This window comes from Anabaena azotica SJ-1 (assembly GCF_047275885.1).
In the GTDB taxonomy this organism is placed as follows: domain Bacteria; phylum Cyanobacteriota; class Cyanobacteriia; order Cyanobacteriales; family Nostocaceae; genus Trichormus_B; species Trichormus_B azotica_A.
The window spans coordinates 4612031-4669701 of sequence record NZ_CP178454.1 but is presented as its reverse complement, the minus strand read 5'-3'; the positions used below and the strand labels follow the sequence as shown (position 1 = coordinate 4669701).

General features: G+C 39.4%; 35 protein-coding genes and 3 pseudogenes (1 of these 38 cut by a window edge). 19 read left to right on the top strand and 19 right to left on the bottom strand.

Annotation, left to right across the window (positions count from 1 at the left end; translation table 11 throughout):
• Together ACLLO5_RS20225 and ACLLO5_RS20220 are read right to left on the bottom strand one after the other, a co-directional pair.
• Positions 1-497 carry the 5' end (the start) of a glycosyltransferase family 4 protein gene (locus tag ACLLO5_RS20225; RefSeq protein WP_413172283.1) on the bottom strand. It extends 502 nt beyond the left edge of the window, so the window shows 497 of its 999 coding nt (coding positions 1-497); its start codon is at positions 495-497; its stop codon lies off the left edge, out of view.
• Positions 494-1555: a polysaccharide pyruvyl transferase family protein gene (locus tag ACLLO5_RS20220; RefSeq protein WP_413172282.1), complete on the bottom strand. Its 1062-nt coding sequence runs from the start codon at positions 1553-1555 to the stop codon at positions 494-496. Before ACLLO5_RS20220 ends, ACLLO5_RS20225 begins: the two co-directional genes overlap by 4 nt.
• A gap of 822 nt (positions 1556-2377) precedes the next feature.
• Between ACLLO5_RS20220 and ACLLO5_RS20215 the strand changes: the two genes are divergently transcribed.
• The 6 genes from ACLLO5_RS20215 (at position 2378) to ACLLO5_RS20190 (ending at position 11455) form a co-directional block, all read left to right on the top strand.
• Positions 2378-3406 carry a polysaccharide biosynthesis/export family protein gene (locus ACLLO5_RS20215; RefSeq protein ID WP_413172281.1) on the top strand — a complete coding sequence of 343 codons (1029 nt, stop codon included), beginning with the start codon at positions 2378-2380 and terminating at the stop codon, positions 3404-3406.
• Positions 3403-4800: a GumC family protein gene (locus tag ACLLO5_RS20210; protein WP_413172280.1), complete on the top strand. Its 1398-nt coding sequence runs from the start codon at positions 3403-3405 to the stop codon at positions 4798-4800. Before ACLLO5_RS20215 ends, ACLLO5_RS20210 begins: the two co-directional genes overlap by 4 nt.
• A gap of 20 nt (positions 4801-4820) precedes the next feature.
• A complete protein-coding gene (locus ACLLO5_RS20205; RefSeq protein ID WP_413172279.1) occupies positions 4821-6146 on the top strand; it encodes an O-antigen ligase domain-containing protein in 1326 nt (441 codons plus the stop codon).
• A 73-nt stretch (positions 6147-6219) separates the two neighbouring features.
• Positions 6220-6789, top strand: coding sequence for a heme NO-binding domain-containing protein (locus ACLLO5_RS20200; RefSeq protein ID WP_413172278.1), 570 nt, complete (start codon positions 6220-6222; stop codon positions 6787-6789).
• Positions 6779-10213 carry a response regulator gene (locus tag ACLLO5_RS20195; RefSeq protein ID WP_413172277.1) on the top strand — a complete coding sequence of 1145 codons (3435 nt, stop codon included), beginning with the start codon at positions 6779-6781 and terminating at the stop codon, positions 10211-10213. The genes ACLLO5_RS20200 and ACLLO5_RS20195 overlap by 11 nt, the downstream gene beginning before the upstream one ends.
• A 27-nt stretch (positions 10214-10240) precedes the next feature.
• The gene (locus ACLLO5_RS20190; RefSeq protein ID WP_413172276.1) at positions 10241-11455 is read left to right on the top strand and encodes a SpoIIE family protein phosphatase; all 1215 of its coding nucleotides are present in this window, start codon (positions 10241-10243) and stop codon (positions 11453-11455) included.
• Here ACLLO5_RS20190 and ACLLO5_RS20185 read toward each other — a convergent pair.
• Positions 11452-11661: pseudogene (locus ACLLO5_RS20185) on the bottom strand (hypothetical protein); the annotation flags it as partial. The gene ACLLO5_RS20190 and the pseudogene ACLLO5_RS20185 overlap by 4 nt on opposite strands.
• Positions 11662-11748: 87 nt before the next feature.
• Between ACLLO5_RS20185 and ACLLO5_RS20180 the strand changes: the two are divergent.
• Positions 11749-15537 carry a PAS domain-containing protein gene (locus tag ACLLO5_RS20180; RefSeq protein ID WP_413172275.1) on the top strand — a complete coding sequence of 1263 codons (3789 nt, stop codon included), beginning with the start codon at positions 11749-11751 and terminating at the stop codon, positions 15535-15537.
• 19 nt (positions 15538-15556) lie between these two features.
• On the opposite strand, the gene ACLLO5_RS20175 is transcribed toward ACLLO5_RS20180, so the two are convergent.
• The 3 genes from ACLLO5_RS20175 to ACLLO5_RS20165 all read right to left on the bottom strand — a co-directional run bounded on the left by ACLLO5_RS20175 (position 15557) and on the right by ACLLO5_RS20165 (position 24018).
• On the bottom strand, positions 15557-19783 hold the full coding sequence (locus ACLLO5_RS20175; RefSeq protein WP_413172274.1) for a chemotaxis protein CheB: 4227 nt from the start codon (positions 19781-19783) through the stop codon (positions 15557-15559).
• Between the two features lie 327 nt (positions 19784-20110).
• Complete coding sequence (locus ACLLO5_RS20170; protein WP_413172273.1) at positions 20111-22228, bottom strand: protein kinase domain-containing protein; 2118 nt, start codon at positions 22226-22228, stop codon at positions 20111-20113.
• A 65-nt stretch (positions 22229-22293) separates the two neighbouring features.
• Complete coding sequence (locus tag ACLLO5_RS20165; protein ID WP_413172272.1) at positions 22294-24018, bottom strand: protein kinase domain-containing protein; 1725 nt, start codon at positions 24016-24018, stop codon at positions 22294-22296.
• Between the two features lie 382 nt (positions 24019-24400).
• Here ACLLO5_RS20165 and ACLLO5_RS20160 point away from each other — a divergent pair, with 382 nt between their 5' ends.
• Positions 24401-25903: a phenylacetate--CoA ligase family protein gene (locus ACLLO5_RS20160; RefSeq protein WP_413172271.1), complete on the top strand. Its 1503-nt coding sequence runs from the start codon at positions 24401-24403 to the stop codon at positions 25901-25903.
• Positions 25904-25962: 59 nt separating this feature from the next.
• Here the strand turns inward: ACLLO5_RS20160 and ACLLO5_RS20155 are convergent, their stop codons facing one another.
• Positions 25963-26175, bottom strand: a complete 213-nt coding sequence (locus ACLLO5_RS20155) for a hypothetical protein (RefSeq protein WP_413172270.1) — start codon at positions 26173-26175, stop codon at positions 25963-25965.
• 644 nt (positions 26176-26819) lie between these two features.
• On the opposite strand from ACLLO5_RS20155, the gene ACLLO5_RS20150 reads away from it, so the two are divergent.
• Positions 26820-28991, top strand: coding sequence for an alkaline phosphatase PhoX (locus ACLLO5_RS20150; protein ID WP_413172269.1), 2172 nt, complete (start codon positions 26820-26822; stop codon positions 28989-28991).
• Positions 28992-29717: 726 nt separating this feature from the next.
• Positions 29718-33677 (top strand): annotated as a pseudogene (locus tag ACLLO5_RS20145) (glycerophosphodiester phosphodiesterase family protein); the annotation flags it as partial.
• Positions 33678-33749: 72 nt separating this feature from the next.
• Here the strand turns inward: ACLLO5_RS20145 and ACLLO5_RS20140 are convergent.
• Entirely contained in the window at positions 33750-34037 is a 288-nt protein-coding gene (locus tag ACLLO5_RS20140) for a hypothetical protein (RefSeq protein ID WP_413172268.1), read from the bottom strand.
• A 238-nt stretch (positions 34038-34275) separates the two neighbouring features.
• Between ACLLO5_RS20140 and ACLLO5_RS20135 the strand changes: the two genes are divergently transcribed.
• Positions 34276-34464, top strand: coding sequence for a hypothetical protein (locus tag ACLLO5_RS20135; protein ID WP_413172267.1), 189 nt, complete (start codon positions 34276-34278; stop codon positions 34462-34464).
• A gap of 234 nt (positions 34465-34698) precedes the next feature.
• On the top strand, positions 34699-35064 hold the full coding sequence (locus ACLLO5_RS20130; RefSeq protein ID WP_413172266.1) for a VOC family protein: 366 nt from the start codon (positions 34699-34701) through the stop codon (positions 35062-35064).
• A gap of 232 nt (positions 35065-35296) precedes the next feature.
• Here the strand turns inward: ACLLO5_RS20130 and ACLLO5_RS20125 are convergent, their stop codons facing one another.
• From ACLLO5_RS20125 to ACLLO5_RS20105, 5 genes are all read right to left on the bottom strand, one after another.
• A complete protein-coding gene (locus ACLLO5_RS20125) occupies positions 35297-35827 on the bottom strand; it encodes a hypothetical protein (protein ID WP_413172265.1) in 531 nt (176 codons plus the stop codon).
• A 307-nt stretch (positions 35828-36134) separates the two neighbouring features.
• Positions 36135-36473, bottom strand: a complete 339-nt coding sequence (locus ACLLO5_RS20120) for a hypothetical protein (RefSeq protein WP_413172264.1) — start codon at positions 36471-36473, stop codon at positions 36135-36137.
• A gap of 102 nt (positions 36474-36575) precedes the next feature.
• Complete coding sequence (locus tag ACLLO5_RS20115; RefSeq protein WP_413172263.1) at positions 36576-37319, bottom strand: DUF3598 family protein; 744 nt, start codon at positions 37317-37319, stop codon at positions 36576-36578.
• Between the two features lie 4 nt (positions 37320-37323).
• Positions 37324-38112: a DUF3598 family protein gene (locus ACLLO5_RS20110; protein ID WP_413172262.1), complete on the bottom strand. Its 789-nt coding sequence runs from the start codon at positions 38110-38112 to the stop codon at positions 37324-37326.
• Between the two features lie 36 nt (positions 38113-38148).
• Positions 38149-38514, bottom strand: a complete 366-nt coding sequence (locus ACLLO5_RS20105; RefSeq protein WP_413172261.1) for a Lin0512 family protein — start codon at positions 38512-38514, stop codon at positions 38149-38151.
• An 81-nt stretch (positions 38515-38595) separates the two neighbouring features.
• On the opposite strand from ACLLO5_RS20105, the gene ACLLO5_RS20100 reads away from it, so the two are divergent.
• Entirely contained in the window at positions 38596-39588 is a 993-nt protein-coding gene (locus tag ACLLO5_RS20100; protein WP_413176144.1) for a S66 peptidase family protein, read from the top strand.
• 128 nt (positions 39589-39716) lie between these two features.
• On the opposite strand, the gene ACLLO5_RS20095 is transcribed toward ACLLO5_RS20100, so the two are convergent.
• Positions 39717-40433 carry a response regulator gene (locus tag ACLLO5_RS20095; protein ID WP_413172260.1) on the bottom strand — a complete coding sequence of 239 codons (717 nt, stop codon included), beginning with the start codon at positions 40431-40433 and terminating at the stop codon, positions 39717-39719.
• Positions 40434-40501: 68 nt separating this feature from the next.
• Positions 40502-43045 carry a CBS domain-containing protein gene (locus ACLLO5_RS20090; protein WP_413172259.1) on the bottom strand — a complete coding sequence of 848 codons (2544 nt, stop codon included), beginning with the start codon at positions 43043-43045 and terminating at the stop codon, positions 40502-40504.
• A gap of 616 nt (positions 43046-43661) precedes the next feature.
• On the opposite strand from ACLLO5_RS20090, the gene ACLLO5_RS20085 reads away from it, so the two are divergent.
• The 4 genes and pseudogenes from ACLLO5_RS20085 to ACLLO5_RS20070 all read left to right on the top strand — a co-directional run bounded on the left by ACLLO5_RS20085 (position 43662) and on the right by ACLLO5_RS20070 (position 48782).
• Entirely contained in the window at positions 43662-45971 is a 2310-nt protein-coding gene (locus ACLLO5_RS20085; RefSeq protein ID WP_413172258.1) for an ATP-binding protein, read from the top strand.
• 23 nt (positions 45972-45994) lie between these two features.
• Positions 45995-47221, top strand: a complete 1227-nt coding sequence (locus ACLLO5_RS20080; RefSeq protein ID WP_413172257.1) for an ATP-binding protein — start codon at positions 45995-45997, stop codon at positions 47219-47221.
• 343 nt (positions 47222-47564) lie between these two features.
• Positions 47565-47942 (top strand): annotated as a pseudogene (locus ACLLO5_RS20075) (response regulator); the annotation flags it as partial.
• Between the two features lie 147 nt (positions 47943-48089).
• Positions 48090-48782, top strand: coding sequence for a sensor histidine kinase (locus ACLLO5_RS20070; RefSeq protein ID WP_413176143.1), 693 nt, complete (start codon positions 48090-48092; stop codon positions 48780-48782).
• An 86-nt stretch (positions 48783-48868) separates the two neighbouring features.
• On the opposite strand, the gene ACLLO5_RS20065 is transcribed toward ACLLO5_RS20070, so the two are convergent.
• Both ACLLO5_RS20065 and ACLLO5_RS20060 read right to left on the bottom strand, forming a co-directional pair.
• Positions 48869-49957 (bottom strand): response regulator, encoded by a 1089-nt coding sequence (locus ACLLO5_RS20065; RefSeq protein WP_413172256.1) that lies wholly within the window; start codon positions 49955-49957, stop codon positions 48869-48871.
• Positions 49958-50001: 44 nt separating this feature from the next.
• Complete coding sequence (locus tag ACLLO5_RS20060; protein ID WP_413172255.1) at positions 50002-51723, bottom strand: EAL domain-containing protein; 1722 nt, start codon at positions 51721-51723, stop codon at positions 50002-50004.
• A gap of 454 nt (positions 51724-52177) precedes the next feature.
• On the opposite strand from ACLLO5_RS20060, the gene lysS reads away from it, so the two are divergent.
• Complete coding sequence (lysS, locus tag ACLLO5_RS20055; RefSeq protein WP_413172254.1) at positions 52178-53761, top strand: lysine--tRNA ligase; 1584 nt, start codon at positions 52178-52180, stop codon at positions 53759-53761.
• Between the two features lie 84 nt (positions 53762-53845).
• Here the strand turns inward: lysS and ACLLO5_RS20050 are convergent, their stop codons facing one another.
• Positions 53846-54295, bottom strand: coding sequence for a DUF29 domain-containing protein (locus ACLLO5_RS20050; RefSeq protein ID WP_413172253.1), 450 nt, complete (start codon positions 54293-54295; stop codon positions 53846-53848).
• Positions 54296-54831: 536 nt separating this feature from the next.
• On the opposite strand from ACLLO5_RS20050, the gene ACLLO5_RS20045 reads away from it, so the two are divergent.
• Positions 54832-55638, top strand: a complete 807-nt coding sequence (locus tag ACLLO5_RS20045) for a D-alanyl-D-alanine carboxypeptidase family protein (RefSeq protein WP_413176142.1) — start codon at positions 54832-54834, stop codon at positions 55636-55638.
• Positions 55639-55797: 159 nt separating this feature from the next.
• On the opposite strand, the gene mrdA is transcribed toward ACLLO5_RS20045, so the two are convergent.
• The gene (mrdA, locus tag ACLLO5_RS20040; RefSeq protein WP_413172252.1) at positions 55798-57615 is read right to left on the bottom strand and encodes a penicillin-binding protein 2; all 1818 of its coding nucleotides are present in this window, start codon (positions 57613-57615) and stop codon (positions 55798-55800) included.
• Positions 57616-57671: the final 56 nt, after the last annotated feature.

The window sequence follows — 57671 nt, the reverse complement described above, 5'->3', positions numbered from 1 at the left end:
ACAAATGGTTGATTTGGTAATCTCGGTTTGGGGGGAACATTGAAAAATGGATAAATTAGCCGGGAGAAGGGAATCAGGTTAATTTTGTCAGCAGGTGCTAGTTGGTTTTTGAGTATCCAATTTTTTTGCCCTTGGGAAACAGTCACTAAGCGATCGCACATCCCATAAGCCAGCTTTAACATTCCATGAAACCGATTGACTGAGGGAACATTAAAGGTTTCAAAACCTGCTGAATAATGATGTTCGTTAATTATTAACTTGGCTGAACGCCGTATTTTCCATAGCGGCAATAACCCCCGCCAGGAAGAAGCCGCATGAACTACAATCACTTCAGGGTGATGTTTGGAGATAACAGTGGATGCGGTTGATAAAGGCGCGGTAATAAACTCAAATTTTTCGGACAGGTAGGACTTTTCTAAACTGTTTAAAGTAGCTTTAATTCCTCCAGTCCAGCCCATGCCCTGACCGCCTACAAAATGGCAAATTTTTGGTTTCATGAGGGTAATACTCGGTTATAGCAATTTTGAAAATCCTGTTTGACCTGTTGACGAATTGCTTGATGGTCAAAGCTAGTAGCAGCAGTAGCAGCGATCGCATCCCAATGTATATCTGGGTTAAATTTTTCTAAGCTGCAACCAGGAATGTGTAACCGTTTGGTTAAATCCCTACCTTTATTCGAGTAGTACAAGTTAAAAGGAACTCGACCACTAGCCAAGGCTAAAACTGATGTATGATATCTGACCGCCACAATCAGACGACAAATAGCTAATGCACCCATGACCAATTCCCATTTGGCCAAATCACTATTCACCGCAAAGGGATTGAATATTTGAATTTGTGGTACTTGTTTTTTAATTTCTTCTGCCATTGCTAAGTCATTATCAGCACCGTAAGCTTGGGACTGAATTAGTAATACAGGTTGATATCCCTGTTGGCAGCATTTCCGACTTAAAGCCACAAATTGTTGTTGAAATTGCTGATTGTCATGGCGATACATGGAATCAAATGTCCGCAGAGAAATCAAAGCGGCTGAATCCGGCTGAATTGCCAATGAGTGTAAAATCTGTTTGGCTTTTTCTTTGGCTTGTTCACTGACCAATAAGGCAAAAGCCGCATCAAAAGATAAAATTGCGGGAATTCCAGCTTTAGTTAAACGTTGATGGCTTTCGACATCTCGCACGCAAACAGCAGCCAACCGACGCAAGCATAAGGTCAAAGCTTGAAAACTCAAACCATGACAGGAACGCGGAATTGATTGACCAAACACAAAAGTATGCTTGGGCGATCGCCTTAATTGCCGCAAATTGCTAATGAAAGATTTGGTAATTAGTCCTTCACGGGCATTATTAAAAATATCCCCACCGACACTAATATAGGCATCACAATGCCTAACCTTCGGCACAATGTGCAGACCGGGAATGTACTCCGGTTTTGAATCTTGGAATTGAGCCACAACTTCAGCCTCAGATGCTAGAGCAGTTAAGGCGCTATAAATGGCTGCATCACCAATATTTAGAGTTGAATAAGTGTTTACCAGACCAACAGTGAGTCCCATAATGGTGATTCTCAAAATTAATTGACTGGTAGATGCCCGATAACAATACTTTGGGTTAAGCCACAACGCTACCCAACAAAAGCTTTGATTATTGGAGTTTCCTTAGAAAAAAGGGAATAGGGAATAGGGAGGATGGGGAAGATGGGGAAGATGGGGGAGATGGGGGAGATGGGAGAAATAGGGGGCAGAGGGAAAATTTCTTCTTATTCTTCTTATTCTTCTTATTTTCCTGAACTCCTGACTCCTGACTCCTGACTCCTGACTCCTGACTCCTGACTCCTGCCTCCTGACTCCTGCCTCCTGCCTTCTGCCTCCTGCCTCCTGACTCCTGACTCCTGACTCCTGCTTGCTGTCAACGGCTTTCCCCCCGAAAAGCCACTGGGTTGCTGTGATTGCTGATTGCTTTTTGATTAGTAGATGTTTAGCACTTCCTGAGATTTAGCAAACAGCGTTACTGAGAAGAGATGCATTCTTTTAACAAACCTGTATTATTTTTATATACTTAATTTAGCTCAACTGTCAAATAAAAATTTGTATAATTTTGATAATTGATTTCTCGGTAATTCAATAATTTCATTTCACTAATTACCCTGATTTATATCAGTAATTGGAATCGGAAATTACGTAATTTCGCTCCTTGCCGTTGGCTGAATAGGCAGTTAAATTGGGAAAAAGGGGTTTTTGGTATCTACAATGATACAGTAAAATAAATATTTAGTTATTAGGGCATTCAAACTAGATTTTCTAGTTGTAAATACTATTAAATTTAGTCTTTAATTCTCATTAATTTCCGTAGTAGATACTTAAGTATTTTCTCTGATCATGCTTAAACGTTTAATTTTTAATACCATACTTGCAACCTTAACTTTGTCAACACCTAGTTTGGCATTGCCCCTATCTCCAGGCGATCGCGTCAAAGTAACTATTCCTGAAGGAGAAGAGTTTAGTGGAATTTTTGAAGTCAACTTAGAAGGCAATTTAGAGATTCCCTATCTCAACCCGTTACCTGTTGTCGGTTTAGAACCAGAACAAGTGGAGGAAAACCTGAACACAGCTTTGATTGATGGGGCTTTTTTCCAACCCTCTTTTCTCCGGGTGAGTTTGAGAGTGGTGCAATGGGCTCCAGTGGAGGTATTTGTGAGTGGGGCAACATTTTTGCCAGGAAGGGTATTTATCAATGAACCCTCTCCAGCCGAGAAAACACAACCTCCTGTACCAGTAGCGGGACAATATCCCCCCAACCGTTATATGGGAGCAGCTATCCGTGATGCAGGTGGAGTTAAACCGAATGCTGATATCAAAAACATTCAACTAATCCGCAACGGAGAAACCCGCATAGTGGACTTTTCGGGGGTGTTTACCGGTGAACCCTTTGTAGATGTGCCATTGATTGCAGGCGATCGCATCATTGTTCCCGATTCAGGAAAAATGCACAACGAACTCGTGCGTAGTTCCCAAATTACTCCTAGTGGGGTGAAAGTATTTCTGTCTAATCTCACCGTCCCAGCTACAGGTAATGCTGTTTCCGGGATTGGTCGTGATGCCACATCATTTCCTTATGGTTCTCGCTTTTCCCATGCAGTCACAGCAGCCAACTGTGTGGGAGGAACAAGAGGCACCAACGCCGAACGCAAAGCCATCCTGGTAACTACTGAGCAGTTGACTGGAAAAACTACGTATTTACAGCGTCATGTTAACGATTTACTGACAAATTCCACCAACGATGCCAACAACCCGTTTTTACAAGCTAATGATATTGTCGCCTGCTATGACTCCAGAGTTGTTCAAGTTCGGGATGTGATCCAAACCATCTTATCCCCTATTCCCATTTTGCGAGATTTGTTCAGATGATACAGCGGCTATTCATTTTCAACATGGCACCTCTGGGGAGTTTGCTTAAAGGTCGTTGGCTGCGCTATCTGATCCTCAGTGCATTAGGTAACACTTTGATTTGGGGGTCATCGCTCCAATATTTAAAAGTTACCAAACCTACCTACACCAGCGAGTGGGCTTTAATCCTTAGTAGTGGTAGTTTAGGCGTTAGTGTCAACCTACCAGGAATTGGTCAAGCATCTTCCTCCAGCGGTTCAGCTTTAGGCAGTTCCACTTATGATCCTAGAGAAAATTTAGAATATATTTTTACTAGCGAACCAGTTTTAAAAGATGCCGCAGCGATCGCTAAAATACCACCAGACAAATTTAACAAGCCGCGAATCAAACTGTTAAATAACACAACCATTATGCAGTTTGAAATCACTGGCAAAAGCCCCCAGGAAGCACAGCATAAATCCTTGGCGCTCTATCAAGCCATAGTCCGCAAAGTTAATGTCTTAAGAGCTACGGAAATTAGCCAGCGAGGAAAACCTTCCCAGGAAATACTGCTTTCTGCTCAACATAAATTAGAACAAGCGCAAAAACGGCTCTCGGATTATAAAATGCGTTCCGGTTTAAACTTCCCAGATCAAGTAGGTAATTTATCCACCAACATTGAGCAATTACGAAGACTGCGTGCAGAAACAAAAGCCCAAGAGCAGCTAAATAACAAACGAATACAGCAATTGTCCCAGGATTTAGGACTTTCCCCTGCCGAAGCAGCAACAGCTTTTCTCCTCCATGTAGACCAAATTTTTCAACAAAACCTCAAGGACTTCAGTGAAGCCACAACTTCCTTGGAAGTGTTAATGACCAAATTTGGTGTTAACCATCCCCAAGTAGTTAAAGAAAACAAACGCCAAGAAGCCTCTTGGAATGCCTTATTAGAGCGTAGTCAATACCTATCAGGAAAGCCTATGACTGCCACCACACTCAATCGTTTAGCCTTAGCTGTGAGCGGATCAGGGAGGGATACATTATTCCAGAGTCTGGTGTCTTCCCAATCAGATTACCAGGGACTCAAAGCCCAAGTCAAAGCCTTGGATGTAGCGATCGCTCAACTAGAAAAGCGTCTAGATAACCTCTCGCAAAAGCAATCTATCTTAGAAAACTTAAAGCGAGATCAACAAATCGCGGAAGCGACCTTTGCATCTACCCTCACCAAACTAGATTTAGGACAAGGAGACGTATTTTCTACCTATCCTTTGATTCAGATGGCAATGGAGCCTAGTTTGCCAAAAGAAGCCACCACCCCCAAAAAGAACTTTATCTTCGCTGGAGCAGCGGCTGGTTCAATATTTTCCACCCTTGGTCTGTCTTTACTGTGGATTCGTAAACCTTGGATCAAGAAATTATCCAAATTCATCTCTTGATCCCCACTATTGCCAACACTATGAAAACTAAGACCACAAAAGATCCCACAAAAAATGCCAATGAAGATGATATCCAGCCAGAGAATTTACCAGAAAAAGTGGTCTGGTGGGCGATCGCTAACACTTATGCCATCTGGGTTGTTGGGGGACTATACGTTGTCGGCGCTCTCCTGGGTTGGATACTACTACTGTTTTTACTCATCAAAATCCTCGCGCAAACTGAAGACACCCCAGACGAAGAAAAAATCACCATCTCCTTATCTTTGTGGGTTTGGATTATCGGAATGCTGATGATGGAAGTGGCATTAATAGCCGGACATCTCGACTACAATCTGGAGACAGGTCTAATCATCAAATCCTCCATTGGTTGGGCAAAAGGTTGGGCTGCATTAGCCCTTTATCCATTAGCAGGGTGCTTAAAAATCCGTCCCCAGATAATATATCGAGCCGTGTGTCTTGTAGGTTTTCACACCCTATTAATTATCCCTTTTTTACTGTTAGCACCCTCTCTGCATCTACCCCAAGTCCTTTACGTCTCACCACTCAAAGCCGTAGGGGGACCAGGTAATGAATTTTTTGATGTGCCTCTCTATGAAATTGATGGTAGCACGGGTGATTTACGCTGGCGGTTATTTACTCCTTGGGGTCCAGCATTAGGTTTTGTGGGCAATGTTAATTTTATGCTGGCCTTGCAAGAAAAAAATAAAAAATGGCGCAGGTTAGGACTAGCAGGATCAGTGATCATGTGTTTTGTGTGTAAATCCCGTATGGCTCAGGTTTGCATTGTTCTTATCCCCTTATTCACAAAAGTATTATCTGGTTTAGCTCGGCCAAAAATGCTCATAGGTCTAGGATTTTTTAGTTTCCTGAGTGGCATTTTTTCCCCATCAATCATCCTTGCTTTTAATAATTTTTGGGAAGGGTTCAAAGCAGCACGAGCCGGATCTACACGAGTACGTATGGCTTTGAAAGACATTGCTATCTATCGCTGGAAAACTGAAGCTCCCATTTGGGGACATGGTGTAGTCGAAGAAGGACCCCACATTGTTGAACATATGCCCATTGGTTCACACCATAGCTGGGCAGGTTTATTGTTTGTCAAGGGCATTGTTGGCTTTATGGCGCTAGCCATTCCCTTAGCTTTCAGTTTTTTTGATTTGTTAATTAAGTCAACGGACAGTAGACGACCTACGGCCAAAGTAGGCTTGAGTGTCGTGATGATTCTTTTTCTCTATACCTTTGGTGAGAATTTAGAAATATTGGTGTATCTATATTGGCCTGGATTATTAGCAATGGGTATTGGTTGTCAAGAAAAACCAAAAGATCCAGGGGGTGTAAGGGTGTAAAGAATATAAGGAAGGGTTTCCCCAATCACCAATCACCAATTACCAATCCCCTACTTTTATAGGATTTAAATCTATGTATGGTCTAGTTAACAAAGCAATTCAAGACATGATTTGCAAATACCACGGTGAAGATACCTGGGAAACTATCAAGGAAAAGGCTGAACTTGAAGATATAGACTTTTTTATTGGCATGGATGCTTATTCTGACGATATTACCTATCGTTTGGTCGCAGCAGCTTGTGAGGTATTGGGTATGGAGGCAGACGAAATACTCAAAGCCTTTGGAGAATACTGGGTGACTTACACAGCAGAAGAAGGCTATGGGGAGCTTTTAGATAGTGCTGGCAACTCTTTAGGAAAGTTTATGGAGAATCTCGATAATCTCCATGCACGAGTGGGTTTGAGTTTTTCTGAACTCCGTCCTCCATCTTTTGATTGCGAACACACCACCGAAAACTCTATGGAACTGCATTATCAATCCACTCGTCAGGGTTTAGCCCCAATGGTGATTGGTTTACTTCACGGATTGGGAAAACGTTTTCACACCAAGGTGGATATTACCCAAACCAGTTTTCGTGAACAGGGTGCAGATCACGATATTTTTTCTATTGAATATGAAGATTCTCAAGATCATGACCAATAAACAGGCTATTGAGTCAGAACAATTTAGTCTTAACCATGACCAATTTGCAGCTTTGTTTCCCTTCCATTTGGTCATAGATCGAGACATGAAGATTCTCCAGGCTGGGGGAGTGCTTCAGCGTATTCTTGAACCTGTTGTAATTGTTGATAGTTATCTAGAAGAACATTTCTGTATTACTCGCCCGAATTGTCCAGTTAGCTTTGCCGCCATTAGCCAACAAGTGCGATCGCCAAAGGCGGGGGTTTCCCCATCGCTCTTTCTGTTGCAATCCCATCACAAGGAAATGCAGCTAAAGGGACAGATGGTATATCTAGAAGCATCCGATCATCTGCTGTTTCTTGGTTCTCCCTGGATTACTGATATTGGCGATTTGAAAAAACTTGACCTGAAGCTTGATGATTTTCCTCTCTATGATTCTGTTGCCGATTATTTGTTTCTTTTACAGGCTAAGAACTCAGCCTTAGCTGATACAAAAAAACTCACTGCCAAACTTACATCACAGCGGGCTGAATTACGGGCAAAAGAATCAATATTGAGAACGGTGATTCAAAGTTTACAAGGTGGTGTGCTATTAGAAGACGAGAATCGAAAGATTATTTTAGCAAACCAGAAATTTTGTCAGCAGTTTAACATGACTGTTGATCCACAAGCATTAACAGGCATGGATTGTCAGCAAGCATTACAGACAACTAAACAACTGTTTGTTGACCCAGAAAAATTTATTGGCCGTGTAGATGAGATTATTGATCAAAATCAAATAGCTCTCAATGAAGAATACCATCTGCAAGATGGACGCATCTTTGAACAAGATTACATCCCCATTTTGGCTAACCAAAAATTGTATGGTCATCTGTGGAAATACAGCGATGTTACCCAACGCAAACAAGCTGAAAATGCTCTGAGGTTAAGTGAAGAACGGTTAAAACTGGCTCTCAATGCTGTAGATGAAGGACTCTGGGACTGGAATCTGGTGACTGGAGAAGTTTATCGCAGTCCCCGTTGGTTTACCATGCTTGGTTATGCTCCAGAAGAGTTAAACAATGATATCAAGCTGAAAATTCAGTTGATTCATCCAGAGGATCTGCCCCTCATGCAGCAGCGACTGATCGCACATCTCAAGGGGAAAACACCTTTTTATGAAGCAGAAGTACGGTTTCTGACCAAATCTGGAGAATGGAAGTGGATTCTGGATCGGGGTAAGCTAGTCGGCCGTGATTCCCAGGGTAGAGCAATGAGAATGGTGGGAACTCATATAGATATTACTGAACGCAAACTCTCCCAAGCTGCACTACAGCAGCAAAATGAAGAACTAAACCTAGCCAAGCAAGCTGCTGAAACGGCCAATATGGCTAAAAGCAATTTCCTAGCTACCATGAGCCATGAAATTCGCACTCCCATGAATGCCATCATTGGTATGAGTGGAATGTTATTAGATACTGCTTTGAATGCTGACCAACTTGACTGTGTAGAAACCATTCGTAATAGTGGCAATACATTGCTGACGATTATTAATGATATTCTTGATTTTTCTAAGATTGAGTCTGGCAATTTAGAGCTAGAAGCAGAGCTTTTTGATTTGCGTCTTTGTGTGGAAGAATCCCTGGAGTTATTGGCTCCCCAAGCTGCTTCTAAGGGGATTGAATTGATGTACCAACTGGAACCAGATACACCGACGGTTGTGACTGGTGATATTACCCGTTTGCGCCAAATTCTCTGGAATTTAATCAGCAATGCAGTCAAGTTTACAAATATTGGCGAAGTTGCGGTGACAATCACTGGTCGGCTGCTGGTTTCAACTTCTGCAAACTACGAGTTGCAGTTTGCAATTAGGGATACAGGTATAGGAATTCCGCGCGATCGCTTACATCGACTATTTAAACCCTTCAGTCAGGTTGATGTCTCTATGACTCGACGTTATGGTGGTACAGGTTTAGGATTAGCCATCAGCAAACGTCTGTGTGAGATTATGGGGGGAAGAATGTGGGTAGAAAGTAAAGTTAATCAAGGTTCTACTTTCTATTTCACTGTGATTTTGCCGGTTCCTACTTCTGTTATTAGTGCTTCCTTTGCCAATAATTCCTTTTTAGATAGCACAGCCGCATGGGTGCAAGGAAACGAGAGAGACGAAATTGCATCGGGAATCTTCAACTCGGATAGGAGTAATAGTCCTCTTGGTGTTGACCCGGAACTGGTCGGTAAGCGTTTACTTTTAGCAGTCGGAAACGCCAATTTAAGAAAATGCTTAACTATGCAACTTCAGAGTTTGGGTTTGGATGTCCAAGCTGTGGAATCTAATTCTACTATCCTGGAATATCTGTGGGATCAACAACCCTTTGCTCTAGCTATCTTGGATATTGATAGTCCAGATTTGAATGCTTTCAACCTAACAACTAAAATTCGTGATATCCCCAAACAACGGGATTTACCTTTGGTGATGTTGAGTTCTAAGGGTAAACAAACTTTGCAAGTGAAACAGGTAGCGGCTGAGTTTTCTGCCTTTTTACATAAACCGGTGCGTCAATATCAGTTACATAATACGCTGTTACAAATTGTTCGCACTGGGCGGTTGAGTGATGTTACTTCCCAATCTATTATTCCTTCTTACTCTCGTTTACCTAAACCAAATCTTCCTGTTGTTGATACTAAGTTAGCCGAAAGTTTACCTCTAAAGATTTTGCTGGTTGAGGATATCTTGGTTAATCAAAAAATCGCCCTCCAGATGCTGTATCGGTTAGGTTATCGCGCAGATGTGGCTAATAATGGTCGTGAAGCTTTAGAAGCTTTACAACGGCAGCTTTATGATGTGGTGTTTATGGATATCCAAATGCCAGAAATGGATGGGTGGGAAACAACTCTTCGCATTCGTGGAGATTTATCTTCTGTTGCTCAACCTTGGATCATCGCTATGACTGCCCATGCTCGTCTAGAGGCTCGCCAAGAGTGTTTGAATATTGGTATGGATAGTTATATTAGTAAGCCGATTAGTGTGGAAGCTTTAGAAGCTGTTTTAAAACAGTATGGTTCTCAGCGGGATGAAAATTTACGGCTGGTTACTGATACTGTATTGGTTGCTTCTCCTCAATCATCAGTTATTGATCACAGTGTGATTGAAGAACTACGTGCTATGGCTGGTAGTAATGGCGATCGCTTGATTGCAGAATTAATCCAAGTTTACCTGGAAGATACTCCAGCTAGAATCCAAGACATTAAAGATGCTGTTGCTACCAAGAATTGGAACAAATTCAAGAAATCGGCTCATGCTTTGCGATCGCCAAGTGTTAGTATAGGTGCAGTCAACTTGGGTCAAATTTGTGAGACATTAGAATATACTACACAAGATAAATCTTTACAAGAAATATCTGATTTAGTTAATCAGTTAGAGAGCGAATATAAAAATGTCATCATGGCTTTAAAAAGTTTTTAGATCATATCTGGTTGAACATCATTGCTAATGAACAATCAATCACCAACTATGCGGCAAATATCAGATTCTCAAATTAAAATTTTAGTGATTGATGATGATCGAATTATTCAAATAGTTCTTAAACAAGCACTGGAAGGACAGGGGTATGAAGTCATCCTTGCTTCCAATGGTCAACAAGGCATAGAACAAGCTTATAAGCACCATCCCGCTATGATTATTTGTGATTGGCAAATGGATGAAATGGATGGTTTAGAAGTATGTCGTAATATTAAATCCGAATTATCTTTATCAACAACATTTTTTATTCTCCTAACAAGTCGTACAACCGTTGAAGACAAAGTTGAAGGTTTAGATAATGGTGCAGATGATTTTTTAAGTAAACCGATTGAAATCAGTGAATTAAAAGCACGAGTTAGAGCCGGACTGAGGTTATATCAAAGTAATCAAGAGCTTCAAAGATTAGCTGAAGATCTACAAATTCAAAAACAGCTTTTAGAAACAGAATTACATGAAGCTGCTGATTATGTGACATCTATTTTACCTGCACCCATGTCAGGATTAGTCACCATCAATTATAGATTTTTGCCTTCTAATCAATTAGGTGGCGATTGCTTTGATTACTACTGGTTAGATGAAAAGAACTTAGTTATTTATCTGTTGGATGTTTCTGGACATGGATTAGCTGCTGCACTTCCTTCCATTTCCGTACATAATTTGTTGCGATCGCAAACTTTACTGTCAGCTAATTTTTATCAACCATCTGAAGTTCTCAATGCCTTGAATGAAGTTTTTCAAATGGAAAAGCATAACGCTCGATACTTTACCATTTGGTATGGAGTCTTGAACATTGAGTCTCATCAATTAACCTATTCTACTGCTGGACATCCACCAGCTTTATTACTTTCTCAATCAACCGATTCTAGTATAAATATCAAACAGTTAATTACTCCCAGTATGCCCATCGGAGCATTTGCAGAAGGAGAATATCAAAATGCCGTCTGTGAAATTCAACCAGCTAGTAAAATCTATGTTTTTAGCGATGGAGTTTATGAAGTTGAACAGCGTGATGGTAATCTGTGGAATTTGAAGAATTTTATCAATTTATTGACTAAATGCAATCAACAAGCTCTAGATTTAGACCATATTTTAGAAGCTATTAAAACTGCTACAGGTAGTAAAACATTTACAGATGACTGCTCTTTATTAGAAATAGGGTTTGCTGATAGTAACCCGACTGCTTAACGGACAGAAACCACAGCACAACTTAATGAGGGTGGTACTTGATGAAGAGATTGATCTGCTACCAACTCAATTTTGCCTTGGGTGTTACGATGCCAAGATGTGGCTTGAACAAGAACCTTTGGAGATGGGGGGATTTGTGTTGTAACGGTGCTATATTTGCGGTATGCAGAGATGTCACGAGTATCAGACCAAGTGCGATCGCTCTTCCCTGTAACTAGCAACTTGGGTTACTACATCAGCCGTCTTTTTATACTCTTTTTTTGCCTAAATCCCGTTATTTTATTTTATGATTTATGAGCCATCCTCTCTCCCTCACCGTCCTGCTAATTGATGATTGCCCCGAAGACAGGTACTTATATCGTCGCTTTTTGCAACAAGATAGCCTGTATACCTATCGGATTGTGGAGTGTGTAACAGCAACCAAGGCATTGAAATGGTGTCAGCAGGAGATACCAGATATCATTTTGCTGGATTATAAGTTGCCAGATGAAGATGGGCTAGAGGTGCTGGAGAAATTGAGGCAATACTTTACCAACAGTCAAACTTCAGCGATACTGCTGACAGGACACGGAAACGAAATGATTGCTGTCCGTGCGATGAAAAGTGGTTGTCAGGATTATCTCGTCAAAGACCAACTTACCTCTAATATTCTCCACCGAGCAATTCATCAAGCAGTTGAACGTATAAACCTGACCAGACAGCTACAACAAAGCCAAGAAAAACAACAAATAATTACGGCAGCAGCTTTACGAATTCGTCAATCTCTTAAATTAGAAGAAGTTTTACAGACAACAACAATAGAAGTGCGCCAGTTTCTCAAGGCAGACAGAGTATTGGTGTATCAATTTAATCCAGATATGAGTGGTACTATTGTTACGGAGTCAGTGCTGCCAAATTGGAGAGCATCTTTGGGAACACAGATTCAGGACACTTGTTTCCAAGAAGGTGCAGGTCAAGACTATCATCAGGGAAAGAAACGGGCAATTGATGATATTTATCAAGCGGATTTAACAGACTGCCATTTGCAGCTACTAGAACAATTTCAAGTCAAAGCCAACTTGGTAGTGCCGATTATTGTCACAGGGCAATTATGGGGATTATTAATTGCTCATCAATGTTCTGCACCACGTCACTGGGAAGCACAGGAACTGGAATTATTAGATCAACTTGCCGTGCAAATTGCGATCGCCATTCAACAAGCAAGTGCATATCAACAGGTACAGGCAGAATTAGCAGAACGCCAACGGATACAAAAGACTCTCCAAGAGAACGAAGAAAATTTTCACCAACTAGCAACAGCGGTGGAGGAAGTGTTTCTGATTCAAAATGCTGACTTTAGTAAAACAATTTATCTTAGTCCCGGATATGAACGCATCTGGCAGCGTCCTTGTGCAGAAGTGTACAAAAACCCGATGGTGTGGCTGGAATCTGTTTATCCAGAAGACATAAGTCGGTTACAAACAGAAATGCAGCAAGTGATATCTGGTCAAAAATGCCAAGCTGAGTACCGCATTTTTAGACCCAGTGGAGAATTACGCTGGATTCTCGTCCAGGCATTTCCAGTTTTTGATGATTCTGGCAAAGTTTATCGTACTATTGCCTCAGCCAAAGATATTACTGAACGCAAACAAGTAGCAATAGCATTACAAGCACTGAATCAGGAATTAGAAACTAGAGTAGAACAGCGTACAGCAGCTTTACAGGCAAGTGAAGAGCGTTGGCAACTAATATTGCGTGGTACTAATGATGGAATTTGGGATTGGGATACTAGAACCAATCAAGTTTTCTTCTCCACTCGTTGGAAACAAATGCGGGGCTTGAGCGACGATGAAATTAGCTACAACTTAGAAGAATGGTCAAGTCGCATCCATCCCGACGATTATGAACCGGTGATGCAAGCAGTAGCTGACCATTTTGCCCAAAAGACACCTTTTTTCCAAGAAGAATACCGAGTCAACCACAAAGATGGCTCCTATCTATGGATATTAGACCGAGGTCAAGCTTTATGGGACGACGCAGGTAATGTCATTCGCATGAGTGGTTCGGAAACTGATATTACTGAAAGCAAACAAAAGAAGGAACAGTTACGGAATCTTTCTGACAGACTGACATTGGCACTCCAAGCTGGAGAACTTGGCACTTGGGACTGGGATATGGTTCAGGAGGCAGAATGGGATGATCGAATGTATGAACTGTATGGTCTGCAACGCTCTGAGATTGAAGCCACTTATGAGAATTGGCGGAATGTAGTTCATCCTGACGATCTTCCTGAAGTTGAAGCTGCCCTTCAAGCCGCTATCAGAGGTGAAAAAGAATATAACAGAGAATTTCGGGCTGTCCATCCAGATGGCAGCATTCACTTTATTAGAGCCGCTGCCGTAGTTCAACGCAATGACCAGGGCGAACCAATACGCATGGTAGGTATTAACTATGATATTACAGAACGCAAAACAATAGAATTAGCCCTGCGAGAGAGCGAACGCCGTTATGCAGCTTTAACACAAGCGGCTCCTGTTGGTATTTTCCGGTTTGATACTATTGGTAATTGTCTCTATGTCAATGAATCCTGGAGTCAGATGACAGGTAGACCGACACAAGCAGCTTTGGGTCAGGGATGGATAGAAACTTTGCACCCAGAAGACCGCGATCGCTTGTTGCAAAAATGGTTTCAATGGTCTCAAACTGCCCAGCCTGGAGAACTCTTTTCTAACGAAGGTAGACATCTGCTGCCAGATGGTAGCATTACTTGGTTCTACAGCTGTGTTATAGCAGAAGCAAATGCCAATGGTAGGATTATCGGCTACGTTGGCACATTAACAGATATCACCGAACGGAAACAAGTAGAAACAAAAGTTTGGGAAACCAATGAGGAACTCAACAAAGTCAATGCGGAACTAGCACACGCTACTCATCTCAAAGATGAATTTCTGGCGAATATGAGCCACGAATTACGAACACCTCTGAATGCGATTTTGGGAATGTCGGAAGCCTTACAGGATGGTTTGTTTGGTGTGATCAATGAACGACAACTAAAGGCTATCTCTACCATCGAGCGTAGCGGTAGACATTTGTTAGAACTAATCAACGATATTCTCGATTTATCAAAAATTGAATCTGGCAAACTAGAACTAGACCTGAGTGATGTTTCAGTTCACAGCCTCTGTGATTCTAGTTTTGTCTTTGTCCGACAGATGGCATTGAAAAAAAATATTGCCCTTAAATCCCATATTGCCAACAACCTTGTTAGCCTTCAGGTAGATGAACGCCGGATGCGACAAGTTCTAATCAACCTGCTAAATAACGCCGTCAAATTTACAAAAGAAAACGGTTCTGTATCCCTAACAGTCCGCTTGGAAGAACCAGGGGAAGTAGAATCTACAGCTACGGTCAGTTCTGCTTTGTCTTCTCCTTTCCTTTGTTTCTCTGTTACAGATACAGGTATCGGTATTAACCAAGACGATATTAGTAAGTTGTTTCAAGCTTTTATCCAAGTTAATAGTAGCCTTAGCCGCGAATATGAAGGTACTGGTTTAGGACTAGCATTGGTGAAGCAAATTGTGGAACTACATGAGGGAACGGTTTCAGTTAGCAGTGAAGTGGGAAAAGGCAGTTGTTTTACTGTTCGTATTCCTTACCGTAGCAGCAATGAAAATTTAACAACAAAGGTAAATATTCCCTCACCTACTGAAATTGAATTATCACCACCATCTTTAAAATCTCCTGTGATTTTGATAGTGGAAGATAATCAGGTAAATATTGATACAATATTTGACTATTTGGAAAGTCGTGGATATCGTCTGATGACAGCCAACAATGGTCAGCAAGCACTGGATATTGCTGCAAATCAACGCCCAGACTTAATTTTGATGGATATTCAAATGCCCCAAATGGATGGGCTTGAGGCAATTCAACGCATCCGCAGGGATTTACAACTGGTTGATGTGCCAATTATTGCTCTAACCGCCCTCGCTATGCCAGGGGATAGAGAAAGTTGTTTAGCAGCAGGAGCAAATGAATATTTATCTAAACCTGTCAGACTTAAACAACTTGCAATCACAATTCAGCAACTTTTATCAAAGTAATACCCCCTCATCCCCCTCATCAAATCCGACCAGCCAATGCTGCAACCACTGAAACTAAGCGATTGGGTTCGATAGGTTTAGCAACATGGGTTTGGAATCCTGCGGACAAAGCCTCTGTTTGGTCTGTATCTCTTGCATAAGCCGTCAGGGCAGCAGCAGGAATCAGCCCTCCTTCCTCGGCACTGAGCGATCGCACCTGACGAATTAGCGCATAACCATCTTCTTCTGGTAGCCCAATATCAGATATAAGTACATCATACCCATGAGGATTAGCCTTGAGTATTGATAAAGCTTCTTGTACTGATCCTGCCGCTGTTACTTGTATTCCATAATCTTCCAACACAATTTGAAATAATTGACGAATATCTGGTTCATCATCGACGATCAACACTCGCACACCAGCTAATGATGGGAAGGAGTCAGGGGGATTAGCAGCAGGAGAAGCAGGAGAAATAACAGGGTTTTGAGGATTGGCGATCATCGCACTCGTTTCTAAAGTCGTTTCTAGATGAGTTTGCAGAGGCAGTCTAACCGTAAAAGTAGCACCTTGACCCTCACCTGGACTTGTCGCTTCCACTGTACCACCGTGGAGTTCTACCAAATGTCGAACTATCGAAAGTCCCAATCCTAATCCAGTATTTGACCTGGTTCGACTACCATCAGCCTGACGGAAGCGTTCAAAAATATAGGGAAGAAAGTCTGCACTGATGCCTACCCCTGTGTCCCTAACTTGAATTTCAGCTTGAAAATCACTGTAATTTAAGGTGATATTAATTCTTCCACCCAAAGGAGTAAATTTGATGGAGTTGGAAAGTAAATTCCAGATCACCTGCTGTAAACGAATTGCATCTCCGACTATGGTTCTGGGAGCAGAATCTAAAGTAGATTGAATTTGAATGTTTTTAGCATCTGCGGCCAATTGCACCACATCTATTGCCGCTTCAATTATAGGAACAAGCTTCACAGTTTGTGCTTCCAGACGCATCTGCCCGACGCTAATACGGGAGATATCCAATAGATCTCCAATTAGCTGATGTTGTGCCTTAGCACTGCGTTCAATGGCTTCCAATGCCTGATTAGTCTTGGCTTCATCCAGCTGCTGTTTTCGTAGCAATTGCGTCCACCCTAGTAGAGAATTAAGGGGATTACGCAATTCATGAGAGAGAACAGATAAAAACTCATCTTTGGCACAGTTAGCTCTTTCAGCCGCAGTCCGGGCTAATTGTTCTTGAACTAGGAGTTGACTCCGTTCTGTTTCTAATTGCTTGCGTTGGGTGATATCCTCAATTACCAGGATAATCAGTGGTGTATCACCTATTTGCGTAATTTGTCGGCCATTGAGGCGGATAATTTTGTGACCGACTTGCTCAAAGTCATGCTCAATTTCTACATCTAGAAACTGGCCTTGTTGGGGGAGAATATCTTCTAAGAGCGATCGCAACTGGGGAATATTCCATTCTCCATTACCAATTTCATAAATGAGGCGATTTTCTGTTTTTTCTGGTTCCACCTGGAATACTTCATAGAAAAACTGATTAGCACTCAGCACTTTTAAATCCACATCCATCACCACCAAAGATTCCCGCACTGTAGACACAATTGCTTCTGCGTAATCACGGAATGATTTAAGGATATTTGCATTACGTTTGATATCATCAATATCAACCAAAATTACCACAGCACCCTCAATTTTGTTGTCCATAGTCCGATAAGGTCTGATGCGTAGATCATACCAATGGCTATCAAAATCTTGCACTTCTTGATTTTTTAAATTTAGGGTGCTAATTACCTCTAAAATGTGTACTTCTAAATCGGGGATTTTTAATTTATGTCTAATATCACTCAATGGTCGTCCCGTATCCGTAGGAATTAAATTAAATATTATCTCTGTGGCTGGATTAAAGCGACGAATTTTTAAATCATTTCCTAACATCAGGATAGGAATATTAATACTACTAAAGAGATTTTGTAAATCGTTGCTGACCTGAGTTGCTTCAATATTTCGCCGTTGCAGTTCGTCGTTAATAGTATTTAGTTCTTCATTGGTAGCTTGAATTTCTTCCTTGGCTGTTTCCAACTCCTCATTGGTACTTTGCAACTCCTCATTACTAGAGAGGATTTCTTCATTAGCTGCTTTTAAGTCTTGATTGCTAGCTTGCTGTTCCTCAATAATTGATTGCAGATAATCTTTAGTAGATGTTAGTTCTTGTTGGAGAACGGAAATTTCCTGCTCGTAACTGTTTTTTTGTCCCTGCTCAGATTTAATCTTGCTAGTTGCTGCCGATACTAAGCTAGTTGGGAGGGGTATGTCCTCAAATAAAACTAAAAAGAATTTTTCTCTTGTACCAGGAGTTTGAAAAGGAATCACATAAATGTTTACCAACCTAACTTGGTTTTCTTCTTTAATTTGTATCCCTTCTTTTTTGACTGCCGCTTCTTGCTTTTTAGCTTGATAAATTGAGCTACGTAAATCTAGCCGCAATTCGTCTTTTACCATTTTGAGAACATTAAAACTGGGTCTACCTGGTGCAGGTTGTAAATAGCGACTAGTCTGACCTCGGAATTGCAAAATCTCCAAATCGTCGTTAATAATCACACCCACAGGTGCGAATTGATTTAACACAATTCTGTCAGCTTCTTTGTGTATTTCTACATCATTCCAAGAAGTATCACTGACTAGCAGTGAAGATTTTGCGGTTTCCAAGGAATAGTTGCTAGCTATTGACTCAATAGCCAATTGGGTGGATGCCATTTTCCGCCCATAAATTTTGCATTTTCTGTCTATCAAAGTAAACAAATCAGTAAATTCCCCCACTGTTTCCGATGTGCCTAACATCAAAAAACCTGTTGGTTTAAGACTATAGTGGAAAATTGGCAGAAGCTTTTTCTGAGCAGTAGAACCTAAATAAATCAAGACATTCCGACAAGTGATCAAATCTAACCGGGAAAAAGGTGGATCGCTAATCAAGTTTTGTCTGGCAAAAATACACAGTTCTCTGACTGATTTACTAATCTGGTAGCCACTGTCTACCGGAACAAAGAAACGTTGTAATCGTTCTGGGGAAATTTCTGCTACCTGGGTTAGTTTATAAATACCACTTCTGGCTTTTTCTATTGCTACCTCATTGATATCTGTAGCAAAAATCTGGATGGGTATATTAATTCCCTGATTAGTTAAAAATTCCAGTAAGCAGATGGCAAGCGAGTAGGCTTCTTCACCTGTTGAACATCCTGCCACCCATAGACGGATGGGATCATCGGCTTTGCGTTGCTTAGTAATAATAATGGGAAATACTTTAGTTTTTAGGGCTTCAAAAGTTGCTGGATCTCGGAAAAAATTGGTGACAGTAATTAAAACATCTTGATACAATGCAGTGACTTCTGCTGGATTATTCTGGAGATAATTAATGTAATCTTCCAGTTTATCCAGTTTATACAAGAGCATCCGCCGTTGAATTCGCCGCTTCAAGGTAGTCTGTTTGTAATGGGTAAAGTCAACACCCGTAGCTGCCCGGAGCAGATTAAAAATTTTTAACAGCACATCTGTTTCTGCCGGTATAACTTCAGTTGGTTTAATCGGTGTTGGGTGGTTAATGTAGGGATGAGTGCTGATGTTTGCTAATTTCTGGGCAATTTGTTGGGGAGTGAGGATAAAGTCTACATAACCAGAAGCTACCGCTGTATTCGGCATACTACTAACTTTTGCTGATTCCTCACATTGAGCAAAGGTAATGCCACCTGCGGCCTTGATTCTTTCTAAGCCCCTGGTGCCATCTCCGTCACCTCCTGACAGCACGACTCCAATAGCTTTGTTGCCCAAATCCTCTGCTAAGGAAAAGAAGAAACTATCAACTGTCATTGATAGACCATAGGTTTTTTCACGGGGCTTTAGTTTCAGCACCCCTTTATCAATGGTCATTATGGCATTAGGCGGAATTACATAAACATGATTCGGTTCTACAGACATCCCTTCCTCAACTTCTGTCACCACCATTTGGGTTGTCCGGGAAAGAATCTCTGTTAACAGACTTTTTTGTTGTGGGTTCAGATGCTGAACTAACACAAATCCCATACCAGTATCCGCTGGTAAATGATTTAACAGTTGTGTAAATGCTTCTAATCCCCCCGCAGAGGCTCCAATCCCGACAATTGGAAATAATTCTTTTTGTTCCCCCTGTTGCTTTGGGGATGCTTTAGCGGTAGAATCACCAGCTGGAAATTTTTTAGAAAACCGCCTAGAGTTCATATGATGCAACCGATTCAAGTCCAGGATCTGACTTTGCTAGGTCTACTCTAGCGGAATATAGGTTCTATGGCGTAAGTATTAATGCCAGCAAAAAAGCAACATGGGGAGTAGGGGAGTAGGGGGGCAGGGGAGCAGGGGGAGCAGGGGAGCAGGGGAGCAGGGGAGCAGGGGAGCAGGGGGGCAGGGGGAGCAGGGGAGCAGGGTAAAAATAAATTCTTTCTTCTTTCTTCTGCCTTCTGCCTTCTTTCTTCTTTCTTCTGCCTCCTGACTCCTGACTCCTGACTCCTGACTCCTGACTCCTGACTCCTTCTTCTGCCTTCTGCCTCCTTACTGTATAGGAGTTTCCGTTGGTGTAGGTTCTTCTGTTGGTGTTTCTGTTGGTGTTTCTGTTGGTTCTGGTTCGGGCGGATTTTCTGCTGTAACGGTGAGTTGATAATCTACTGGTTTTGATGCTGTGGAAACAACAACAAATTCATAAAATCCTTTTTCTGGTAATGTTTTGGAAACTGTACGTTGTTGAGAATCTTCTAATAATGTCACTTTTCCAGAGGGGGAATAAATTGACAGTAAAATTTGCGAACTTGCATCTATTTTAACTTCTAGATTTTGGTCTTTAGCAAGTCCAGCTATGAATACTTTGCCTCCTCCTGGTGGAAGTGTGCCGCTAACTGTTTTACCTATCTCACCTTCAGGAAATACTATTTTTTCAAAGGCGCTATTGGATAGGATGGCGTTAAGTTTATCACTGACAAATCCGTGCCAAACTTGTCCAATGGGTTGGGTGAGAAAATCTTTTCCTTTGTATTCAGGAAATTCCTTCAAGAAAGCAGCGTCTCCTAAATCATATAAAGAACGACTACCAACGTTAATTTTATTAACTTCTACTTTCCAGCGATCGCGTTCTGCTGAAGTATAAGTTCCTAGTAGACGACGAGAGTTAGAACTCAATGCTGATAACTTTTCTAGGACTTGGGATGCGGTTTGATCCCATTCTTTCCGCAAGCTTTCATCGTCTGCACCATTGCTGAGGGTACGTCCTTTTAAGCTGGGGTTTTTCTCCCAAAAGATTTGATTGACTAAACTCACATAGTAATTAAAATCTATATCCAATTGCTGGCGGCGATCGCTCAATTTTTGTTTCCGTTCTCTTTCCTCTGGTGAATAATTATCTAGGTTCTCAGGGGATTTACTGACGCTAGGGGTGGGACTGGATGTAACCAAGGAGTTGCTTTCTCCTATACCCCTTTTTTGGTTATTGAATCCCCACCAAAGTAGCCCTGCACTAGCAAACAAGGCTAGAGTAACAATAAAAACGTTTGTTCCTGTCCAAATACTTGCGGTTTGGGGCGTGGGAGTAATTACAGGTTGGGGTGCTGGGTTTTTGGGGGGAGAAACAGCAACAGTTTCCGATGTGGGAACAGGTCTGGGTGTAGGAGTTGGTGATGGGGGATAGTTACCAGGGGGTTGGGTGAGGGGATGATTAGCTATTTGGGGATTGAGTGCTTCTAAAACTTGACGGGGTGTTTGATAGCGATCGCTTGCTCTTGCAGATAGCATTTTATCTAAAATTTGCCCCAATTCGGGACTAACGTTCACTTCCCGCCGCCATTGCCAATTAAGATTATGAGTATCAATTAGTTCTTGGGGCTGTTTACCTGTCAGTAAAACTAACACTGTCACAGCCAACGCATATAAATCACTATGGGGAAAAACTGCACCTGTTTGCATTTGTTCAGGGGGTGCAAATCCCACTTTTCCTAACAGAGTTCCATTAGAAGGAGATGAATTCATACCAGTTTGATAATATTGAGAAGCGACTGTGGCCGCAACTTGTTTAACACCACCAAAATCAATTAAAACTGGCAATTGATCAACAGCGCGAAGCATTAAATTATCAGGAGAAATATCACGATGTATTACACCAACTGAGTGAATGTATTCCAGCACTGGTAAAAGTTGCTGTAACAACTGACGAATTTCTATTTCTGTAAATCTTAAACCCTGTTGTTTGCGGCTATTTAATAAAGAATTATAAGTTTGTCCTTCTATATAATCTTGTACTAAAAACAGACATTCCTTACCTTCCAGATTGATGCGTAATAATTCGCGAAAACGTGGAATTTGAGGATGTTGCAATTTATAGAGAACACTGGCTTCTCGCTGAAATAGTTCTTCCGCTTTTTGAACAACGTAAGGAGTTTGGACTTGGGGAGAAAATTCCTTTAAAACACAAGCTTCCCGAAAGCGGTTACTATCTTCAGCTAAATAAGTACGTCCAAAACCTCCTTGTCCAAGTTGACGAACAATCACATAGCGATCGCCTAAAGTTAATCCTGGTTGGATACCACTACTTACCGGCTTCTCTAATATCTTCTCCCCACACTGGAGACAAAACTTACTACCAGACGGATTTTGATGCCCTTTAGAACAATAAAGATTAGCCATTAGTAATTAATAATTAGTAAAACCACTCATTAATCATTATTCTGTCACCTGTCACCTGTCACCTGTCACCTATTCCCTACTTGATCAGATGCGATCGCATACCAAATTTGCAGGAAAGTCTGCTGATTTAGTTTCCCACGCTCTTGACCAGGAAACAATGGTTCAAATTTTTGATATGTATCTGATCGCAAATCCTGAAAAGACCTATATTTACCCAACCTCCCAGCTTTAGCCAATTGATCCCACCTTTGGGAATCTGCTTGACTATAGCTACCTATCTTTCTCCGCGCTGTTTCACTTAAATTAGCCTGTTCAATTTTTTTCAACAACTCATCAGCAATACCATTCCATTGTTCACGCAAAACCTGATCTTCCGGTTTTTCAGTTAATTTCCGTCCCTGCAACTCTGGTTTTTGAGTATAAAAAATTTCATTAACTGTCTTAGTAAAAAATACCGAAGAAATTTCAAGCTGTTGTAAGCGGCTAAAAACCTCTTGAATACTACGTTTACCGCTTGGGACACCCAGAGGATTATTGATAGAGGGAATTTTGGGAACTTCGACTTTTGGTAAATTAATTGATGATATACTTCTCAGCATAAAATTAGAAAGCGCCCACACACCCGCAACCGTTAAAGTTACACCCGTAGTTATAATAAAACTGACAACAAAAGGACGCAACCATACAGGCATAGGTATTTTTTGGACAACAACACTAGTCCTGTGATGGACTCCACTACCAAGACTGCGGGCGTATTTTATCCCCGGTGCCGCTACCATAGTTTTTAACTTAGTTATATAAGAATTAGAATTATGACTAGAAGGTTGCATAGTATTTACCGTCAGAAGAGTATTAGCTGAAGAGACAGAAACTGGTGGAGGTAGATCTTTGATTACTTGTTCTGCTGTTTGATAGCGATCGCTAGGCTTATATGCCAACATCTTTTTTAGAACAGCTTCCAACTTAGAACCCACCTGAATTTCCTTCCCCCAGTACCAATTACCGTTATAACTATCATATAATTTCTGCGGTTCTTTACCCGTCACTAACACCAAAGCCGTCACCGCTAAAGAATATAAATCACTATTTTTATAGACTTTTCCTTGAATTAATTGTTCTTCTGGTGCATATCCCTTCTTACCCAACAAAGTACCATTACCACCCAACTGAGTATGCCAAAAACCCTGATAAGCAGGTAACTGTTTCACCCCACCAAAATCAATCAACACAGGCAAATTATCACCTTGACGTAAAATTAAATTATCAGGAGAAATATCCCGATGAATAACATTTAATGTATGAATATAATTCAACACTGGGAGAATATGATGCAATAGATTAATCACCTCCTCCTCACTAAAAGATTTTCCCTGACTGCGACGCTGTTCTAATAATTGATAATAATTATTACCCTGAATATAATCTTGCACCAAAAAGAAAAAATCCCTAGTACCAATTTTTGCCTGAATAGAAGCATGAAAACGCGGTATTTGAGGATGTTGGATTTTTTTTAGTACACTTGCTTCCCTCTCAAATAATTCCTTCGCTTTTTGTAAATCCTCTGTTTTCACAACCTGGGGCGCAAATTCCTTTAAAACGCACGTTTGACGCGCTTTTTGCCTATCAACCGCCAAATAACTACGCCCAAAACCACCTTGCCCCAAAATACGCCCAATTTCATAACGATTATCAATAACTTGCCCTACTGTCAATAACAAAGCCTCACCACAATGAGTACAAAAACGGTGACTACTATTATTAGCGTGTTGTTGACTGCAATATACTTGCATGATCTTGAAAAATAAAATAGGGCTAATCAAGTTATACAACACAGAAAAGACTCTTTACCGATCAGTTAAGAGATCACGCTGACCTATCACCTGTTACAGCAGAATTCAGGAGTCAGGAGTCAGGAGTCAGGAGTCAGGAGTAAAACTGTCTTTTGATAAGATCCCCGACTTTTTTGATTATCGTGTCCATAAATTGTGAATTGAGCGCACAAGTGGGGGATCTCGGTATCAATAAGTGCTACAACTGAATACTTACTAATCAACCATACCAGCACTTCTGCTATATATATAGAAATCCTATTTGAGTTTTGTTGGTCTTTCTTACCTATTACCTGCCTCAAAGAATAAATTAATTTACAAATCAGACTTCTCTATACCATTTATGAAGCCTCAATCACAAACCCAAAAAACAATTCAAGAACTTGAAGAGTTTGTATCTATCCCCATAGAACAAAAACTCGCAAAACATCTTCAGACAGACAGTGCAGAAATAGCTATTTCTTTATTTCAAGATATAGCTGCTAATGTACCTGCTTATCAAACATTTCTCAAAAAACAGGGAATAGATGTAAATTCGATTCAAACTCTAGATGAATTCCAAAAATTACCAACAATTCATAAAGAAAATTATATCTCTTGTTATTCCTTAGACCAATTGTGCTATCATGGTAAATTAGAAAACTGTGATATGATAGCTTCCTCATCTGGTTCTACAGGCAAACCAACATTTTGGCCGCGTTTCCTTACCGATGAGCTACAAATAGCTACCCGTTTTGAACAAATTTTTCATGATAGTTTTCATGCAGATACCAAACGCACATTAGCTGTAGTGTGTTTCACCTTGGGAACTTGGGTAGGGGGAATGTTTACTACTAACTGTTGTCGCCATCTTGCCTTGAAGGGATATCCTATTACAGTGATTACACCTGGTAACAACAAAACAGAAATATTGCGAACTGTTCAAGAACTCGGTGATAATTTTGAGCAGGTGGTATTATTAGGATATCCCCCATTTCTTAAAGATGTAATTGATACGGGTACTGCCAATGGAGTGCAGTGGCAACGATATCAAATTAAATTAGTCATGGCAGGAGAAGTATTTAGTGAAGAATGGCGAAGTTTAGTTGCAGAAAGAATAGGTTCTGAACATCCCTGTTATGATTTTGCTTCCATGTACGGCACAGCAGACGCAGGAGTTTTAGGAAACGAAACACCTTTGAGTATCTGCATTCGTCGTTTTTTATCTGCAAATCCTCCAGCAGCAAAAGCATTATTTGGTGAATCTCGATTACCTACATTAGTACAGTATGATCCCTGTAGCCGCTTTTTTGAAGTTGAAGCAGGAACTTTGCTATTTTCTGGTAGGAATGGTATTCCTTTAATTCGTTATAACATTTTTGATAATGGCGGTTTAATTAGTTATGAAGAAATGCTGAAATTTTTAGCGTCATGGGGTTTTAATCCACTGACAGAATTACAGCCAAATAGAGGAATTCATCAACTACCATTCGTTTATGTTTTCGGACGTTCTAATTTTACAGTTTCCTATTTTGGCGCAAATATTTACCCAGAAAATATCTCAGTTGGATTAGAACAACCAATAATTAGAGAATGGGTGACAGGTAAATTTGTTTTGCAAGTAAAAGAAGATGCAGACAAAAACCGCTGTTTATCTATAGTGGTAGAATTAGCACCAAATACAGAGAATAGCGAAGAAAAAATAGCAGCAATAACTGCTTCTATACTTTCTCAACTATTGCGTCTGAATAGCGAGTTTGCTAACTATGTTCCCTTAGAATATCAAAGCCCACAAATAGAATTAAAATCTACTGGTGATGTAGAATATTTCCCTGTGGGCGTGAAACACAGATATACACGAAAATAGAGCTATGATTGATGAAGGTGGGCATTGCCCACCGTAAGCATTGAAAGCTGGTAATCGAATTAATGGTGTCGTCTATTGTTTCTGTAGTAACGACATCTGTAATACCTGCCATGATAGAATCTATAACGATTTCTACCAGTACAAGTCCGATAACGTCTGACATAGCTAGTCGTATGACGACGATAATTATGAGCATCAGCATTTTCAACAATACCCAGCACAGACATAGCCGCTATCACTGTAGCGAGAATAACAGATGTAATTCTTTTCATGAGGATAATTTGAAGAGTTTAGTAATGATTTCTAGAAGCGCAGACAGGAAGTTTACGAAGCGGAGATTCCATCAAGCTTTGAATAGATTTTATCACCAATTTTTCCAAAAAACTCAATATTAAGAATCTTATTTAATTCCTTAACTTATTGATAAAATTAGAGAAAACACCTCAGAGTAATGATTTTTCTCACATATCATTTATAAATTGCATATTAATTAAGTCAGCATAATTAAACATAAACCAGAAAGAAATGAATTTCCGACTCTGAAAATGAGGAATATGTTACTAGCTAGCTGGTGCTAAGACAATTTTTAATCAAGATATAGCTAAATCATAGTTAGATCATAGTCATCTCTTAACCTCAAAGTGAAATCCTATTGTTTGTGATCTCTGATATTCAGTAAATCCCATTCCTCTAAAAGCTATGAAATAAACAAGGTTTGATATGGCACTAGACAGAGTGATTAGGACATGAATCAGGGGAAACTCAGACTACAAGATGGTTTTACCTCTGAATTCTGACTCCTGAATCCTGAATTCTGACTCCTGCTATAACACCTGATCCTGAATTTTTTTAGCTTTTACCACCACCGATTGGGAACTGAACGAATCAGCAAGCATGGCAATAAGAGAGGAATTTTATGACTAATACACCATTCGATACAACCCAGCCGGCTCAAGTAAAGGGTCTAGATGGTTATACAGTTGATCCTATCTTTACTGTTGGAGAAACTATTGGTACTTATGCTCCTGTCGGTATTCTTGATGGTACAGGTGCTTTTGAACTGAATGACACCACAGTTAGAGTGCTAGTCAACCACGAATTGGCTAATAATGTTGGCTACAATTATACCCTAGAAAGCGGTGCTTCTTTACCAGGCGCACGCATCAGCTATTTTGATATTGATAAGCGGACACTGCAAATAGTTGATTCAGGTTTAGCCTACGATACTATTTATAACCGTGCTGGTGAAGTTGTAGATGCTGCTTCGGATTTAGAATTTGGTGGTCTTAACCGCTTTTGTTCAGCAAATTTGATGGAAGCCAACCATTTTGGTAATAACAAGGGTTTTGCCGATCGCATCTACTTTGCTGGTGAAGAAACCGATGGTGGTACACAATTCGCTCTAGATACCGCTACTAATCAACTGTGGGCTTTACCCTGGTTGGGTCGTGCGGCATGGGAAAGCGCAACTGAACTGGATACAGGCAATACAGATCAAATCGCTTTATTAATAGGTGACGATCGCCAAGAGGCTCCATTACTTCTCTACGTTGGTGAAAAAAATGCTGCTGGAGACGGCAGTTTCTTAGACCGCAACGGACTAGCTGAAGGCAAACTATATGTCTGGGTTGCTGATGATACAGCAGATGCCTCCGATGCAATTGAAGCTGACCCCAGAGACTTTAATGGCAGTGGCAACAGCACCAATGGTAAATTTGTAGCAATTGACTACTATCGCCCCGATTTAGCTGGTACTGCTGATTATGATGCGCTAGGTTTTGCCACCCAAGAGAAACAAGATGCACTTGCAGCGGCTGCTGGCGCTTTCAAATTCTCTCGTCCCGAAGACGTAGCCACCAACCCCTTTGATGGAACACAAGCTGTTTTGGCTTCCACTGGTCGTCCTGAAGTCTTCGATGGTCAAGATACCTGGGGTACGACCTATAAAATTGACGTTGACTTCGGCGCTACTGAAATCAAAGCTAACCTGAATATCCTTTACGATGGTAACGATGACGGTAACAAAGATTTTGGTCTGCGTAGCCCTGATAACTTAGATTGGGCTGATGATGGCAAAATCTATCTTCAAGAAGACCGTGCCATTAGTTCTAGCCTCTTTGGTGCCACATCTGGAGAAGAAGCTTCTATTTGGGTTCTTGACCCTTCCGCAACCGATCCTGCTGCCACTGCAACCCGCATTGCACAGATCGATCGCTCTGGTGTACCTTCAGATCAAACTGATTCTAGCCCCACAGATATAGGTAACTGGGAATCTTCCGGTATCCTCGATGTTTCCACCTTGTTTGGTAATGATCCTGGTTCAATGCTCATCCTGGATGTGCAAGCTCACAGTCTTCGTGATGGTAACATCATCAATGTTCCTGGCGTTGATACCGATGGAGATGGTACAGTCGAGGCCAATGATAACTTGGTGCAAGGTGGTCAGTTACTGTTTTTGATGAGTCCCAATGCTTCCTTAATCCAAGAGTCAAACTTAGTAACAAGTACATCCAATATCTTGACCGCTGGTGTGGACTTTGATGGAGTCAACGATATAGTGTTCACAGGTGCTGGAAATGATGAAGTAGATGTTCCCTTGGGTGGTAGCCTAGCTGGTAACAATCGCATCTTTACAGGCAGTGGTGCTGATATTATTTATGTGGCTGATGGCGATCGCTCTTTTGGTGGTAGTGGCAATGATGAAATCGACGCTACAGAAGCAACTAACTACCGTCTTTCCGGTGGAACAGGCAATGATATCTTCTACTTAGGTGCAGATGGACGCGCTTTAGGTGGTGATGGTGACGATAAATTCTTTGTCCAAGATGGTGGTGAGAACTGGCTATCTGGTGGTGCTGGTGCTGACCAATTCTGGATTCTGACCGGCGATTTACCAAGTGCGGCTAACACCGTTCTCGACTTTGAAATCGGCACTGATGTCTTAGGTATTGGTGGTCAAGGTACAGGTTTTGACTTTACAGACTTGACCTTATCTGGTGACAGTATTGCCATAGGTACTACAACCATCGCGATTCTCAATGGAATTAATACCACTAGCTTGACCGCTGCTAATTTCGCTTTCAGCTAGTCATGACTGATATTTAGGAAAAATGGGAGATGAAGTTAGTCTTCATTACTCCCATTTTTTATTAGTTATTCAGTTATCAGTTACCCAAGTATATCATGGACAACGCCAAACTTGCAAAAATTTAGAACGTATTGAGTCGAGGAGACGGAACGCAGTGGTTATTTTTACAATACTGCTTCACTTTCAACAAATAGGCAGCAGGGGGCAGAGGGAAAGAATTAACAACTAATAATTTGTATCAGGGTTTTTGTAAAATGGTGTAACAGGAGACAGAGAAATCTTTGGTATTCATTTCTCTCTATTACTCTCAAGAGAATCTAACATCTGAAGATTAAAATATTGAACATCTGATTTTAACCTGCAATTTTACTAAACTTACTTTTATCTTAATCTGGGGATGAAATTATAGTGGCACTACTTTGATGAATTCATATCAAAACCGATATGAATCATAAATTTCTGTTTCAGGACTTACGCAAACAGAACGAAAATAGAGGTAATCCATGAATTACCCCTACGCAAGAATAAGATTTTTAATCAAATCTTGAGTAAGTCCTATGTTGTTTAGTTTAGGTTTAATTTTTAGACTCTTATCAAAATGTAAATTAGCCTGAAAACTTCTCCAGTCTTGCTTTTCGCTTCTTGCCTAGTCATAAGGAAAATTTTTAACGCCCACTTACTTAGCCGTATTTCCAACTAACAATTTACTTTAAATATATGGTTTCCCAAGTTGAATTAATAGGTTTTGCTGCTCTCCCTGCTGATACATTTGGTGCAGGCCCAGATTCGGGAAATGGGATTTCTGGAAATGATAGAACTGGACCCTTTCCAGGACAACCAATCCAAGGTTTCAGCGGTGTTCAATTTGCAGACGAAAATAGTTTCTACTTCCTGTCAGATAATGGCTACGGTGCAAAAGATAATAGTGCAGATTATTTACTACGTATCCATCGAGTAGATCCTGATTTTAAGGGAACAGAAAATGGTAATGGCACTGTTAAAACTTTAGATTTTATCCAACTATCTGACCCTGACAACAAAATTCCGTTCACAATTGTGAATGAGGGAACTAGCGAAAGATTATTGACTGGTGCAGACTTTGACATTGAATCATTTGTAATTGCAAAGGATGGTTCAATTTGGATTGGTGACGAATTTGGCCCTTATCTGTTACATTTTGATGCTAGTGGCAAGCTGTTAGAAGCTCCTATCCCTACACCTAATACAGTCACATTAAATACATTGAATGGTGAAGCGCCTATTGTAATTGGACACCGGGGTGCTAGTGGTGAATTACCAGAACATACCTTGGGGGCTTACAAATTAGCAATTGAACGAGGTGCAGATTTCATTGAACCAGACCTAGTTTCTACTAAGGATGGTGTGCTAATTGCGCGTCACGAACCGATGCTAGATGACACTACCAACGTAGCAGAAGTTTTTGGTGCAGACCGTAAATCTACGAAAATGCTAGATGGTGTAGAAGTTACTGCATACTTCGCTTCTGATTTTACTTTGGCAGAAATCAAAACTCTGCGGGCAAAAATGCCCCAAGGTTTCCGCACTCAAGTGTTTAATGATTTGTATGAAATTCCTACTTTTGCGGAAATCATTGAATTGGTTAAACAGGTAGAATTAGATACGGGTCGCAAAATTGGCATCTATCCAGAAACCAAACATCCAACTTTTCACGATAATCTGGGTTTATCTTTGGAAGAACCGCTGTTAGCAACTCTAGAAGCAGCAGATTTCACTGATCCGAGTCGCATATTTATCCAATCTTTTGAAGTTGCTAACCTCAAAGAACTAAATGGAAAAACTGATATTCCTTTGGTTCAGTTGTTGGATGCTTATGATGTGAATCTTGATGGTTCTCTGCAAGAAGTTCAACCTTACGATTTTGTGGTTGGTGGTGATACTCGTACCTATGCAGACTTGCGGACGGTTGCTGGTTTAGAGGAAATTGCTACCTATGCAGATGGTATTGGTCCCTGGAAACGAATGATTGTTTCTGTGAAAGGTGTGGATGCTAATAATGATGGTGTCGCGGATGATGTGAATGGTGATGGTGCAGTTAACGATGCGGATAAAACTTTAACAGATCCTACTAGTTTAGTCCAAGATGCCCATGATGCAGGTTTGGTGGTACACCCCTACACCTTCCGCAACGAAGGACGTTATTTAGCCTCAGACTATAATGGCGATCCAGCGGCAGAATTTAAACAGTTTATTAATTTGGGTGTTGATGGCTATTTTACCGATTTTCCAGGGACAGGTGACTTAGTACGCGATCGCATTACAGCGGAATTTGTGCGATCGCCCCAAAACCCTGATGTGCTTGCTAAAACTGAGTTTAACACCCTAAATGGTAATGCACCTTTAGTAATTGGTCACAGAGGTGCAAGTGGTTCACGTCCTGAACATACCTTAGCAGCTTACAAATTAGCGATCGCAGATGGGGCTGATTTTATTGAACCTGATTTGGTAGCCACCAAAGACAAAATTTTGATCGCCCGTCACGAAAACGCCTTAGCAATACTCAATGCGGATGGTACAATTAACCGCACCGATACCAGCACAGATATTGCGACCCGTGCAGAATTTGCAGACCGTAAAACCACTAAAGTTATTGATGGTCGCACCATTACCGGTTGGTTTACTGAAGACCTAACCCTAGCAGAAATTAAAACCCTCAAAGCGATAGAAAGACTACCAGACCTGCGGGGAACAGAATATGACAATGACAACTTAGAAGTTCCCACTCTCCAAGAAATCATTGATTTGGTCAAACAGGTAGAAGCAGAAGCAGGTCGCAAAATCGGCATCTATCCAGAAACCAAACACCCCACCTACTTTGCAACTGAAGGTACACTCCTAGATGGGACTACCAAAATCAACACCAGTTTAGGACAGCTACTAGTTGACACCTTAGTTGCTAACAACTTCACCGATCCAAAGCGGGTATTTATTCAATCATTTGAAGTAGGCAATCTTCAAGAACTACATGATGTGATCATGCCTGCTAAAAATATTGACATTCCACTAATTCAATTATTTGGTGGTGCCACACAAAAGCCCTATGATTTTGTAGTTAGTGGAGATTCTCGCACCTACGGCAATCTTACCACCCCAGCAGAACTAGCTAAAATTGTCGAGTATGCCTCTGGTATTGGACCCAGCAAGCGTTTAATTATCCCTGCTAACACCGTAGATAACAATGGTGATGGTCAACCAGATGACCTCAATGGTGATGGAACAATTAACGAAGCTGATAGAGTTCTGGGTAATCCCACAACCTTAGTCCAAGATGCCCATGAAGTAGGTTTGCTTGTCCATCCCTACACTTTCCGTAATGAAGGACTTTTTCTGGCATCAGACTACAATGGTGATCCAAAAGCTGAATATGAACAGTTCATCGAATTGGGAATTGATGGTTATTTTACCGACTTCCCCAGTACAGGAGACTTGGTACGGGATCAATTTGTAGGTGAAGTTGTTGTTTCTAATCTTAACCGTTCTCAAGGTTTTGAAGGTATGGCTATTAGTCCCGACCAAAAAACCTTATATCCTTTACTAGAAGGAACTGTTTTTGGTGATCCTGTCGGTTCACTGCGAATCTATAAATTTGATGTCGCTTCTGGGCAATATCAAGGATTACAGGGTTTCTACAAGTTGGAAGACCCCAGTCATGCCATTGGTGATTTCACAGTCATTAATAACAATGAGTACCTGATAATTGAGAGAGATCCTTTTCAGGGTAATGCGGCTGAATTCAAGAAAATCTACAAAGTTGACTTATCCAAAAAAGATGCCAACGGCTTTGTAGAAAAAGTAGAAGTAGTTGACCTGTTGAATATTCAAGACCCCAACGATCTTAATGGAGATGGCAAAACGACATTTGACTTCCCATTTGTCACAATTGAAGATGTTTTAGTTATTGACAAAAACACCATTTTGGTTGCCAATGACAACAACTATCCCTTTTCAGTTGGTCGTGGTCCAGATATCGACAACAACGAAATGATCATCCTCAAATTAGATCAAACCTTGAATCTGACACCAGGTTTAGGTCAACCGGGGAATCGTTTGGTTACAGGTACACCGGGTGCAGATAACTTAGTCGCTGGGGTTGACTTTAATGGCATCAAAAAGATTGTGTTCACAGGTGCTGGAAATGATGAGGTAGATGTTCCCTTGGGTGGTAGCCTAGCTGGTGACAACCGCATCTTTACAGGCAGTGGTGCTGATATTATTTATGTGGCTGATGGCGATCGCTCTTTTGGTGGTAGCGGAAATGATGAAATCGACGCTACAGAAGCCACAGGCTACCGTCTTGCCGGTGGAACAGGCAATGATATCTTCTACTTAGGTGCAGATGGACGCGCTTTAGGTGGTGACGGTGACGATAAATTCTTTGTCCAAGATGGTGGTGAGAACTTGCTATCTGGTGGTGATGGTGCTGACCAATTCTGGATTCTAACCGGCGATTTACCCAATGCTGCTAACACCGTTCTCGACTTTGAAATCGGCACTGATGTTTTAGGTATTGCTGGTCAAGGTACAGGTTTTGACTTTACAGACTTGACCTTAAATGGTAATAGCATTGCCGTGGGTAGTACAACTATTGCAGTTCTCAATGGAATTAATACCACTACTTTAACTGCTGTTAATTTCGCCTTTGTTTAGTCAATTAGTTTAGGTAAATTGGGAGAGAGAGGACGCATCCTTCTCTCCACAATAGTTTATCTTCATCAGGAGTCAGGAGGAAAACCCGTATATAAATACGGGTTTTCCATTACTGGGTATAAGAACTCCATTGACGTAAATTTTTTTAGAATTATCTATGCTGTTAATTTTTTGATTTCTGTACTTGTTATCTATAGTTCCAGTTTGTTTTTTGGCATTATTCATTTTCTCAGCAAGATTGCTCATGTAAATATCAGGATGACCCTGTAAAAATTGACAATAACCCCCTAATAAAGTCTCCGCTTGTGCTGGTGTCATCTCCTCCAGAAGATGTAGATCAAAATCTATTATTTTAGCCATTTGAAAAAATTACAGAAAATAACCTGTCTAGATTTAAAGTTGACAAAATTTCTTATAATTTTAATCTGTCAGATGGATAATATAAAATCTGCTAGGATTGCTATATAAGACTCCTATTTGATTTTTGATAGCTTGCGTGGCGTAGCCATACAAAACTCGGTACACCTTTATATTCTCAAATCCTCTTGCCTCTTGCCTTCCTACATAGGAAAATTCAGGAATCAAACCGGATGCCTATATGTGCATCAAAGTTCATTTAGTTACCATTATTGAAAATGTTACCCTGTTGGTATTCTATACAGAAACTCATTGTTGGCAGTTCCGGTTAATTAGTGCTGGTGGTGAGGTGTTTGGGGAACGCAAACTTTATTACACTCCAGAAGCAGCCGAAAAAGCTGGACGTGAATGGATTGAACAGGGATATTAAGCTGTTACACGGCTTTGTGAGATTAGTGAATTTGTATTATGAGTAATCTGTTGATTACGACCTGATATTTATAAATTTCTTGTTTTGTACATTGGTTAATTTTGTGTTAACTAGCAGAGAATTTTTGTATACTGTAAGATAGAAGAAAGCTCAAACCTCAATCATAAAAACATAGTTATTATCAAATTTTATTAGCAGTTAAAATTAAGTATTATCTAAAATAAGAGGTATAAAATGACAATTACTCTAAATCATACCATAGTACCAGCACACGATAAGGAAGCATCAGCACGTTTTTTTGCCCAAATTTTTGGTTTAAAGCTAGAATCTCCTGTTGCTCACTTTGCTGTTGTGCGTGTGAACGATCAATTAACCTTTGATTTTGATAATAGAGAAAATTTTGAGTCACACCATTACGCTTTTCATGTCACTGATGAAGAATTTGATGTCATCTTTGCACGGGTTCAGGAGATGGGTTTGGAATACAGTAGCGACCCTATGCACCAACATCAAGGTGAAATTAATCACAGAAAAGGTGGTCGAGGTTTTTACTTTTATGACCCCAATGGTCATAACTTGGAACTGCTAACCCGTGAATAAGTAAGTCACCACATTGAAGAAGGCAGGAGGCAGGAGGCAGAGGGCAGAAGGTTTTGTTTAGAAGGTGATTCCGACCACTCATTCACAAGAGCCACCAAATTTTCAATTGGTGGAGGTCTTAAACCCTTGCTCCCTTTGGTCGCGGCAGAGGATACAGGCAAGTATTCCTTCTGCCTCGCCCGAAGGGCTGTTAAACCTATTCATATTTTTCATCAACAATGCTGAATGTTGACTAAAATTCAACCATTTCAAACTCAAAAGTTGCGACTAAACGCTCATCAACATAAACCTCTATTTTATGTTTACCAAGAGGATCACCAGGAGCTATTTTCCAAAAATTTTCAATTACACCATTTGCAGATGTTTGTGTACGTTTCGTCACCGCAGTAGTTCCATCTGCTGATAAATGAAAATTCTCATCTTCCTGTGTAGCCCAGGTTTCTGGTGCTTTTGGTAAGCGCAAGACTTCACGCCATTTTACCTTACCCTGATAATTTTGCAGTTTAATTCGCCAACCATAAGCGTCACCCTTTTTCAAGGGGACTTTAGAAGTGGGGAAAAAATTAACTTTACCCTTAGCATCAACTATTCTCACCCCAAATTCAGATTTATTAACAGTAATATTTTTACCATTAACTAATAATTGAGAATGTTCTAGTGGGGCTTCTGCTAAAACAGCACTCGTCTTGTAGAAATTCACAGCTACAAAGCTAGATATCAAGCCTAAATAAATTAAAAAAAGCCTAAAAACAGAAATTTTCATGAACATCTTTTGTCAGATATTAACATTTAATTTCATCACTTTTAATTCAGTTCCGGGTTGATTGTTAGAAAAAATTAAATCAAGAAATATTAACTTCACCTCTGCTCCAATTATATTGGAAAACACAATAACATAAAACGCACAAAAATGTTAATCTATTAACAAAATTGCTGGGAGTTTCATTCTTTAAGTAATAGTTGAAAACTCAATCTATCATATCATTAAACAAAATTTTTAAAATAGAAAATAGGATACAAACTGTCTGTATCCTGCTTTCCAAGTATATTGCTGAACATATTTCAGCTTTTTAGTCTTCGTCAAGTGCAGGGAAAATTTCTTCAAACCGCCACAAACTATCTTTGTTCTCAATAAACCAAATTCGAGATGAGGTGGTTAACTTACTCCAAACAACTTCAGGGGGAAGGTGAGGAGAAGCATACTGATATTCTTGACCAAGTTCTCGGAGATTATCTGCTACATCACTAGGAATACCAAAATCTTCCCAGTCAATCTTGACATTTCTACCAGAAAGTCCCGCAGCAGGATCAAAAACTAATTGTGCAGTTCTGATTAAATCAGCAAAGTGTTGCGGTTTAAGTCCGATAATATCCTGAATTTGGAGTGATTTATTAGGCTCTAGGCTCATTGTACCTGAAGTGATGAAGATAAATGGGTGATTGAACTTACAGCCAGAGATGACCCCAATTTATCTCAATGAATCCCAATAAATTTAGTTTAACGCAGAAAATCAAAGTTTATCACTAAGAGTGAAGGTTTCTAGGGTAAAATTCGTAAAATTAGAAGCTTCATATTTGCGAATACCACGTAGTAATAAACTAGGTCTTACCAGCCAATCTACCACATAAAAAAAATCTTGATCACCAACTATAGTCTGAGGACAACTAATAGAAACACTATTAGACAAGTGCAATGTTTGATGATCCTTGGCTAAATTTTCTAATGGTTGCCATGAGGTTACTATTGGTGAAGATGTTGTCAATTCTACGGTGCTGGTTTTAGCTATTCCCTGCCAATTCCCGCTGACTGTTTGTGGAGGTAAATTAGTTGCTACTTGCGGAGAAGTTCCTAGTTGTTCGTCAATAAATGTCATCTTTTGCAAATTACCATTTTCATCATAAATGGTAATGGCTTCTGCTCGTCTATTTTCATACCTAAACCCAGTTTCAAAACCAAAAATTGAGCCAATTTCTATTTTGGCAGAACCGGCTGTAAAGCTATTATCTAAAAATAAAGCTCTGATAGTTGGTTTTTTGTAGGGACCAAAGGTTTTAATTTCTGTTTTGCCATCTTGATACTGATAGTGATTTTGATGTGTGACTTCGCTACTATCTTCACTGGCATGAAAACTTCTCACACCTGCAAATGATTCCAGTAATTTAACATCTGGAGAATATCTATACCAGATTCCATGCCAGTCACAGTTGACATGATATTTGATGAAATTATCCCAGTTTTGTAATTGTGCTGCCATTTTATTAACCTAATTTTGCAAACTCTTCTGAAATTAACATAGTAAAAGCACCAGAATTATCATATTTGGCTGTAAGTCGTTTGTATTTATTTTCTGCAACTAACTTACCAGCAATAATTTCAAATCCTGCGCCTAAGTTTAATTTTTTGGGAATATTCACAACTACGCCATCAGGTAAGTGGAAAGTTTCATTATTACCCAGGGTTGGATCTAAAACAAGCTGATTAATTTCTTCAGTTGCTAAAAGTTGTAAATCATGAGTTATAGATTTTTTTTGTCCCAGCCAATTTCCCGGTAAGTTTGTTACTTCTCCATCTGTGACAATTTCGGGAAAACTATTTAAATATTCCCGCATATATAAAATTTTCTCTAAATCACCAGTTTCACTATAGATACTACCAATGCTAGTATTCCAATCTTCATGTTTGAGGAATAATTCAACTGAAAAACCCCGTCCTGATTCTAGTTTTTTAGGAATCCAACAACTGCTACCATAATCCATTAGAGCTAATGCTCTTTTTGATGGATCTGCCGGATGCAGTAAACCATCAGCTAAATTACTAGTTTCTTTGGGTATTTGCCATTGTTTTTCTACTTTACTGCCATCAGGTGAGGGGAATTGATTGGTGTGGGTAATGACTGTTTTATCAGCATTGGGACGCAAGTTTCTAATGCCTTGAGCAGATTTGATAATTTGTTTTTCTGGTGAATAAACAGTCCATGTACCGTGCATGGAAATACCATCTATAGGCAAGTATCCAAATAATTGTTCCCAATGTTGTTCTATATTCATGAGTTTCTGTATACCATGTTGTTGTTAGCTTCTTGGTTATTCAGTTTCGACTAAAACTGTCACCGCTGCAACTGCTATCAACATTTCGTCATTTTTATCATTGAGGGAGGGTATAGCTAATCCGTCAACTACCATTCCCCCTGCTTCTACAGTCAGGGTTTTTTTACCAAAGGGAAGGACGGCTAATACTTCTGCTTCCCGTACTTGTTCGGGGTAGGGTACGGCTATCTGGACTTCTACAATCATGTCATTGGGGTCTTTTAACCCAGCTATTTCCATGATACCGAGTAATGCATTGTGTGCGATCGCATTTCTCACCGCCCTCGCTGCTGCTACTGTGGGTTCTTGTCCGTGCTGGTCAACACCCATGCCCATTTCGATAATAAACCGTTTTAGTGCCATAGTTAAATTCTATTAATGCTGCACCTTTTACTGTATCGCTGTATGAGGTTTTATTATACTATTCAGATTTTTATCTCCCCAATGTACATCAACCGTCGTCAATTTCTTACCACTCTGGGACTAACCACCATAGCTACCCAACTTCCCCCACATACTACTATTCAACCACCACGTCTAAAAATAGGCGATACTATAGGCTTAATTTCTCCTGCGGGTATCATTGAAACCAAAGATATAGAAAATGCCAAACAAACTTTTACAAACTTAGGATTAAAAATAAAAACAGGCGCACATATTTTAGATCAGAATGGATATTTAGCAGGAACAGATATAAACCGTGCTAAAGATATTCATACCATGTTTGTCGATAAATCTGTAAAAGCAATCATCGCTATGCGTGGCGGTTGGGGTTGCAATCGGATTTTGCCTTTACTTAATTATCCTCTCATTCGTTCCCATCCCAAAATTATCCTTGGCTATAGCGATATTACTTCTTTATTATTAGCAATTAATGCCCGCAGTCGATTAATTACCTTTCATGGCGCAGTTGCTACTTCTACGTGGAATCAATTTACAGTTGATTACTTTCAGCGACTCTTATTTAATGCAGAACAATTAACAATGGGAAATACTGCCACTAATGAAGGAAAAAGAGAATTAATTACACCAGGAAAAGCGCAAGGTAGATTAATTGGTGGTAATTTATCAGTTGTTGCTACAATGGTAGGCTCTCCTTATTTACCATCATGGCATCACAGTATTTTATTTTTGGAAGATATTGGTGAAGATATTTATCGCCTAGACAGAATGTTAACGCAGTTAAAAAATGCTGGTATTCTCAATCAAATTTCTGGGTTTATTTTTGGACAATGTACAAATTGCCAACCTTCAGATGAAAAATCATTTACTTTAATCCAAGTATTACAACAACATATCAAGCCATTAAATATTCCTGCTTGGTATGGCTCTATGATTGGTCATATCAAAGATAAATTTACTATTCCGGTTGGTTTAGAGGTAGAAATAGATGCTGATCATGGCACAATCAAGATGTTAAAATCTGCTGTAATTTAACCTACAGCTTTCATGATTATCTCATTGCTGATGGTGAATTTTTAGGTTATTCAGTACATATTACGCTAAACTACTAAGTCCTTGATAGAGCCGAAATTTATCAGTTGGTCTGATATTTAAGCATCCAGTTAAGAATCCAGTAATTTATAATTTTTGAGCAATTTTGTATTTTCAGCAGTCAGCAATGCCCGCAAACTATCAACTTCATTCAAGATTTCAATTTCTTTTGCACATTCTTGTTGTAATATCGACAAATATTTATCCCGTTCCTGATCATTTTTGGACTCTTTGAGCATATAAATTCCCATATTAATCGTAGAAAGGGGATTGCGTAATTCCTGAGAGAGTTGCTCTAAAATATTCTCTCGTATTTGAGCAAGTTGCTGGGAGTTTTGCAATTTAGATTGATTTATTTTCATTTGCTGCTGGAGTTTTTCTACTTTATGGGACTCTGGTTGATGAGACTGTTGAGTCAGTGAATATCTTGCTAATCTTGTTTGTATTGCTTGTATAATTTCAAAAGGTTCAAAAGGTTTAGTGATGTAATCATCAGCGCCTATTTCCATACCTTGGCGCAAATCATTACGGTCTGCTTTAGCAGTGAGAAAAATGAATGGAATATTAGCAGTTTTAGGATCATTTCGCAGTTCTTGTAAGACTTCATAACCATCTAACCCTGGCATCATGATGTCACAAAGAATCAAATCAGGATTGTTGTTTTTAGCTAACTGTAAACCCATTGCGCCGTTTACAGCAGTAACAACCGAGAAATCTACTAGTTCTAAAATTTCTTGCAGATTTAAGCGAATCTGAGTTTCATCTTCTATGATTAAAATTAAGCTCATAATTTCAAGATCCAATTTACAGAGTTATTTGTTTATATTATTCCCCAATTCCTGACAGAATTTTCAGATTACAAGGGAATTGTTACAGTGAAATTCGTTCCTATACCAAGTTGGCTATTTACAGTAATTGAGCCTTTATGCAAATCAACACATTTAGCCACAATTGATAATCCTAAGCCTGTACCGGGAATATTACCTACGTTGCTGGCACGGTGAAAAGATTCAAACAATTGAAGTTGGTCTGCTTCAGGAATGCCAATACCATAGTCTTGAATAGAAAAAATGACATTTTGCTCGGTAATATTTAGATCAAAGTTAACTGTGCTATTCTGCGGAGAATATTTAATGGCATTGGAAAGTAAATTGATTAAGATTTGCCGTAGTAGTTTTTTATCCAAGTTAGTAGTTACAATATATTGAGGATTACTAAAAAACCCAATAATGTGATTTGGTGCGCTAATTTGTATTTCTTCGACTAATTTCTGGCAGAAAGGAATTAAATCTAAATAACCAGGTTCAAAAGCTAATTTGCCACTTTCGGCTTTATTAATTAATAAAATATCATCCAATAGTTGTGTGGTGTGTCTAACATAGGTTTGAATACACTCTAGATGTTTTATCTTTTGTTCTTCATCGAGTTTGTGACCAAAATCTTTTAATATTCCGGCTGAAGAAGAAATAACTGCTAAAGGTGTACGGAACTCATGGGAAGTCATAGACACAAAACGCGATTTTAGTTCACCGAGTTCTTTTTCGCGTGCGAAGGCTTTGAAAATATCCTGTTCGGCTCGCTTCCGTTCAGTTATGTCTTTAGCAATGCCTACTACTCGATAAACTTCCCCAGTTTTATCTTTGACGGGGAAAGCTTGATCACGAATCCAACGCATTGAGCCGTCAGAATGAATCAGGCGATATTCGATATCAAAACCTTCTTTTTTCTTTTGCATTAAATTTTCTACTTCTTGTCTATCATCAGCATATATAGCATCTATAAAAGATTTAGGATTTTCATAAAGACTTTGACAGGAACGACCCCAAATTTTTTCGTAAGCAGGACTTATATAGAGAATTTGGGAGCGTTCTGGGTCAGTCATCCAGAAAACTTGTTGCAGATTTTCTGCCAGTTGACGGAACTTTTGCTCACTCTCTTGGAGGGCTTGTTCTGCATTTTTACTTTCAGTAATATCCCGACAAACACAAATTACCTCACTATCTTGGGTCAGAGTTAGTGATACTTCTTGATTAAAGGTATTACCATTACGTCTCTTGGCTATTGCTTCCCCGCGCCAATATTTTTCTTTAATTAAGATGGGAAAAACTTTCCGCTCAAAACGTGCTATTTCTTCTGGATTATAGAGTTCTCGCCAAGATTTACCAATTAATTCTTCGGGGCTATCATATCCAAACATTTGAAGATGAGCTTTATTTACATAGAGATATTGATCATTTTTAAGAATGGCGATGCCGTCAATGGTTGATTCAATGGTTGCTAACTGTTTTTGCAGTTTTTTCTCAGCTTGTTTACGCTCTACAATTTCTAGTAATAGTACCTCATTGAGTTGTATTAATTCTTTTGTCCGTTCAGTTAAACGGGTTTCTAATTGTTCATTGAGTTTTTTCTGCTCTGCTTCTGCTTGTTGACTTGCGAGGAGTTCTTGTTTTGTTGTTTGCAAAATCTCCATTTTTTCCGATTCTAATTGACCAACTTTTTGCTGCAAAAAATTTACAGTTTCATACATCTCTAGTGTGTCAAGAGAATAAATTAAATTGCTTTGGCTGATAATTCCTCGTAATTTATGACGATTTTTATGAAGCGATTCGCTATGGTCAACTACTATCAAACGCCTGATATGTTGCTTTTGCATTTGCTGATGGGCTTCCCATAAAGATTGTTGAGGATATATATAAAACAAAGGTGTACTCATCACCATGTCAGCTTGTATTGTCAGGATATCTAACTCCAAAGCCCGAATCTGCACAATATCTCTTTCTGTGACAATTCCTATGGGTTGGGAATCTGATTTTGTAATCACTACAGAACTGACAGAATTCTTGGCCATTAATTGAGCTAACTGCGATATGGATGCAGTTAGTGGTGCTTGGATAACGTTAGTAGTCATTACTTCTTCAACAGTACGTATTTTTAGCAGATCAGTAGCTTGTACGAGTTGACGTATTGTCGTAGGTGTGACTAAACCCATAATATAATTCTGATCATCAACTATTGGTAGATGATGAATTTTGTGTTGACGAAACACATTCAGGGCGATAACAATATTTGTAAATTCTGATTTTTTAATGGTTATTGGATTCTGAATCATTACTTCTGCCAGTGTGGCTTGTTCTAGATTCAGTTCCATTGCGGTGCATTTGACAATATCCCTTGCGGTGAAGATGCCCACTAATTTGTCGTTTTCAACCACTAGAATACAACTGGCTGGCGCTAGATGATTCGGCTGTTCCATATCTGATGCCAGCGCAAAAGTGTGCTGGTAATTGTCATGCACTTGACTCATTAACCGGACTGCTTCGATGACTGGAGTTTCAGCCGTCAGTGTCAAAGGACAATCTATAATAATTTGCTGTATATCTGAAAAAATTTTTGTAGCCATATTTTGTACTTGCAACCATCTTAAAAGACTTTATTGAGTGGGGTTTGATTAAGGACTAACAAGAAATTAAAGAAAAACCTGATGTATTGATTTTTGTCAAGGCGTAAAGCCTAAATTTACGTATCTAATGAATACTAATAGTGAAATTACGGTTTTTGTTTTGTTTTAACTTTATAAATCTCGTGTTTTTTACATTAGTTTTGCATTGATTATGTTAATTAAGTTGGAATCATAGTAGAATTAACTAGAATTCATATTGTGGAAATCCCGTAATCATACTTAGGATTAATTAAGGATTTATTAAAGATATTCTCCAATATTTACAATAGATTATTTATACCATATATTTTATATTTAGAGGTTGTCTTTTAGGATACTGGGATGGCTTATTTACCCTGTTTACAGTTTTTAGATCGTTATCTAAGGAAAATGTAACCAAGGATGAAAAAACCTTTAGCCCTTACCCTTTAAGCATTTTCCAAACAAATTTATTCATTCTATGTTTATAAATCGAACAGTGTGGGGATGAATTGGATATGTTAGGGGCTTATTTGATGAAAAAATATTTCCAGATAACAAAAGCACAATAACTAAATAAATACTTTTCAAAACGACAATGAGTATTAGAAACAAAATTATTTATGGATATGGTATAGCTCTAGGAATTGCACTAGGGGGAACTATCACAGGACTGACTGTAGGTAATTTTTATCAGCAGAAAGCTTTACAAGCCAGTCAAATAGCTTCAAAGGAGCGTAAACTCCTGAGTACATTGCAGGTTGAGGTTTTGTACAATCGTCCAGCCAAGCAACTTTCACCACATTTACAAAATCCCCAGGCCTTTAAGCGCGAAAGTAGCAAACTAATTAACCGGGTGAAAAAAATTCGATTACTTCTTCATGATCACAATAATTCAGGGCAACCAGTTACTCTGGAAGGATTACAACCTTTATTAGATCGCTATGAAGTCACTGTCAGTAGATTTGAACAAAAAGCACAAGATTTTGCTAAAAAAGTCCAGCCACTGACGACGACAAAAGAGGGAGCAGCGCAAGCTGAAAAGCTAGTAGTTGCAATAGTTAAAAGTCCAGAATTTGTTCCCTTTATCGAATTTCCAGATCAGTTAAGTAGTTTCTATGAACTGGCAGAAAAACGAGAAGCCGCAGCAGAAGTAGCTCTTAGTGAAGCTGAAAAATTACGCACTCAGATTATTCTGATTGGACTAGGGCTGTCAATTGCGATCGCTATTATTTTAGCTCTATACATCAGTCGAGCGATCGCACTTCCCATTCAAGCCGTCACCAAAATAGCTCAACAAGTTACCCGCGAATCAAATTTTGACCTGCAATTACCAACAGACATCCAAGATGAAACGGGCATACTAGCCACATCGTTAAATCAACTTATTCAACGAGTCAAACAACTTCTCCTAGAACAACAACAATATACCAACCAACTAGAACAGGCCAAGGAAGTAGCAGATACTGCCAATCAAGCCAAAAGCGAGTTTCTAGCTAACATGAGCCATGAACTACGTACACCCCTAAATGGCGTTTTAGGCTATGCCCAAATCCTCTCCCGCACACCACTTAACGAAGAACAAGGACGGGGAATAGGTGTAATTTATCAATGTGGCGCTCACCTACTCACCCTCATTAACGATGTCCTCGATTTAGCCAAAATCGAAGCTCGGAAAATGTCGCTTTATCCAGCACCTTCCTTCCTACCATCTGTACTCCAAGGTGTAGCGGAAGTTGCACGTATCAAAGCCGAACAGAAGAGTTTAGATTTTATTTACCAAGCACCAGAAAATCTGCCGACGGGAGTAATTTTTGATGAAAAGCGGGTCAGACAAATTTTACTTAATCTCTTAGGTAACGCCATCAAGTTTACAGACAAGGGAAAAGTCGTCTTTAGGGTAACAGCGCGTGAACATGAACCAGAATCATCAACAAATCCGGTATCTACGGTCAAACTACACTTTCAAATTGAAGATACAGGAATTGGGATGAATCCCCAGCAACTAGAAAAAATTTTTCTGCCCTTTGAACAAGTAGGAACACCTAAACGACAGACAGAAGGAACTGGTTTAGGTTTAGCAATCAGCCAAAGTTTTGTAGAAATGATGGGTAGTAGTTTGCAAGTTCATAGCCAACTGGGAATTGGTAGTTTATTTGAATTTGAACTTCAGTGTTCTCTTGCAAAGGATTGGGCTGAAGCTAACACCATCACCAACTTAGGTAAAATTACAGGATATACCGGACACCGCAGACAAATTTTAGTAGTTGATGATCGCTGGGAAAATCGTTCCGTAATTGTTAGTTTACTTACTCCTTTGGGTTTTATAGTTATAGAAGCAAAAAATGGGGAAGAAGCTTTACAAAAGGCGCTAGCAAATCATCCCGATTTGATAATTTCCGATCTCAAAATGCCGATCATGGACGGATGGGAAATGCTGCTCCAATTACGTCAATTAGATGAGTTAAAAAACACAATTGTGATTATTTCCTCTGCCAGTGTATTTGATGCTGATCGTCAAAAAAGCTTGGCTGCCGGTGGAAAAGATTTTCTGCCTAAACCAGTACAAGCAGAAGAACTTTATCGGATGTTAGTCCAATATCTTCATCTTGATTGGATGTATGCGGATGTAGAACCAACCAATACTAAATCATCAGAAGCTGATACAAACACACCTATGGTTATTCCACCAGCTTCTGATTTAAATACATTAGTAAAATATGCCATGCAGGGACAAATTAAAGGAATGCAGCAAGAGCTAGAGCGACTAATCCAAAGCGATGAAAGCTATCGCCCATTTGCAGATAAAATAGCTGTAATGCTGCGCGGGTATAAAATTGTCAAAGCCCGTGAGTTTCTGCAAACAGTGATTGATGAGGAATTGACGGAATCCACGGAGTTGAACTAGAAAGTAAGAAATGAGGCAATACCTTGAACAACTTACCTGACTGCGCCACCATTTTAGTAGTTGATGATAATCCCACCAATTTAGAAGTTCTTGATCATGCCTTAAGCGCAGCAGGCTACAACGTGCGAATTGAGGTAGATGGTTTAAATGTTCTCAAACAAGTTCATCTGAGTATTCCCGATTTAATCCTGTTAGATATTATGTTGCCTGATATCAACGGGTTTGAAGTCTGTAAGCAACTTAAAGCCGATCCTTTCACTCAGTCAATACCAGTAATTTTTATGACGGCTCTGGTTGAGACTATGGATAAGGTCAGGGGTTTAAGTTTAGGTGCTGTAGACTATATAACTAAGCCATTTCAAGAGGAAGAATTACTTGCCCGTGTGCATACCCATTTGCAGTTACGGCAGTTAAGCAAAACCTTAGAAAGACAAAATCAGCAACTAATGCAAATGACACAGGAGTTAGAAAATAGAGTTGCACAACGGACAGTAGAATTAAGTCAGGCTTTAGAAAAGGAAAAGGAATTAAGTCAATTAAAATCGCGGTTTATTTCTATGGCCTCCCATGAGTTTCGTACTCCTTTGGCGATTATTTCTTCATCATCGGGCATTTTGCAAAGTTTTAGCGATCGCCTCAGTGAAGAAAAAAAACAGGAACACCTACGAACAGTCCAAAAAACCATCAAGCATATAACCCAACTCCTTGATGATGTACTCATGATTAACCGTGCTGAAACCCAAAACCTAGAATTTAACCCAGCACCCTTAAATATTATTCCCTTCTGTCGTCAACTCAAAGAAGAAATAGAAACTACCAGCAGCAACCATAAAATTGATTTCTCTGGGAATTTAGATGGGCAAATTGCCGATACTTCTGGCATTGTTCAGATTGACAAAAAGCTGTTGCAGCAAGTTCTCACCAACATTCTCACCAATGCCATCAAATATTCTCCTGATCACAATTTAATTAATTTTAGTTTGACAATAGAAAATGAAAAACTGATCTTTACTATTAGTGATAGTGGCATCGGTATTCCTGAAGCCGATCAAATAAATTTATTTGAATCCTTTCATCGTGGTTCTAACGTCGGCACGATTTCTGGTACCGGTTTAGGACTGGCAATTGTGAAAAAATGTCTCGATTTGCACAAAGGAGAAATTACATTCAATAGTCAATTAGGACAGGGAACTACATTTACAGTTAAAATCCCTTTTCAAAGAAATCAGGCACGAAAAGCCATTAATTAACGTCTTGTGCTGTAACTTGCTAAAAAGTTAAGGTTATTGATTATTTGTTAATAAACCAAAATCATTTATTCTTGTTTTAAGAACCCAGCATATACCTTAATTTAATGTAAGAATTTAGGAGTCAGGAGTTAGAATGCTTATGAAATCAAGAATAGGGAAAAGGGATATTTTTCATAATTGAGTAAAAAAGCCTTTATTATCTTGAATTCTTTATTCTCTATCCTGAATACTTACAATTTGATACCGCCTTTTTATTAAAAATTTAAGGATATTAGGAATCGACACAAGCGATTTTACCTTAAGTTGTCACTAATGACCAATTATCAATCGCAAGGACGAAACCGTGAACACTTTACCTAACCATAGCAGCAGCATTTTAGTAGTTGATGACAATCCCGTGAATTTAAAACTTCTTGATGTGATTTTAAAAGCAGCAGGTTACAATGTAAAACTTGAGGCAAATGGGTTAAATGCTATCCAACAAGTCCATGATATTCTTCCTGATTTAATCCTGCTCGATATTATGTTGCCTGATATTAGCGGATTTGAAATTTGTGAACAACTTCAAGCCGATCCTCTAACTCGTGGTATCCCTATAATTTTTATGACTGGTCTTGTTGATACTGTTGATAAAGTCAAAGGTTTTAGTTTAGGTGCTGTAGATTATATCACTAAACCATTTCAAAAAGAAGAACTACTAGCTCGTGTACGTACCCATTTACATTTACAGAAATTAATTAAATCTTTAGAACGGCAAAATCAGGAACTCAGACAACTTACACAACGCAATGAAGATTTAGAAAATAGAGTTGCAGAACGGACAATAGAATTAAAAAAAGCCCTAGAAAAAGAAAAAGAATTAAATCAATTGAAATCGCGGTTTATTACCATGGCTTCCCATGAGTTTCGTACTCCCTTAGCCATTATTTCCTCATCATCGGGTATTTTACAAAACTTTAGCGATCGCCTCAGTGAAGAAAGAAAACAGGAACACCTACAGACAGTCCAAAACACCATCAAGCATATAACCCAACTCCTTGATGATGTACTCATGATTAACCGTGCTGAAGCCCAAAAAGTAGAATTTAACCCAGCACCCTTAAATATTATTCCCTTCTGTCGTCAACTCAAAGAAGAAATAGAAACTACCAGCAGCAAACATAAAATTGATTTCTCTTGGAATTTAGATGGACAAATTGCCGATACTTCTGTCATTGTTCAGATTGACAAAAAGCTGTTGCAGCAAATTCTCACAAATATTCTCACCAATGCCATCAAATACTCTCCTGATCACAATTTAATTAATTTTAGTTTGACAATAGAAAATGAAAAATTGATCTTTACTATTAGTGATAGTGGCATCGGTATTCCTGAAGCCGATCAAATGAATTTATTTGAATCCTTTCATCGTGGTTCTAACGTCGGCACGATTTCTGGTACAGGTTTAGGACTGGCAATTGTGAAAAAATGTCTCGATTTGCACAAAGGAGAAATTACATTTAATAGTCAATTAGGACAGGGAACTAGATTTATAGTTAGTATTCCCTGTGTGAGATGCTAAAATCCTTTATCCAAAATAAAGGTTGAACCAGATTTTCCATAGAAACGTCAGTATTCTTTCCTCCTGCCTCCTGCCTCCTGCAATAATTACTGAGGAAACAAAATTTGAATAGTAGTTTTTTGACCAGGTAAACTCTCCATTAAAAACTTACCCCCGTAAAGTTCCACCAACCTCTTCGCAATAGATAATCCTAAACCTGTGCCTTGTTGTTCATACATTTTGCGTCCAAATTGGACATAAGCACCAACTTTATCAATTTGGTCTTTAGTCATGCCTCGACCGTAGTTCATGACAAACAAATGAAAGGAATTATCACTGCTATAGCCGATAATTGTTACTGGTGTATTGGGCAAGGAAAATTTAAAAGCATTATCAATTACTTCTTCAACAATTTTACTGAGATTAACCGGAGAAAAGTTGACAAGAGCATCTGATATTTGTATACTTAAATCCGACAACCTATTTGCATCTTGGGCAATTTTTACGGCTACATTTTCAATAGCTGATTTTACAAAAGTCTGAACACGATTATTGCGAAGTTCTTCAATTTTATCGGGATTGGATGCTAATAATTCTAGGTCTGCGTACATGAGAAAATTGAGCGTCAGTCTGTGCAAACGCAGCGCAGCTTTATGAATTGATTCTACCATTTCTAAATTTTCACAGGAAAGTTCCCCAGCCTCTTGCATCAATAAATTGGACAATCCTAGAATATGATTAAGAGGAGTGTTAATTTCATGAGGTAGTGAGTGACTGATAGAACTGGTTAAAGCATTCAATTTTTCTTGAGTATGTTGGTCAGCTATTGCTTGTTTATCCAATCGAGTGGCGATCGCTTGCAGCAAGTCATTTGGACGAAAAGGCTTAATTAAATAATCATCAGCACCCAGTTCCATACCCCGACGTAAATCTGACCATTCCGATTTAGCAGTCAGAAAAATCAACGGAATAGAAGCAGTAGAACTATCCTGCCGGAGTCGAGTTAACACGCTATAGCCATCTAATTCAGGCATCATCAGATCGCAAATAATTAAATCAGGTTTTTTATATTTTGCCAACTCCAAACCCTGTAAACCATTTTCTGCAATTAGTGCTGAAAAGTCTGATAGTTCCAATATTTCTCGAATATTGTTTCTGATTTGAGCTTCATCCTCAATAATTAGAATATTTTTCATTTTTCTCTTATCACTGATATTAAATAACTGTTTTTTTTGACTTTTTATTTCTTGGTCAGTAAAAAAATCTTCAAGTCTTCTATTGTCAACGGACGACTGAATAAATATCCTTGGATGATGCTACAAGAATTTTGTCTGAGCCAATTTAGTTCATCGTTAGTTTCTACACCCTCCGCAACTATATTCATATTTAGACTCTCTGCTAACTGAATTATAGTTTTAACAATTGACTGCTTATTTTCCAATTTATCAATATTACTAATAAAATAGCGGTCTATTTTTAAGTGATTAAAAGAAAATTCTTGGAGATACTTAAAGGATGAATAACCTGTACCAAAATCATCTATTGATAGTTTAACTCCATAACTCCTTAGCTCATTTATTTTGTTCTTAATTGCATTTGTATCTTGAATAAATACAGTTTCAGTTAATTCTAACTCTAATAGTTTTGGAGCAAATTGTGTTTGAGCAATAATGTCATTAACGCAGCGAACAAAATTTTCTTGCCTAAATTGATAAGCTGATATATTTACAGCTAAATTAAAATTACCAAATCCTTCTAATTGTAAATTTTTTATTTGTTGACAAGCGTGTTTTAAGATCCATTCTCCCAAGGGAATAATAAAGCCAGATTCTTCAGCAAGGGGAATAAATTCTCCTGGAGAAATCATGCCATATTCCTGGTGTTGCCAACGTATTAACGCTTCCACACAGACAACTTTTCCAGTTTTAATATTAATTTGTGGTTGATAGTGAATCTGAAATTCATTTTTTTCTAAAGCTTGCCAGAAATCAGCTTCTAAAATAACTTTTCTAAAAACTATGTTGAGTATTTCTTGATTATAAAAATGATAAGAAGTTTTATTTTCTAGTCTATAATGTTCTAAAGTTACTTCTGAATGAGTCAATAATTCACCCAGTTGTAGCGCATCATGGGGATAACAAGCAATACCAATTTTAGTTTGAACAGAGATTTCTTGATTATTGATAATAAAAGGTTGTGATAAACTATCTAAAATTTGTTCAGCAATACTAGCAGCAGATTGACTATCTTGAACAGGCTTTAATAACAATGCTAATTGGTCAGTTTTTAAATAAGCAATCAAATCAATTATCTGATTAGAGGAATTTAGTTGATTTAATCGTTCAGCTACCGCTTTCAGCAATAAGTGCCTCGAACTTGGTTCAAAGAATAATTTAGTCCGGTAGAGGATCTCTAGATCAATCAGTAACAAGGGCAGAAGTTGTGCCTGGTTGTAAGCTTGCAGACGGATTTGATTAAAATACTCTTCTAAAAAGAATTGATTGGGTAAATCAGTTAAATTATCATGACGAGCCAGATAATTGATCTGAGATTCCATTTGCTCTATTTGATATCTGTAGCGTTGGGTTACAATTTGGCGTTTTGCCAGTCGAGTGGAAATCACCTGGAGGAGTTCCTCGACATCAAAGGGTTTGGTTAAGTAGTCATCTGCACCCAATTCCATTGCCCGACGCAGGTTACAACGTTCTGCTTTAGCAGTCAGAAAGACAAATGGAATTTCCGCTGTGATTGGCTTTTGACGCAATTCTTTAATCAGTCCATATCCATCTAGTCGTGGCATCATCAGATCGCAGATAATCATATCTGGCTGATGTTTTTCCGCCATCTGTAACCCCTCCCATCCGTCTTCTGCCGTAATAGTAGCAAACCCTTGTAGCTCAAGAATTTCCTGAATGTTTTCTCGGATTTGAGGTTCATCTTCAATGATCAAAATCGTATTCATACAGATAAATTTAGTGATAATAAGGGTAAAAATTTATATTACTGGGCTAGTCAACCTTAATACCTTATTATAATGTTTCTTGATTCTTTGCACTTCGTTATAAATGAGGATAGTTCACCCTGTGTAATTTAGTTACTATCACGTAGGAGTAGGGATTTTTTTACGTGGTATTACTGAATACTAATCAAGAGCCTTAACTATCAATTCAGTGATCCTTAAACTAGGACGTTCGACTAAGCGATCGCAATCAGAAGTCGTGCAAAATAAATTTTATAGTACGGAAGACGGTTTCATGCTGATGCTGAGATTATGCAACAACAGATGCACAACTGTATTGATTTTATGAAAACTTTTAACGCTAAAGCATCAACTATAAGCCAAAAGCTGATGTAACTCATCACCGATAATGAATCATAGAGGTAGAATAGAGAGATTGTGAAAAGACATAAGACAAATGTTTTGGGCTGATAAAATCGCTGCTGATGCACAAGGCTACCACGTAGTTAATGATTCCAAGACTCCATCAGGTAGAGTCCACGTCGGGTCATTGCGGGGTGTGGTTATCCATGACGTTATTTACCGTGCCTTGAAACACGCAGGTAAGCCCGTGAAATTCTTGTACGGTGTGGATGACTACGACGCACTTGATACCGTTCCCAAATACCTTGATCAAGAAAAATTTGCTCCTTATTTGGGTTTCCCTCTATGTAACGTCCCTTCTCCAGCAGAAGGTGCAAGTGATTACGCTAAATATTTCATCGGCGAATTTTTTGAAGTTTTTGAGTATTTAGGAATTAAACCAGAAACTTATTTTTTACGTGATTTATATCGTTCTGGAAAACTCAATTCCCATATAGACACTTTCTTAAAAAATGCTCACCTAGTCCGAGAAGCATACAAAGAGGTAAGTAAAGCAGACCGCCCCAATAATTGGTATCCTTTTCAAGTTGTTTGTGAAAATTGCGGCAAAATTGCCACAACTGTAACCACAGATTACAACGGAACTGAAGTTTTTTATACTTGCAACCCAGATGCAACCGACTATACAAAAGGTTGTGGTCATTCCGGTTGGGTTTCTCCATTTAATGGTAATGGTAAATTACCTTGGAAAGTTGAATGGGTGGCTAAGTGGGATGTTGTAGGTGTAACTATCGAAATGGCAGGTAAAGACCACTCTCAAAAAGGTGGTTCTAGAGATGTTGCTAATGCTATTTCTCGTAAGGTTTTACAAAAGCAACCTCCTTTTCATTCTCCCTATGAATTTATTCTCGTCAATGGCACGAAAATGAGTTCTTCTAAAGGGGTAGGTTCGAGTGCAAAGGAAATTGCAGCTTTGCTTCCTCCTGAATTACTGCGCTTTTTAATGTTGCGAACTCAGCCGAGAACAGTAATTAATTTTGCCCCCAATTATGAAACCATTACTCGTTTATTCAGAGACTACGATACTTTGATTAACAAGTATGCTAATGCCCCTGAATTAACTGAAGAACTAATGCCGTTATTTTACGCGCAATTAGGTGATGAAATTCAACCCTTCCAACCGTTTGATTTTAGTACGCTGATTTCTTTGTTACAAGTTCCTCGCTTGAATATTCAGGAAGAAGTTGTACAACGCAGTCAAAAACCTTTAACTGAGTATGATCAGCAAATTGTTAATCAAAGAATAGCTGCGGCTCAACAATGGTTGCAAGATTACGCTGATGAAGAAGAAAAGTTAGTTCTCTATTTGGAACAAGTACCAGAAAAAGCGAATGAGTTAACTGAGGAACAGGTTACTTATTTGCAGAAATTGACAGAGAATTTGCAGAATATTTCCAATTGGGAAGCAGAGGAATTACAAACTTTGATTTTCTCCACTACCAAGGAATTACAAATTCAACAAGCGACTGCTTTTAAGGCTTTGTATCTATCTTTTTTAAATAAGGAACGGGGTCCCAAAGCCGGCGGTTTATTTTCTTATTTAGAGAAGTCTTTTGTGATTTCTAGATTGCAAGATGTTGTGGCTTTGAATCAGCCTAAACAAAAGGCTGAAGTTTAATCACTTGTTTTAGGAGAAAATATTTCAAAACATAGCTAGGTCTAGAATATTTTCTTGTTCCCTGTCTCTGACAGGGAATACAGTTTATGGTAAAAATTCCATATCCAGAATTTGAGTCACAGTGTAAGGTAAATCTGCTGGAAAGGTATTTTGAGAAATTCCTTTTTCGTTACTTGCTAGTTTTTTGCCTCTGCGGTAGCACTCAGCTAAGACTTCTTCTAAATAAGGATTAAGACTAGGACTATCTTGGAATAAATCTTCAATGCGGTTGCGTTGTTCTGTAATTGTATTTTGCCAAGAGCCACTTCGCAAGCTAGGCTGATATTGCCATTTTAGCAAATGCTGTAACAATACCTCCAATCGGCTTTTCAACTCTCGTTTATCTGACCTTCCCAAGCTTTCAATCTCCTCAACAACCGCTTCCCAATCTACCCTATCCCATTTACCAGCACGGATTAACTCAGCCGTTTCCTGTGTCCATGCTAGAAAATCAGTATCATACAACCGGATTGCTGTCTTGGGAATAGAAACCATGATGTTTTTGCAATCTTGTTTGGATGGGTTCATTAACCTACTATTTTAACTCTGAATCAGCAACAGGGAATGTTTTACAATACATTTAATGAGTCTCTAACTCATATTGGTTCTTCGATTCTTTTTATGGGAAACCTGGTTCAAAACCATTGAAAGCCTAATTGTGTGGGCATTTCATTGAAAATATGGGCATAATTGTTTATAACCCTCGCCCCGGAAGGGTTTTGTTATAATCAATCCTCAATCACCATAAAAGATAGGACTTACGCACTGTGTTGCCCACCATTGACGCTAGAATTAAACTACCTTGGGTGAGATTTATCAATATTTTACTTAAATATAAAGATATAAAATGATACATATTTAGTTAACTTTTTCCTATTTAGAATTTTGAAAAGCCATAGCATTTCCTAAGCTAGTGAGGTACAGAGTTTTTTAGTCTTAGGGAACTCTTAACAGTAAATAAATTAAGGTGTACCTCATGAGACCGAGAAAAGCTATAAAATCCAAAATTGAACACAACCAGGAGTGGACACTTGAAAAAGGCTGGGTTTCCAGGAAAACCGCAAAACTCATCATCAGATCCTGGTGATGATATTCCAGCTGCTATACGCGATACTCCTGATACCGGATCTAGACTGCGCGTGCAACCGCTAGTTTTGGTAATTGGGGGAGTAGTAGGATTTGTTCTGTTGGCGATAACTAGTGGTTTTTTATTTTTTATTACAGCACCTAAGAAAAATACTGATTCTCAACCAACACCAGTTAGTTCTATACCAATAGCCACTAATACCCCAACCACTAATCCAGCTACTAATAATGATACGGTTTTGGGACATTTAGCATATCCCGAAGCACCAGAATCAGAACTGTTACCAATAACAGTCGATGGCCGGATCAAAATGCGACAAGCAGCCGCCCAAAGGTTTCAGCAAATGGCACAAGCGGCTAGAAGTGCAGGTGTAATTTTAGCGCCAATTTCTGGCTTTCGTTCAGTGAAAGAACAAGAACAGTTATTTTTTAATGTGGGCGCTCAACGTAATCAAACCCCTGCCCAAAGAGCCGCCCTCAGCGCCCCTCCTGGTCATAGCGAACATCATACAGGCTATGCTGTGGATATAGGAGATGGAGCAGTACCAGCGACTAACCTGCAAGCTACTTTTGAGAATACCAAAGCCTATCAGTGGCTACAAGCAAATGCTGCGCGGTTTGGTTTTGAGATGTCTTTTCCCAAAAATAATGTTCAAGGTGTGAGTTATGAACCGTGGCACTGGCGTTTTGTAGGCGATCGCAACAGCTTAGAAACCTTCTACAAAGCCAGAAATCTTAAACCTGTGCAGTAGGCAGGGGGCAGGGGGAGAGGGGGAGAGGGGGAGCAGGGGGAAAGATTAATTCTTTCTTTTTCCTTCTTTCTTCTTTCTTCTTTCTTCTTCCTCCTGACTCCTGAACTCCTGACTCCTGACTCTGACTCCTGACTCCTGACTCCTGACTCCTGTCACCTGTCACCTGTCACCTGTCACCTGTTTCTGATACTTCCCTGGATGCTTGCGGGCAAAATAATCCTCCATAATCTCTAAAATCATCGGTGCAGCCACACTACCACCACCACCACCGGAATGTTCAGCAAAAGCCACAATTAAAATTTCTGGTTTATCCGCAGGTGCATAAGCCCCAAACCAAGCATGATTTTGTTTGGATCTGCCCTTCCAAGCTTCCGCTGTTCCACTCTTCCCAGCTGTTGGGGGAATAGTTGGTTTATTTAAGGCTTTACCTGTACCTTCAGATACTACTTTCCGCAATCCTTCACGGAGAATTTTGATAGTTTCTGGCTTCATATTTAAAGAATCGCGCCACCTTTTTGCGTCTCCATTGTCCTTAAGTAAATGTGGCTTAACTCGATAACCACCATTAGCAGGGACAGAGAACATCACAGCTACTTGTAGAGGTGTAGTTTGCAAAGCACCTTGACCAATAGACATATTAATAGAGTCGCCTACCGTCCAAGGCATTTTCCAAACTTTGCGTTTCCAATTTTCATCAGGAACTAACCCTTTTGCTTCTTCCGTGGAGAACTCAAAGCCTGTTTTTTCACCAAAGCCATATTTGCGAGTCCATTCAATTAATTTAGGACCCCCTACACCTTTACCAATTTGATAAAAGAAAGTATCACTACTCCATTGCAATGCACCCACAAAACCCAAGGGACCAAATCCTGCATGATTCCATTCACCAAATCTTGTCCCACCAATAGTTAAAGAACCATAGGTTTGTAGCACTGTGTTCGGAGAAAATTTACCCGATTCTATTCCCGCTGTTGTGGTGACAATTTTAAAGGTGCTGGCAGGTGGAAAGGCGCTTAATGCACGATTGACCAAAGGATGCTCCTCACCTTGGACAGTTTGCCAGTCTTTTTGAGAGAGTTTTTGTTTAGAAAAAATATTGGGGTCAAAGGTAGGATGGGATACCATTGCTAAGACTTCACCATTGTTAGGGTTGAGTGCCACAATTGCCCCATTCCTATTACCCAAAGCTTTTTCTGCTGTCTTCTGCATCTCTACATCTATAGTCAGGTGTAAATCATTACCTGCTTTTGCTTGTTTTTCTCCCAAGACCCGCAGTGGTCTACCTGCACCATCCACTTCTACTTGTTGACCACCCCATTCACCCCGGAGTGATTTTTCATAGGCTTTTTCTACCCCCATCTGTCCGATCACATCACCGAGACGATAGCCTTCAGACTTCCTCTTTTTTAACTGTTCTGCGGTTAATTCACGGGTGTAGCCAAGGATATGCGCCAATTCTCTACCCTGGGGATAATAACGCACAGCTTCCGTATTTATTTCTACATCTGTAAGTTCTGTTGCATATTCCTTTAACGCTGTGATTTGCGCTTCATTCACATTACGAGCGATGCGAATTAGAGAAGCAGAATTAATACCTGCTTGTTCTAGTTTAGTTTCCATCTCCTCTTCAGAAATGTCCAGGATTTGCGCTAGACGTTTGCTCACAACTGGCCATGAGGGCTTCTTATGTGCCATTGGCCACAAATACACAGAACGAGGATAGCGAGTAGTTGCTAACAGTTTACCATTACGGTCAAAAATATTGCCTCTTTCCGGTTGTTTGGGAATCATCCGAATTCGGTTAGATTCTGCCCGTTTTCGGAGTTTTGGACCGTCAATAATTTGCAAATAAGCTAAACGAGCGCCTATTCCCGATGTCATTAATAAAGTAAATAGGATTAAAAATAGTGACTGGAAACCACGCCCAACGGTGCGGGTATTTTTTTGATTACTAGGTAGTGATGGTAATATAGCCATAATACTAATAAAGATGCTTGAAATTAATATTATCAATGCTTTGCAGCTGTCACCCG

What these genes read in the sequence shown, in the direction of transcription:
- ACLLO5_RS20220 (WP_413172282.1), bottom strand. Translation starts at nt 1,555, where the DNA reads ATGGGACTCACTGTTGGTCTGGTAAACACTTATTCAACTCTAAATATT.
- ACLLO5_RS20215 (WP_413172281.1), top strand. Translation starts at nt 2,378, where the DNA reads ATGCTTAAACGTTTAATTTTTAATACCATACTTGCAACCTTAACTTTG.
- ACLLO5_RS20210 (WP_413172280.1), top strand. Translation starts at nt 3,403, where the DNA reads ATGATACAGCGGCTATTCATTTTCAACATGGCACCTCTGGGGAGTTTG.
- ACLLO5_RS20205 (WP_413172279.1), top strand. Translation starts at nt 4,821, where the DNA reads ATGAAAACTAAGACCACAAAAGATCCCACAAAAAATGCCAATGAAGAT.
- ACLLO5_RS20200 (WP_413172278.1), top strand. Translation starts at nt 6,220, where the DNA reads ATGTATGGTCTAGTTAACAAAGCAATTCAAGACATGATTTGCAAATAC.
- ACLLO5_RS20195 (WP_413172277.1), top strand. Translation starts at nt 6,779, where the DNA reads ATGACCAATAAACAGGCTATTGAGTCAGAACAATTTAGTCTTAACCAT.
- ACLLO5_RS20190 (WP_413172276.1), top strand. Translation starts at nt 10,241, where the DNA reads ATGAACAATCAATCACCAACTATGCGGCAAATATCAGATTCTCAAATT.
- ACLLO5_RS20180 (WP_413172275.1), top strand. Translation starts at nt 11,749, where the DNA reads ATGAGCCATCCTCTCTCCCTCACCGTCCTGCTAATTGATGATTGCCCC.
- ACLLO5_RS20175 (WP_413172274.1), bottom strand. Translation starts at nt 19,783, where the DNA reads ATGAACTCTAGGCGGTTTTCTAAAAAATTTCCAGCTGGTGATTCTACC.
- ACLLO5_RS20170 (WP_413172273.1), bottom strand. Translation starts at nt 22,228, where the DNA reads ATGGCTAATCTTTATTGTTCTAAAGGGCATCAAAATCCGTCTGGTAGT.
- ACLLO5_RS20165 (WP_413172272.1), bottom strand. Translation starts at nt 24,018, where the DNA reads ATGCAAGTATATTGCAGTCAACAACACGCTAATAATAGTAGTCACCGT.
- ACLLO5_RS20160 (WP_413172271.1), top strand. Translation starts at nt 24,401, where the DNA reads ATGAAGCCTCAATCACAAACCCAAAAAACAATTCAAGAACTTGAAGAG.
- ACLLO5_RS20155 (WP_413172270.1), bottom strand. Translation starts at nt 26,175, where the DNA reads ATGAAAAGAATTACATCTGTTATTCTCGCTACAGTGATAGCGGCTATG.
- ACLLO5_RS20150 (WP_413172269.1), top strand. Translation starts at nt 26,820, where the DNA reads ATGACTAATACACCATTCGATACAACCCAGCCGGCTCAAGTAAAGGGT.
- ACLLO5_RS20140 (WP_413172268.1), bottom strand. Translation starts at nt 34,037, where the DNA reads ATGGCTAAAATAATAGATTTTGATCTACATCTTCTGGAGGAGATGACA.
- ACLLO5_RS20135 (WP_413172267.1), top strand. Translation starts at nt 34,276, where the DNA reads ATGTGCATCAAAGTTCATTTAGTTACCATTATTGAAAATGTTACCCTG.
- ACLLO5_RS20130 (WP_413172266.1), top strand. Translation starts at nt 34,699, where the DNA reads ATGACAATTACTCTAAATCATACCATAGTACCAGCACACGATAAGGAA.
- ACLLO5_RS20125 (WP_413172265.1), bottom strand. Translation starts at nt 35,827, where the DNA reads ATGAAAATTTCTGTTTTTAGGCTTTTTTTAATTTATTTAGGCTTGATA.
- ACLLO5_RS20120 (WP_413172264.1), bottom strand. Translation starts at nt 36,473, where the DNA reads ATGAGCCTAGAGCCTAATAAATCACTCCAAATTCAGGATATTATCGGA.
- ACLLO5_RS20115 (WP_413172263.1), bottom strand. Translation starts at nt 37,319, where the DNA reads ATGGCAGCACAATTACAAAACTGGGATAATTTCATCAAATATCATGTC.
- ACLLO5_RS20110 (WP_413172262.1), bottom strand. Translation starts at nt 38,112, where the DNA reads ATGAATATAGAACAACATTGGGAACAATTATTTGGATACTTGCCTATA.
- ACLLO5_RS20105 (WP_413172261.1), bottom strand. Translation starts at nt 38,514, where the DNA reads ATGGCACTAAAACGGTTTATTATCGAAATGGGCATGGGTGTTGACCAG.
- ACLLO5_RS20100 (WP_413176144.1), top strand. Translation starts at nt 38,596, where the DNA reads ATGTACATCAACCGTCGTCAATTTCTTACCACTCTGGGACTAACCACC.
- ACLLO5_RS20095 (WP_413172260.1), bottom strand. Translation starts at nt 40,433, where the DNA reads ATGAGCTTAATTTTAATCATAGAAGATGAAACTCAGATTCGCTTAAAT.
- ACLLO5_RS20090 (WP_413172259.1), bottom strand. Translation starts at nt 43,045, where the DNA reads ATGGCTACAAAAATTTTTTCAGATATACAGCAAATTATTATAGATTGT.
- ACLLO5_RS20085 (WP_413172258.1), top strand. Translation starts at nt 43,662, where the DNA reads ATGAGTATTAGAAACAAAATTATTTATGGATATGGTATAGCTCTAGGA.
- ACLLO5_RS20065 (WP_413172256.1), bottom strand. Translation starts at nt 49,957, where the DNA reads ATGAAAAATATTCTAATTATTGAGGATGAAGCTCAAATCAGAAACAAT.
- ACLLO5_RS20060 (WP_413172255.1), bottom strand. Translation starts at nt 51,723, where the DNA reads ATGAATACGATTTTGATCATTGAAGATGAACCTCAAATCCGAGAAAAC.
- lysS (WP_413172254.1), top strand. Translation starts at nt 52,178, where the DNA reads ATGTTTTGGGCTGATAAAATCGCTGCTGATGCACAAGGCTACCACGTA.
- ACLLO5_RS20050 (WP_413172253.1), bottom strand. Translation starts at nt 54,295, where the DNA reads ATGGTTTCTATTCCCAAGACAGCAATCCGGTTGTATGATACTGATTTT.
- mrdA (WP_413172252.1), bottom strand. Translation starts at nt 57,615, where the DNA reads ATGGCTATATTACCATCACTACCTAGTAATCAAAAAAATACCCGCACC.